Genomic DNA, 57,671 nt, shown 5'->3' on the forward strand with positions numbered 1-57,671 from the left:
CCCTTGGAATCAAAATGGTCAACAATCCCTTCCAATACAACGGTAACCGTCTCAAACCCACGGTGAGGATGAACCGGAAATCCGGGAACTGATTCACCATGGTACATGCTAAAGCCGTCTTTTCCTGAAAAATCATTACCCATTCTTCTTCCTTCTAAAGAAACAGCAGGTCCTTGTGCCTCATTCCCTGCCGGGAAATGATCCTTATGATGCATACATGCCAGGAACGGACTGTCCATTCCCCATTGGAAACCTATTTTTTCAATTGCCTTTATCTTTTTACTCATTTGATTCACTCCTTGTGTTTATTTTTTTCAACAGATGCACTAACATTTCCTTTTCCTCTTCCTCAAGTCCAGTAAAACTCTCTGCTAAGTCTTCCACATGTCTGGGAAATATCTCTTCTATTTTATCTCTCCCTTTTTGTGTGATAGCAATAATACTTGATCTTTTATCCTTTGGATTGGGGTGTCGCTCTATCATGGCATCTTTTTCTAAGTTGTTAATTACCACCGTCATATTTCCGGAGGTAGAAAGAATACTGTCAATGATCTCATTAATTGTTAAATCGCCTTTATGGTACAATGCCTCCAGCGCAGCAAATTGGGCAGATGTCAGACCTCCCTGATTAAAGATAGCACCAGCCCTCCTGTGAAGTGCCTGAGTCGTCCTGCTAAGTCCAATAAATGCCTTTAAATTGATATCATTTTCTTTTCCATAAGATATTTTGTTCTTTTTCATAGTTTCAATATATCACTAATTAGTGATAATGTCAATGTTGTTTTAGAGATATGAGGAAATCATAGAATTTAGACAATAAGGACAAGCCAGTATTTTAAATGCTGGCTTGTCCTTAATTATAGGATTGTATCCGATATTTGTGAATTGTTAGTAAGGCTGAGTAAAACAAACCACTATTTTTTCTATTCCAATAGAATTAGTTTATTAAATAATTTCTTTTGTCTTTGAGGCATACCAGTAAGGAACTCCCAAAAACAAAGAGGCTCCTGCCATATTCCCAAGTGTTACAATCAGAACATTCTTACACACCTCAAACAGTGTCAAATTAACATCGTGAGGCAGTAAAAGTGCTATTGAAAAAATCCCCATATTGGCTATCGAATGTTCAAATCCGGAAACAGCAAATGCTAAAACACAAAACACCATCATCATTAATTTAGCAGTTTCTTCCTTCATCTTATAGCAGAGCCAGATTGCAAGGCATATTACAAAGTTGCATAACACTGCACGGAAAAATAGCTGACTCATGGGTATATCAAGTTTGGAAAGAGCCGTTTTTTCAATGTATGCATCTGATATCCCGATCATTGCTTTGCTTTGTACATAGATAAAAGCTAATACCATGCATCCGATTAAGTTTCCGGCATAATTAATCAGCAAAAGCTTTGCTGTTTGTTTCAAACTCACCGTTCTCTTTAGATACCCAATGGTAAATACAAAACAATTTCCAGTAAAAAGCTCCCCTCCTGCAAACGTCAGTAGCCCCAGGGCCACCCAGAAGGTGAGCCCGATTGCTATTTTTCCATACATTTTTCCTTCCACCTGTATGATTGCAGCCGCAGAAAAGGAAAGGGCAATTCCTATGATAATAAAAAATCCTGACATCATAGCCAATACAACATACTGGAATAAGTTCTCGTTTAAAAATTCACTTTTCTTCTGTGCAGATTCTGCCACTTTATTGACTTCATTTGTATACATGACCGTACCTGCCACTACATAGTTTCAATCATGTTACAGTCAAATACTTCATCCAACCAGTCAAACATTACCTGATGGAAAAGTGCATGATTCCCCTCCTGACAATGCTCTTCTGCCCCTTCTTCTATTGTAAATACCCGAACCGTCTTTGGTGCCTTAATTTCCTCAAGTAATGCATCTAACTGATCTCTGGACACGAAATGATCCGTCTCTCCCATGGTCAGTAATACAGGGCATTTTATTTTACTGGCAATTCCTTTTAAAGAAGCCTTTTTCATCTCTTCAAATACTTCATAGCGGTGTTTCAGACCAAACACCCATTTTCCGTTATTCAGCATCCATCTTAGATTGGAATTTTGTTCCTCGGCCAACGCAAGCATCTGCTCTCGTCTTTCTTCAGGCAGCTCTAATACTTGTGCCAGCTGGGGATTCTGATTTAAAGTGGAATCGAAGGTATCGTAAAATACATTAAACGCAATACAAGCCTTCACTCGTTCTTCAAATGCGGCTGCTCTCGGTGCAAAGTACCCGCCCAGACTCATACCGAGCAGTGCAATTTTTTCCTTGTCAATTTCTTGTCTTGTTTCCAGATAATCAATCGCTGCTTTTACCGGAACCTCCGCATCATGGCGCATTACAAGATTTTGTTTACGAAGGGCTTCTCCTTGTCCTGGCATTTCAAAGACCAGACAGTGATATCCTCTCTTAATTGCTGCAGCTGCACCGCAAAAATACAATTCCTGTAACGTAGAGTCATATCCTCCAACAAAGATGAGAACTGGACGTTTCGTTAACTCATTTTTCTTATCCTCTAAGGCTCCGTAAAAATATCCTTTCAAATAAGTTCCTTCATAAGGGATTTTTACGATTTCGAAATGACTGTCTAATAAATCCATTCCTTTCTCAAAAGCCATGACACTCTTATCGAAATTTTCCATTCTTCTTTCATCGGTTCCATCCAAAAAGAATTCTCCCGTACGATAATAATTATGTGCTCGTAAAAAGGCCTCTCTGGCACTTACCTTATGGCTCTTATTCAAGCAATCAATTGCGGTCTGATAGGTCCTGTCCGCTGTTTTTTTCCATTCCAAAAACCAGCTTTCAAAGTTTCCTTCCTCCACTTTAGATACTGTAGCAAGGCATTCCCCTATTTCAGCACCTTGATATCCTCCATAAGTTGCTGCTCTTAATAATTCAAATGAAAACGCCTGATCGTTAAAATAAAATTTCATAATCGTTTCTCCTTATCATTCATTGTAATTATGCAGTTCACGTAATCCATTACTTTTGCATAATAGATTTTTATACAACAGTTTCATTGAACATTCAGTGAATAATTTTCTTTTAAATATACCCGGAAAATACATTGCTATATTTTCCAGGTTAAAAGCGTGTAATCTACGATCTGCTTCAGATAACTATCCCGATTACTATGATACATATTATGATTATCAAAGAAAACATCCTGCACAATGTAGGAATAGATTGCACTCCAAAACTGATTGACCATCATAAAAGGATCAAAGGAGCGAATTTCCTTTCTGTCCACATATACCTGAATCAGTTTCATGGTCTGCTCCATCAACAGGTTCACATGTTGATTAAAGCTTTTTGTATATTCCTCTGAAAAAACACTTTTTTCTTTTAATAAAATCATGAGTACATTTTTATCCTTTGCTATATAAGTGAAGAAAATGTTTCCCAGTGAAATCAGTAATTCTTTGATTGGCATGGTTTCCTTTAAGGCTGCAATCTCAGACTCTACCAATAAGTAACGTTCTTCCAGAAACTCATTGAGTATCAAATCCAAAATTTGTTTTTTCCCTTCCGGAAAATAGTGATAGATCAATCCGTCTGCCATGCCTATATTCTTCGTTATTTGCCTTGTGGTTGTAGCATGGTAGCCTTGTAATGCAAATAGTTCCTTTGCTGAGTTTAAAAGCTGCTCTCTTCGTTCCATTGCCTGAAGATCACGACTCGTGAGATTTGTTGTATCATTTTTTGCTTTCATTTCATTCACCGTCCGTTCAGTGAATATTATATACCTTCTTTTTTAAAAATGCAATGGTTTTATTTAGTTTTTTTGCTTGATAAAAAGATCAGCAATCCAATGATCTGGACTGTTAACTATTTCTGTATAGAAGAAACCAAGTCAGTGATTAATGGTTTAGCACAAATAATATCTCATCTACGATGCAGCCATATAGTAATATAACGATACTCATTATAATAAACGTTACTCTAAAAGAAAATATATGAAATCTCTGTTTCCATTCTAACCAGTCTTTTTCCTTACCCCTGTCTTTTTTTATAATAGACCCAGCACCTGTTATCAATCCCATACTACCAGCTGCAAATAAAATCCCTTTTATGCTCTCAAGAGTTGTTATCAAACTTCCTCTTGAAATAAGTAAACTAATTACACCACTTATTATCACTAAAGTGCAGCTAACAAAACTACTATACTTCATACATTTATAAAAATCCATTCCAACAATCTTTACACGTTCCATACTATTTAACCCTTTTGATATAAGTGACAGGCAACATAATGACCTTGTTCTACTTCTGATAATTTTGGTGCCTCACATTTACATTTATCCATTACTTTACAACATCTGCCTTGAAATTTACACCCTGGCGGCGTATTAATAGGACTTGGAACATCACCTTCTAACATAATTCTCTGTCTGGAATCTTCAATCTTTGGATCGGCAATAGGTATCGCTGACATTAACGCTTCCGTATAAGGATGAAGTGGGTGCTGATAAAGATTTTCTGATTCTGCGAGTTCTACGATAGACCCTAAATACATGACAGCGATTCGGTCGGAAATATGTTTCACCATTGCAAGATCATGAGCGATAAAAAGATAGGTCAGCTTCATCTCCTTTTGGAATTGAATCAGCATATTCGCAATTTGTGCCTGTATGGATACGTCTAGTGCTGAAATAGGCTCATCGCACATGATGAATTTAGGTTCAACAGCAAGAGCTCTGGCAATTCCAATTCTTTGTCTCTGACCGCCTGAAAATTCATGGATAAAACGGTTCGCATGCTCTTTATTTAATCCAACCAGTTCCAGCAGATGAGCAATCTTTTCCTCTTTTTCCTTCTTTGTTTTAGCCAGCCCATGAATTTCAATGCCCTCCCCAATAATCTCTGCAACTGTCATTCTGGGGTCTAAGGAAGCATAAGGATCCTGAAAAATAATCTGGACTTCTTTGTGAAACGCCTTTTTTTCTTTTCCCCTTAGTTTATGTACATTTTGTCCTTTATAATATACTTCCCCTTCCGATGCACGATACATGCCCACGACCGTACGGCCACAGGTGGTCTTTCCACAGCCGGATTCACCTACCAGACCTAATGTTTCTCCTTCTTTGATACGAAATGAAACATCATCAACTGCTTTTAATACATCATGTTTCCCCACATCAAAATATTTCTTTAAATGCTTCACCTCTAAAATATCATGACTGCTCATACGATTCACCCTCATTTACTGCAAAGTCATTTTCAATCAAGACTATCATTTTTCTGTCATTAAGGAACATTTTTTTATTAGACTCAGGTACTTCCTTATGATGCAGCCAACAGCTTGTATGATGACCGGCTTCAAAATGTGTTTTTTCAGGCATTTCTTCTAAGCAGACATTCATACAATAATTACAGCGTTTTGCAAATGCACATCCTTTGGGCGGAGAAATAAGGTCTGGTGGAGTTCCTTTGATGGTCTGCAAAAGTTCTTTGTTCTTCCACTCCAATTTAGGAACACTGCCAAGAAGTGCCAGGGTGTATGGGTGCTGTGGATGATAGAAAATGTCATCTCTTTTTCCGCTTTCAACAATTTGTCCTGCATACATAACAGCAACCTTATTAGCGGAACCGGCTACAATGCCAAAATCATGAGTAATTAAGATAACAGCGGTTTTTAGTTTATCCTTCAGACTTTTAATAAGCTCCATAATTTGTGCTTGAATCGTGACATCAAGAGCTGTCGTTGGCTCATCAGCAATCAGTATTTTGGGATTGCAGGCGATGGCAATGGCAATCATCGCCCTTTGCCTCATCCCACCTGAAAATTCAAAGGGAAATTGATCGATCCTGGTTTCCGGGTTTGGAATGCCTACTGCTTCTAATAATTGGAGAGCCTCTTGTCTGGCTTCCTTTCTGCTGATCTGCCTATGCTGGACAATATTTTCTATAATCTGTTTTCCGATTTTCATGGTTGGATTTAACGAAACCAAAGCATCCTGAAAGATCATAGAGCACTCTCCGCCCCGAAAAGCCCTTTGCTCTTTTTGACTCATTTCCAATAAGTTCTTTCCATTATAGATAATCTTACTGCCCTTTTTGATTTCACCCTGGGGAGCTTTGACCAGAGACATGATTGCTCTGGAGGTCACACTTTTGCCACAACCGGATTCACCAATAATAGCCAAAACTTCTCCTGCTTTTACCTCAAAAGAAACACCTCTTACCGCCTGCACTTCTCCAGCATAGGTATGAAAAGAAACTATTAAATCTTCAACTTTTAGTAAAGCTTCCTGACTCATCATGATTTCCTCCTAGTCTCTAAGCTGCGGGTCAAGTGCATCCCTAAGTCCATCCCCTAAAATATTAAACGCCAATACAAGTAAACATAAAAGTAAACTGGGAAACAATAAATGGGCAGGATAAAATGCCATTGCCTCCTGACCGGCTGAAAGTAATGTCCCCAAACTGAATGCAGGCGGCTGTAGGCCAATTCCTAAAAATGATAGTATGGTTTCGTCAAAAATAATATGAGGAATGGATGTAGCCATATCAAGGATTAATAAGCTTAAGGTATTGGGGATCAGATGTTTTGCGATGACTCTTCCTGTGGAGGCTCCAAGCGCCGCGGAAGCCATGATGTATTCGCTCTCTCTAAGCTTTAGAATCTGACCTCTTACCATACGGGCTGTACTCGTCCAGTTGGTGATACATAATGCAAATAATAAAGGCAGATAACCATTTCCCAATACAACTAAAATAATTAAAGTAACAATAAGATAAGGAATGCTATTTAAGACCTCTACAATACGCATCATCACATCATCCACAAAACCGCCCAGGTACGCCATAACCGCTCCGTAAATGCAGCCAATCACCACTTTTAGAGTTGCTGCAACAATAGCAACAATAATGGAAAATCTCAAGCCTTTCCACAAACGGGAAAAAAGGTCTCTTCCTAAATAATCCGTTCCCAGCCAATAGGTACTATCAGGCGGTAAATTTTTAATTTCCGGCGTTAAGGTTGTATAATTTTGACCACTTAAGCCAGGTCCTATGATTGACATAAGAAAGAGAATTATGAGTACAGCCATTGATAACAGGGCTAATTTATTTTTCTTTAATCTTCTCCAGGCGTCCTGCCAATAGCTGATATTCGGTCTGACGACCTCATCAGCATCAAACTTAGACTGATCAGCCAATTCAAACCTTTTATCTACCAATGAATTCATTCTATTTCCCCCTTCCCTTATTTCCCGGCACCGATTTTGATTCGGGGATCCACGATTCCGTATAAAATGTCTGTAACCAACATGGTGATGACCGTAATAATTGCGTAAAATGTGGTTCCTGCCAGGACAATGGGAATATCTCTTCCCTGAACAGCTTCTATGTAATATCGTCCCATGCCGGGAATGGAGAAGACCCGTTCTATAAACAGTGAACCAGTCAGAATACCTGCTACTGTTGACGGCAGAACAGTGATAATAGGAATAAATGAATTCCGTATCACATGATTCTTTACGATCTGCATTTCAGAAAGCCCTTTTGCCCTTGCTGTAAGGGTATATTCCTGGTTAATGCTCTCCAGCATACTTGTCTTTGTCAGTCTGGAATAATAGGCTATGAAGCTGCAGGAACCGGCTATGGTGGGAAGAATCGTATACTTCCAGCCCCCAAACCACAATTCCTTTCCTTTGGGCCAGCCAATAATAGGGAGCTTTAAGATATCTCCATTGGCACAATATTTCTGGAGCAAAAGGGATATAACAAGGGAAGGCATGGATACTAAAATCATAGCCCCTACTAAGATCAGCTTATCCCAGTAGCTTCCTCTCTTCATCGCTGCTATAATTCCCAGTAAGATGCCCAAAGTCACACCTAATAAAATCTGCTGAATGCTGAGCCTGATGGTCACTGGAAGTTTCGCCTTTAGATTTTTAGCAAATGTTTCGCCTGGTCTGATAATGGATTCTCCAAAATCGCCCTTAAGGATCAGCCCCTTCATGGTGATTACATACCGTTCCACCACGGGCTTATCGTATCCGTATTTTTCTATAATCTTGGTCTGCACTGTTTTTGGCAGTTTAGCAATCTTTGAAGTGAGTGCATTTCCAGGGATTGCTGACAGCAGGAAGAACGTAGCTGTTACAATCAAGAACAAGGTAATAAGCATTTCCAATACTCTTCGGATGATGTATTTTGCCATTTTCATTCTCCTACTCTATCACTTATACCAAAAGCACATCGACGTTTGCCGATGCGCTATGTGGTATAACCTTACCTTCTATTTACTGTTCCACAACATAAGCATATTTGAATTCATATTTTCCGCCAAAGATAGGATACTGAAGCCCTTTTAAGCGGTTATTGATATAACTATGTTTATCACGATAAAGAAGAGGTTTGATTGCTGCATCTTCTTTGATTAAGATACGTTCTGCATCCCCATATAGCTTCAGCCGTTTTTCATTATCCTGCTCTTTTTCTAACTGGTCCAGGAGCTGATCATAGGCTTTGCTGGAATACTTACCATAATTGCTGCTTCCACCGGTCCTAAAGATATCAATAAATGTCATAGGATCGTTATAATCTGCTCCCCATACCTGCATACACAAGTCAAATTCCCCAGCAACCTGTGCGGAATGTGCAAGCCCGAAGTCACCTACAATATTAAGATCTACCTTTATGCCTAAATTATCTTGTATCCGCTGTACCACATATTGCTCTATGTCTTTTTCTATGGTTGATTCGCCGTAACCTAAGAATTGAATGGTAATGGTGCTTAGATCATCCGTATCTTTTCCAAGCTCTTTTAATCCTTCATGAAAGAGCGCCTGTAATTTTTCCGGATTATTTGCGTATTCACTATATTCTTCTTTAATGGGTTCCGGGACCTCTGAACGATATTCTTTATCTCCGACTTTAATATTGGGCGTTACTAGGCCATAAGCTGCCGTGTATCTGCTATTGTAAACAGAATCAATAAATGTCTGGCTATCCAATGTATATGCAATTGCTTTTCTCACTTTTGCATTCTGCATGAGACCGCTGGGACATGATTCCTGAGTATTAAATGAAAAGTATTGGGATGCAACGTCCCCATCCGTATAAAGCTGGCATTTTCCTTCACTTGCCGCCTGATCCCATTTTTTCAAATAATCACCGGAAGCTGCTACAAAATCTAACTGACCTGCTTCAAATAACTGGAACTGGGTAGCCGTTTCATCAATCTGCTGTAAATCAATTTCTTCTAAGTAAACATTTTCTGCATCCCAATATTCTGGATTTTTCACTAAAACAGTGCTTTGGCTGGCGGTGTATTCCTTCACCATATACGGTCCGCAGGATAAGGTCTGCATTGCATCCGTACCATATGTATCCCCATATTTTTCAATATTGTCCACGCGAATTGGATCAAACATGGTATAGGATAATTTGTCAATGAAATAAGATTCTGGTTTTTCAAGGGTAAATTTAAGCGTATTATCATCGACAGCTTCTACGCCTACATCTTTGAAGTCACATTCGCCATTGTAATATTTCTCCGCATTCTTAATGGGGAATGCAAAAAAAGCATATGGACATGCTAAATCTGCGTTCAGCACTCTTTCTACCGTATCTACATACTGGCTTGCAACTACTTCTACCCCATCCGACCATTTATTTTTTCTTAAATGAAACGTATAGGTAAGACCATCTTCTGAAACCTCATATTTTTCACATCCGGCATTTTCCAGAACACCATTATTCTCTCGAAATAACCCTTCACAGGTTGCTAAGAAAAACGAACCGGACTCAGAATCACCAACCTGTGCGGTATCAAAGGTAATGACATGAAATTGCTGACCATGTGCAATCTGCTCTGATGCAAGTTTCTCTCCATTCGGTCCCTTTTTATCATTCTGCGAGGCTTGTTGAGTAGCAGTGGTATCCCCACTTGCAGATTTATCAGAGCCACCACATCCTGCTATACCAGTTGCAACTAGTCCTGTTACAAGCATCAGACCAATAAACTTTTTTAATCTCATTGATAATCATCCCTTTCTCTTCACTATTTTAAGATATGTAATGCATAATTTTTGTAGTACCACATTGCCAGACAAGTACCTATGGAACGGTATTATCTCTATTATTCTTTTTCATACTACCCCTCCTTACTATTGTTTATAAGTATTACTTTTCTCTCTGCTTCCAAACATGGGAACTGACTCGTAATTTATGGAAAGAGCCCAATCTATACCATTTTGTCCAAAAAATCCTTATGACGATTTGGGCTGCTATGGGCATTGTGGTTCTTTGTATTGTTTATGCAGTTTTGTATCATGGAATTACTAACCTGGAGAAAAAATTAGATTTTAACTTCTTAACTTGATAAAAGGAGCATTTGCAGTATATTTTCTATACAACAAATGCTCCTTTTATTCATATCCTGTTTACCCCATCTGCGAATCAAGTTCCTTTAATCTTTTTAGCCATTTCGTTATGCTGCCATTTTGAAAGAATTCCAGCAATGCCCCATCACAAAATCGTTCCGCACGAACTGCTCCTGTAATAAGAGCCATGATACATTGAGCATCAAGTGATGACACCTCTGCATCTTTCATTGATTCAGTTTCCCATAAAAGACCATTCTTCTCTAAAATCTCTCCATACCGATTTAACTGCATATCTTCATTTTCATCCATACAGGTATATACGTCCTGCAGGAACTCGCTGACAACATCGGAATAGTTAACAAATGGCATCTGTATCGGGCTTTCTTTAGTTCCTTTCTTTTCCTTATCAATGATCCAGTCCCCGTACTGTGCTTCTGTGAGCTTTGGTATGTATTTTGTTATTATTTCAAATCTGTTTGCCATACTCGATACCTCCTGATGATATAGCCTTATCTTTTCTAAATGCATGCGTCTAACATAGTTATGATTTATATCCTATACCAAATTGTATCTTTTTTCCATCTTTAGTTACAAAAAAAGGCCCAACCCCCATCTTCCTAAGGTTTGAGCCATTGATACCCAAGTTTAATTATTTTAATATAATCTGCTATTTTGTTAATCTACGACGATAAATATAATTTGATACCAGCGTAACGGTCCCTACGATTAATAAACCGATTGCCCAAAATTGCCTGAACGTAAATATAGCAATAACACCAGAAAGCAATAACCCAGCTCCTATGCAGCTACCAACCGTTGTTCCGATTTTATCGACCTTAGGTGATGGGGTTCGCAATTTCTTCGATTTCTCAATTATTGAATTTGTGAATTTCAATGATTGATCCGTAGCATTTCTAGTCGTTTCAAATAATTTTTTCTGATTCATTGATTCAGCCTCCATTTAATTGATTTTGTGGTGACGTAGTATTTATAGTAAATTTAGTTTAAAAACCGACCACCGGTTTCTATATCTTGTAAAAAATGGACTGTTATCACAACAGTCCTATCGATCAGATGAAAGACCTTCTCAAAAAACCCCCATCTGCTTATATCCACTCATTACGTTGTCAATAAATGCTTTATCAACGATATCTAATCCAAGAGAACACATAACGGATTGCAAGTAATTCAAGCGTTCCTCCGTCTCCTCATAATTACGTCCGAACAAAGCCGGATTGAGCCAAAAATTCAAAAGGAGCAAAAAAACTTCTGCACATAAAACAGGCTGCTCTGTTTGTAATGATCCTTCTCTTACCCCCTCTTCAATCAACGTTCCAATGATCCGGGCATCCAGGTTTACCACCGTTTGTAAGCCACTCACTACAAAGTATGGATTGCTTATCTGAGAACTCAATACGGAATCAAGCATATGTGTTTTCGCATCCGTACTAAGATGATAAAGAATTTTTTTCAGCTTTTCTTTTGCATTATCTGCCTTGATGCTTCCCAGTAATTCTTCCAGCATATCGGCAATATACTGTGCACGCCTTTTCATAACTGCAGATAAAATCTCTTCTTTTGATTTAAAATGGTGGTACAGCCCTCCTTTGGAAAGAGAGAGCGTGTCTAAAATATCTTGTATACTGGTTTGCTCATATCCTTTTTCAATAAATAGTTTCGTTGAAGCATCCAGTATCTTTTCCAGTGTTTGTTCTGGATATTTGTTTCTGCCCATATTAGTCCTCCATAAAAACCGACGGTTGGTCTGTTTCTCTATCATAAGCAATCTGGCCTCTTTTGTCAATACTCTCTATGAAAAAAGGGATATCAAAAACTGGAAATAAGGACCTATCCCGATCATCTAAGCGGGTAGGCCCTAATGGTATTTATATTCTGTTACTATTATCTAATCGGTGATTTTCTTCAAGCCGGTCTATGGTTTCTTGTTCTGAATTCATAATATGCTGTTCAAAGCTATGATTTGCCGCGGAAAAACAGACGAATGGGCTCATATACTTTCTTCATCTTCTTCACCATCGTATTATGGTCGGAATCCTCAATCAGTACATCGTATTTGCCTGGAATGCTGCCGAAGGTTACGCTCTTATCAAAGTCAAGCATCGCTTTTAAGTTTCGAAGCATGTTTTCTCTGGTGGCTTCTTTATTATATATTTTGATATAAGCATAGCCTGGATATTCATCGGAATCATAGGTCAGCACTTTATATTCAGAGATCCATTCTTCTTTCATGAGCTCCTGGTATGTGTCTGCTATTTTCTCCTTTTTATGAATCAGCATGAAATAAACAACATTTTCATTTTCAGGAAGCCTTCGGTTCACATAATTTCGATAGGGTGATTTTTTCAGCCTTTTGAAGATATCAAGCTCTGCTTCATTGCTTAGCTTATCATAGTAGATGACCAGCAAATCATCAATTACCACGTTGATAAATAGATTGAGGTTCCTCTTTTCTAAAAATTCAATGATTCTTTCTGAACTCTTATAAGATATCATATACGTCAGCAGATAAGATTTTTCATTGATATTATATAACGCTGCTCCATCCATAACGATGACCGGAAGGGTCAGATGAAGCTCACTTACGGATTCTATCAGGGAAGCCGGTGTTCGAAGCGTTGATAGGGTGAATTTGGCTCCGTCATCAATCATTCGGTTCAGTTCTACCCGGCTGTAGGGCGGAAGCTTTTCATCCTTTGTAAGTAGGGTATCATCGATACCGGAGACAAATAGAATGTCTCTGTTTTTAGCTCTGGGAAGGTATAAGAAACTGCAGATCATAGCCATTAAAATTCCAACCACGATTTCCAAAACGCGCCCGGCGGTGAAAAGAAAGGCATTCTTTTCTGCTGCTATGGTCACAACAATGCTTAGATATACCATGCAGGAATAATATGACATGTTTTTTAGATTAACTGCTACAGTACTGTATAGAACCACGCCCAGAATACTGACTATGATTAAAATTCCCCATATGGTCCAGCCGTGGCTCTCGGCCTGGAAAAATAACGTTCCCTTTCCCAGACAAAAGATCTGAACCACCAAAAATCCCCATATCGCTCCGATCCCTGTGCCAGCAAACCTTTCTTTTATCAGCTTCCAGCGATTTCCTGTATAGGGGCCTACACATTGTAAGGCAACCAGGGATGAGATAAAAGCTCCCTCCTGATTCCCCAAAAAAGAAAATATAACAAAGCAAAAAAGAACAGCAAAGAGAGAACGAATGATTCTTAGCCCTACTCCGGGTAAATGATAAAACCAATTGTGAAACTCCTTTAAATTCCCTAACTTCCCCTCACCGGATTCCCAATGAATCATCGTTATTTTCCTACCCTTCTTTTTTATATAACAAAAAGCTGCCCCTTAATGAGCCTCTTCATAAATAATCCATAGGATTATTTAGAAAAAGCTCATTACGTGGCAGCCGATTCTCTGATATAAAACTGGGCTTGTCCTTACCATAACCATGAATTCTTAAGCTTGTTCAATGTAGTCGTCAACCATCTCAAACAGAGCTTCTTCATTCTGCTTATCTGTTTCCTCTTCACGCCCTGGAATATATTTCATATTGAGCACATAACTGCCGAATATTTTATTTACATTGCTATCATTTTGTACCTGTGCCATCATAATGACCTCCTGTCTAAATGTTGAACTATAGCTTTTACATCCTTATTATATGTGACCACTAAGAATTAATCCAATTCACTTTTACTATGGGTCCATTCATAAAAAGCATAGCATCATTTATCAGGAATAAGCATGACATTTACCTGTTTCTTATACCGTAAGACTTTCTATATAACGAATAAATTCCTGCACTTCTTTGGAGTATTTTTCCTCCTTGTATACAAACCACGTATTACGGAGGACGGGTCTTCCGTCCGGGTAATAAATGGGTGTCAGTGTAAGGTGATAGCTATTGTCAAAGCCCTTCGGCAGAAAACAGCAAACATAGCCAAGCCCCTTGGACGCAAGCTGCCAGGAAACATCAATAAATCCCGCACTCATGCCACCGGGAACCGGCACATGGAAGGTTTGATCCCACCAGTCATCAAGAATCTCTCTGGTTTTATCATTTGTCTTATAGGCGATTCTGGGGCGGTTGAGTAAATCGGAAATCTCAATGGGACCTTTTGAAAGGATATAGGCCTGGCATTCATAGATTTTTTTCTGAATCACTCCTCCCTCATAGTCCCCATTGACAAATGCAACATCAACCTCTCCGTCACAGGCCTTTTGAAAGACCAGATTGCTCTGGTCATTTTGCAGTTCAAACTGCACATTGGGATGGGCCTTGGTATATTCATAAAGGAGTTCCGTTAAAACAAATTTGCTGTAAGTATAGGAGGCTCCCAGAACAATGATTTTCATATTTTCTTCCTGGAACTCCAGCAGCTCTTTTTTTAACTGCTGGAGAAAAATCATATATTCCTGGGCTTTTTTAGCCAGAAGCTCTCCCTGTTTGGTAAATTCCAGACCCTTTGTTGTACGTTTTACGATCTCCACATGAAATTCTTCTTCCATGGACTGCAGTCTCTTTGAGAGAGACGGTTGGGATATATATAGTAGATTAGCCACCTTGGTCATATTGGGCGTCTTATATAATTCATATAAAATCTGCCAATCCGAATCCTTCATGATTTCCTCCCGCCTCCTGAACCTCTATTTACAAAATCCCTTTTCTGTTCTTGTTATAATTAATCAGACAGCCTGCTTTTACGATTTCACGTTCTTCTGAAGTCATATCTGCAATGAATAAATGAAGCTCCTTCATCTCATTGCCTTTTACCTGATAGGCAGTGATATTTTTTAAATCTCCATCAAGAGCTTTTCTGATACCAGGAACAAAAATATAATCGCCCACTTCAAACTCTGGCTCCTCTGTCATCTGGAACGGAATCATACCCCAGTTCATTACGTTGGAACGGTACCTCTTGGTGGCATATTCCTTGGTAATGTTAGCCAGTCCTCCGATTACCCTCTGACAGCTTGCAGCCTGCTCTCTGGCGGAACCATCTCCTGGTTTTACTGCATATATCATACTTCCTATTTCCGTGTCTTCCGCTTTTATATCCGCAAGATTTTCTATGGTGCGGATAGCAGAAAAAACGTGCTCTAATTCAGGCTCTAAGGCAAAGACATCCTCACCCTTCATACGGCCTTTTTCCAGACGGTCCACCGCTTTGCTTCTTCCTACATATTGAGGGTCTCTTCTTGATAAGGTAAATTCTGCCAGCCCTAAGGGGTTGGAACGAAAGGATGAGGTTTCTCCGGAGGGAATCAGTTCATCTGTGGTGGTTACCTCGTCCATGATTTTAGAGCAGACCTTTAATAAGATATTATCGGTAAGGGCACCCATGACCGGCCAGTCCTTGATGTTAGGTCCGTAAACCAGTTCTTTGTCCTCTTCCGCCTTATTATATCCCTGATAAACCCGCTTGTCATAGACGCCTCGGTCAAAGGAATACTCTGGAATATCGCCCCAGCAGGAAAGCTCTGCTGCTGAGGTTAAAATACCTCCATTGGCAGCCGTAGCCGCAATGGATCTGGCATCCATGAGTGCAACCGCTGACATCTGTCCTTCTCCTGGCTTTGAGCCTTCCCGGTTAGGGAAATTTCTGGTGGTATGACGGATGCTCAGACCATTGTGAACAGGAGTATCTCCGGCTCCAAAACACGGACCGCAGAATGCAGTACGGATGACAGCTCCCGCTTCCATTAACTCAGCAACAACGCCTTTTTTCACTAAGTCAATAAATACCGGCTGAGAGGATGGATAGACTGCCAGAGAAAACTCATCACATCCGCAGTCCTTGCCTCTTAATGCATGGGCCGCTTCGATTACATTGGTGTAGTTGCCTCCGGCACAGCCTGCTATGATCCCCTGCTGAACCTGGAGCTTTCCATCCACAATTTTATCTGTAAGAGTGAAGGAAGCTCGTCCCCCGCTGATTTTAGCAGCTTCTTTTTCCACACTTCTTAAAATATCGCCCAGATTGCTATTTAGTTCATCGATTTCATAGACATTGCTTGGATGGAACGGAAGTGCTATCATGGGTTTTACTGTGTTTAAATCTACATATACACAGCCATCATAATAAGCAACATCTGCTGGGTTTAACTCCTTATATTCCTCTGGGCGACCATGAAGAGCTAAGAACTCTTTGGTATCTTCATCGGTCTTCCAAATGGAGGAGAGGCAGGTCGTCTCCGTTGTCATTACATCAATGCCGTTTCGGTAGTCAGTTGTCATGGAAGCAACGCCTGGTCCCACAAATTCCATTACCTTGTTCTTTACATAGCCGGATTTGAATACTGCGCCAATAATAGCCAGTGCGATGTCCTGAGGACCCACTCCTGGCTGTGGCTTACCGGTTAAGTATACGGCAACCACACCTGGATATGCTACATCATAGGTATCACACAAAAGCTGCTTTACTAACTCTCCGCCGCCTTCTCCGATTGCCATGGTACCAAGTGCACCGTACCTGGTATGGGAATCTGAGCCTAAGATCATTCGCCCGCATCCTGCATGCATCTCTCTCATGTACTGATGAATGACAGCAATATGTGGCGGAACAAAAATGCCGCCGTATTTCTTAGCCGCTGACAGACCAAACATATGGTCATCTTCATTAATTGTACCACCAACAGCGCATAATGTGTTGTGACAATTTGTTAGAACATAAGGAACCGGAAATTTTTCCATGCCAGATGCTTTAGCCGTCTGAATAATACCAACAAATGTGATATCATGGGAAGTCATGGCATCAAATTTCAGTTTCAATTTAGACATATCATTGGAAGTATTATGAGCCTCCATAATGGAATATGCTATGGTTCCTTTCTCCGCTTCTTTTTGATTCACCGGCTGCCCTGTGATTGCTTCCACTTTTCCGGATTTAGCCTCCGGAACGACCTCCATTCCATTGACCAGATATACGCCACTATCATACAGCTTAACCATCTTAAACTCCTCCTGATTATTTCTTTTATACTCCCACTATACAACGCTCAATGCATATAGTAAAATACTATATTATTGATAACATCCATAGGTTTTGCCTATATGCTGAAAAAGAATTGGAAAGGAGCCATATTATGACAGACAGAGAGCTTCTATACGTTAAGACTGTAACGGAGGTAAAGAGCATTTCCCGTGCAGCGAAAAAGCTTTTTATCACTCAGCCTTCTTTAAGTCAATCCATTCAAAGAATTGAACAATTCCTGGGAACCAAGTTATTCAACCGGACTCCGGAGGGACTTATATTAACGGATGCCGGAGAACGGTATTATCAGGCCGCCTGTAAGATTTTAAAAATATATGATGATTTTGAATCAGAAATCAAAGATATCAACACCATGAAAAATGGGCAGATCTCCATTGGAATTACCAATCATTTGGGAAACATTATCCTTCCTGAAATACTTCAGGAATTTAAAAAGCAATGTCCTCATGTTACCTTGACCATATACGAAGGAACCACGGATAACCAGGAGATGAAGCTTCTTTCCGGAGAACTGGACTTTGCTATTTTGCATGCTCCAAAAAAGGATACCAGTCCGCTTCTGAATTATGAAATACTGTCCAATGATCCTTTTATCGTTGTGATGGAACAAAATCATCCCCTGGTCAAGGCGGCTAAAAGGATGGAAGGCTATACGTATCCGGTTCTTGATATTAAACTGCTTAAAAATCAGCCATTTATCATGCTTCATGAAGACCAGCGCATCCGGCACGTGGCCGACTCGATTCTGGCAAAAGCCAAAATAAATCCCGAAATCATATTAACCTTGAAAAATTATGAAACAGCCCAGTCAATGGCTGGAAAAGGAATTGGAGTTACCCTGCTGCCCGAGGATTATGCCCGTTTAACCTCTCTGGAATCTGCACCTGCTTTTTTATCCATTGAAAAGAAATATTCCTCAGGCTGGGATTTATGTATTACCACCTCTAATACAAGCTTTCTCTCCCACACGGACCAGTACTTTCTCTCACTTGTTCGTAAATATTTTTCAAGCAGCGACGAATGAAACTTTATTCGTTTCTTACAAGTAACACCGCAACTGCTTTTCTGTTTTCCCTTGGCCGGTATACGAGAACGCTGTCTTCAATAACAACCTCTTCCTTTGCATCCGAGTACACATCATGAACCTCACGGGGACAATCCTCCGTAAGAGGAACTTGTATCACCTCAGGAAGATCACCATCAAATATATGGATGATCGAATAAGCCATCGTTCCATCTTCTCCAACCCGTAAGACAGCCTGCCAGCCTTTTGGATGCCGGATGCTTGTCACCTCCGGTCCAAAACGGTAGGACTGGCCTCTTTTAATTACAGGAGATATCTTTTTATAGAACGCCATTCCATTATCAATCACCTTCCATTGGTGGGAGGAAAGTCGGGTAACATCGCCGGAGAGGCAAAGCCTTCCCAAAAACGCAGCTGCGATGGAGTATGCAATTCTTTTTAAGGAATCCTCCTGCCTGATCACTGCCCAGATCTGGCTTTGTCTTGGCAGAACGGCACGATGAAGGTTGGCTGCGATTATGGGGATTTCTTCGCACTCATGAGCATCGGAAAAGGATGCCATACTGGTAGCGGCCAGAAAACGCGGCTCCAGACGATGACCTCCGGAAGCACAGTTTTCCAATACAATGCCAGGAATCTCACGCTTTACCTTTTCTAAGAATTCAAAGGTCTTCTCTATGTTGATACGAAGTCCCTCTCCCAGGGAGTCGGGACCATCACAGCCTATTCCTATGGTATCATTGTAATCAATTTTCATATACTCAAAGCCGTAGCGCTTCAAAAATCCAATGACTTTCTCAGTTAAATACTGCTCAACCCATGGATCCTTCATATCCCAGAAACGGCGCCTGGTGGTTGTAAGCACAGTCCCATCCACATGAAGGAGATGGTCTTCCATCTGATAAGCTTTAGCAGCCTTTCCCACACCTTCAATTTCGAACCAGATACCAGGTTTTAAGCCAGCCTCTTTGATTGCTTCCACCGTCTTTTCCAGTCCCTCTGGAAACAACTCCTTTGATACCTCATAATCTCCCATGCTCATGTCCCAGGGAATTCCGGGCTGTTTATACCAGCCGCAGTCGATGACAAAATAAGTAAATCCTTTTCCTTTGATCACATCCAGGATTCCCCTTATGTTTTCATGAGACGGGCAGCCCCAGGTGGTACAGTATTCATTAAATACCATGGGAAGCCCCTGCTCCTCTTCTGGTCCCATATCTGCTGCTTTCTGTCCGGCATCTGTCAGCCTTTTTGTAAAGACATCAATGGAATCCGTATGGCATACGGAAACAATGGCTTTTGGTGTTACAAAGCTCTCTTCCGGCTTTATGACCTTAAGCCAATGGCCAAACTCCCGGTCAGCCAATCCTCCGCTCATGGCAATATTTTCATCCTCCCGGTATATTTCCATTTGCCAGGAGGCACCATGTGCTAACTGGGCGCCCCAGAACACATGATGTTTCCTGTCTTCCATGGCTAAAAACGGGAAATAGCCATTGACAGGCAAAGAGCCTCTTTGTCCAAATCGTTCACATCTGACGGCTCCCATGGTCCAGGAGGTATCCAGCTGAAGCTCCTCCATGGTCTGAGTGGAAAGCCTGCCTTCCTGGCTCCAGCGGCTCATAAGCCGGTGAACCAGGATGTTATTATGACCGTCTCCTTCTATGTAGGGAGAGATTCCTGTTAAGGAAAAGCTGGAGAGCATTTCAATGGATACTGGCGTTTTACTGCTATTTTTTAATTCATTCCATATTTCAACAGATTTCGAGCCTTGCTGCCAATAAAGGGTATGACGTACTTCATATCCACGTTTATCTCTTAGAGTGGTTATAATAGTTTGGCTATTTTCTATTAAAACTTCTTTCTGATCCTCAAACAATAACCGCTCTGTACTTTCTCCATTGCGCAGGGTGTTTCCAGGAGCATATGAGCCTTGGTAAATGTCTCCTGATATTTTTAATTGCACCATACCATCAAGCTTTGCATTCTTTTTAAGCATTTCTGGAATTGGCATATCCCTTGGATAGAGTTGAAGTCCTACATGCTTCTTTTCATCCATACAATAACGGGCCACCATATCTCCTAAGATATATTCTTTTAAAATAGAATCCATAATCTCCTCCTATTATACCGGAATTATTCCATACAAGTGAAAGAAAGGTACGTTGTGCAGAAATGATTCAATTTCTGTCAGTAGATTTGAAAATACGGTATCTTTCTAGAAATCCTCTGATAAGAGATATACGGCAACCGTATCGTCAGTCTGTGTATCATAATTCACTGATACATAACCAGTTTTATATTTAAAATGCATGTCGCCATTCCGGTCACTGACCGGATCTCCAAAGGCAGTCTTAAATTTATCTATTTTATCACCGATTCTGGCACCATTAAAATCAACCTGATTGGCCTGGAGAAATATCTGACTGACAGTACCAGCGTTCCTTTGAAACCAAACTCGTATTCCAGCTTTCTCAAATTCCAAACCGCCTTCGTCGATTGCATTGGGCTTCTCGTTCATCTTATCGATAAAATCCTGTTTACCCGTACCAAGTAAATCAAAATATGTCTCGAAGGAAACCGCTTCTTTATCCAGTGAAGAGGTTTGCTCTGAGACCGCTGTCTCTGACTGAGAATCAACAACAAGGGGCTCCTGGGTGGCAGCACTGCTTTCCATTTCAGTTGCAGTCTGTGAGGTAGTATTGTTGGCAGAGCCGGGCGAACTGGAGCAGCCAGTTATGAGAGCGAGGCTCACTATCGTTATTGCACCTAATTTTGCAGTCATCTTATTGAATTGTTTTCTCATACATAATACTCCTTTTATTCTATTATTTATCATTTCCACCCTTGTTTTTATTCTACACTTTTTTGCAGTATCTCTGTGAAATAGCATGCTTACAGCTTCATTGTAAATGAGCTCCTCACTCTTGTAAACCTTTAAATGCGGAATCAGGGCCTGTGCATAATTTTCGATTCTCAATGAAACAAAAAGCACCAATCATGATTGACTGATGCTTTCTAAAGAGTATTGATCGTTATTTTTATTTAAGAATATCATTCTTTTTTTGTAGAATTGTTTCGGCTGCTGCACAAGCCGGACAATCACAATATTTTGCTCCGGCAGCTTCGATTTCCTTGGCGTGCCCCAGTATTTTTTTTGCAAAATCAGCTCCAAGAATTTCAGTTCCTTTATCAGATTCCGCAAAACCTATTAAACTGTGAATGGGCATAATACACGTTTCCAGCTCATCCATGTATTTTTTTGTCTCTACTGCTTCCTGATCAGTTCCAACGGAGTCCAGCCATGTACGTGCTGCCGCTTTTGCCTCACTGCTGCAGGACGGTGCATTCATTAATTCCTGTGATTTTTCAGTAACAAATTTCAAAATTTCATGATCCATAATTGATTGTCCTTTCTTCTGATTTTTTCTACATTTTACCATAAACAATCTTCTTTTACAATTGATTGGCGAGCTTCAAAATATCTTCTACGATTAATTCCTTTGTCAGCCGATTCTTTTTAAGAACTTCCTTCACATCATATCTATCCAGGAATTCTTTTTTCAGACCGTAATTCAATACCTTCATGGGAGACGGGCCATAGAATCTGGTAATCTTCTCTCCAAAACCGCCGTCCAGAATTCCATCCTCGATTGTTATTACTATCTCATGGTCTACCTTTAACTCCTCAAGCAATTTCTCATCGATTCCGGTGATAAACCTGGGATTGATGAGTGTTGGCTGTAAGCCTGTAGCCTTTTTAATTTCATCAGCCACCTCTTTGCCAAGGGAATAAAAGGTTCCAAGTGCCACGATAGCAGCTTTTTTGCCCTTTTGTGTTACCTGATATTGATTTAAATTGTTAAAATCTGCATCTACAGGGTCACCGCCGGATATAATACCACCGCCTGGTACACGGATTGCTACCGGGTGTTCTTTTTGGGTTATGCTCCAGTCAAGCATGGCAAGATACTCTTCCTTTGTGGTTGGTGCAAGGTACACCAGGTTTGGTATGTTTGATATCATTGGAATGTCGAAGAAACCAAGATGTGTGACATCGCTCATTCCATAGACTGAGGCTGCGAATATAAGGATGGCAGCCGGATTATTGTTGATACAAAGATCCTGAGACAGCTGGTCATAGGTTCTCTGTAAAAATGTGCTGTAAACGCCGTATACCGGATTGCCTCCATTGGCTGCGATGCCGGAGGCAAGTGCAACGGCATGCTCTTCCGCAATTCCCACATCAACGAACTGGGAACCTACTTCCTTTCTTTTCTCCTCCGTAAATCCCATAACCGTAGGTGTTCCTGAGGTGATGGCAACTAATGTTTTATCTTCTTTCATTTTCTTCATGAGAAACTCACCAGTTAAGCCGGAGTAATTTTCACGGTCTGAGGAATACAGCGGTTTGCCGGTTTCCTTGTCAAACGGCGCGCTGTAATGCCAGTTCTCCCGGTCTTGTTCTGCGGGAAGATATCCTTTTCCTTTTTGCGTGCAGATATGAACGACTACAGGATGATTGGAGTCTTTGACTTTTTTAAATGCTTCTATGAGCTTCTGTGTGTCATTTCCATCTTTCACAAAATGGTAATCAAGTCCCAGGGCTTTAAATAAGTTGCACTCTGCTTCTCCATTGGTATCACGAAGAAGCTTCAAATTTGAATACAGACCGCCGTGGTTCTCTGCGATGGACATGTCGTTGTCATTGACTACAATGATTAGGTTGCTTTTAAGCTCCGGGGCAAAATCAAGTCCTTCCAGCGCTTCTCCGCCGCTTAATGAACCATCTCCGATGATTGCTATGATATTTTCTTTCTGGCCTTTTAAATCTCTTGCCTTAGCCAGACCGCAGGCAAGGCTTACTGATGTTGATGTGTGTCCCAGAATAAAGAAATCGTGCTCGCTCTCATCCGGATTACTAAAGCCTGTTACATCGTTATAATGTTCTTCATAGAGGAACGAATCTTTTCTGCCGGTGAGCATTTTATGGCAATAGCTTTGGTGAGATATGTCATATACCATCTTATCTGTTGGAGAATCAAAAACATAGTGTAATGCAATGGTTGCCTCCACCATACCAAAGTTGGGACCAAAATGTCCTCCGTGTCTGCTCAGCTTTTCCAGAAGTGCCAGTCGCATTTCTGCTGCTAAGTCTATAAGCTGTTCTTTATTTAACTTCCGTACGTCGGAAGGCTGGTTGATCTGTTCTAAATACATGTAATTCCTCCTGGCTTTCTTAAACTGCTATTTTCTATGGTTTCTTCTTAATTCCATGACAGCTTGCCTGTATCCACTGCATGTTCATATCGTTCAATTTTATAATTCAGCCGGTCCAGTGTGGCATCCAGCTGTTTTCTTTGTTCGTGAAGCACTTCTCTTTGTTTTTTTAGAAGCTCGAGTCTATCTGGTATGGTGATATCTCCCTCCTGATTCAGCTTCACGTATTGGGCCATTACTTCAACAGGCAGACCAGCACTTCTCATGCATATAGCCAGCTCTACCCACTCTAAATCTTCTTTCTGATAGTTTCTGATTCCGCCGGACGTACGAGTGACTTTAGGAATCATTCCAATCCGTTCGTAATAGCGGAGGGTATCCTGTGGGATGTTGTATTTCTCACTTACTTCTTTTACTGTCATGTTTATACCTCTTATAATGCTCCAACTATTTTATGGGGCATGTATAATTCTTCCAGATAATTTACATCTTCTGAGCTTAATTGCTTCTGTAAGCTTCCTGCTGCATCGTCGAAATATTTTGCTTTCGTGGCACCTATCAGAGGCGCTGTTACGCCTTTTGTAAACTGCCAAGCAAGAGCAATCTGGGTCATGGTGCACTGATATTTTTCTGCTAATTCAGAGACTCTGGTCACGATACCCATATCAGAATCCTTGGTGCTGTCATACTTACCGATTGCTGTTGTGTCTGTCTGACTGCGGAGAGTATTCGCTGACCAGGGCCTTGATAATCTTCCTGCTGCCAGAGGACTGTATGGAGTTAACACCACTCCCTGCTCCTTGCAGATAGGAATTAATTCCCTTTCATCTTCCCGATAAAGAAGATTGTAATGATTCTGCATGGATACAAATTTTGTCCAGCCATTTTTTTCTGCTATATTTTGTAGTCTGGCAAATTGATAGCCGTACATGGCTGATGCTCCGATGGCGCGGACCTTACCGGATTGCACCGCCCTATGAAGTGCTTCCATGGTCTCTTCCTCTGGTGTGTGGTAGTCAAAACGATGAATAATCAATAAATCCACATAATCCATTCCCAGCCGTTTTAAGGAACCGTCAAGCTCTCTTTCTATGGCCTCCTTTGAAAGATTGCCATCATTGAAATAGACCTTTGTTGCTATAACAACCTTTTCACGGGAAATATTATTTTTAATGGCTTTCCCCAGGTATTCTTCACTGGTCCCGGCGGAATAGCAGTTTGCTGTATCAAAAAAATTTATCCCAAGTTCCAAAGCATGCTTAATAATTGCTTCACTTTCGAATGGATCCAGGGTCCAGGCATGCATTTTACTTTCCGGATCACCGAAACTCATACAGCCTACACACAATCGCGATATCTCAATGCCAGAGCTTCCTAATTTTGCATATTCCATATTTGCCCTCCTTTTTATAAGATGCGAAATGAATCTTTATGAATTAATATCCCTTTTCAGTGTGAATCGATTATAATACTTGGAGTCAACTCAAAGTCAAGACTTTTTTTATTTTACTATAAATTGGTTTAAATGAGATGAGATTTTGTATCATTTCAGCTAAAAAAAGGGTGCCCAAGTTTGGATTATCTACACACAGGAATTTAACATCTAAGAAACTGGTTATCTAATTACTAAAGAAAGAGTGTTCTACCATATCATTAAAGAATATGATGGAACACTCTTTCTTTTCTTAGATTATACAATTTTAAGTAATGTATCAATGATCTCTTTATCAGCAGGTAGCCATTGTATTTTATTTAATTCATCTTTTGCCAACCACTTTGCCGAGCTATGTTCTTTTAATGTCAATTCCCCAGATTCAATCTCACAAAAATAGCAATGCATGGTAAGATGAAACTCAGAGTAATCATACTCAACTATAGTTAGTTTAGAATGAATATTTATATTTACATCTAACTCTTCTTTTATCTCACGTATTAACGCTTGTTCCTCCGTCTCTCCCTTCTCTATTTTACCTCCTGGAAATTCCCAGCCGCCTTTAAATTCACCGTACCCTCTTTGCGTTGCTAATATTTTATTATCTTTTTTTATTAGAGCCGCAGATACTTGTATTGTTTTCATATTATTTTACTCCGTAAAATCATTCAGATAGTTTCTTTTCATATGCTAGCAACCAATTGAAACGTTCTACATTTTGCTTAGCAACACTCTCAAGTATAATGTTATCCGTATCGCTATTCAATACGTGGACCCTTCTATGACAATTTGGACATATTGCCACGACATTTTCAATCGTATCTGCTCCACCATCTGCTAACCGTTTTACATGATGTTCTTCAAGATACGGTTCGTTATTCTTATCATTAAATGGTGCTACAGCGCCACAACTTTGACATTTTCCTTCTGCAATCCGTTTAACCATTTCTTTTAAATAAGGATCACGGTAATAAACCGTTGCCTCGGTTTTTTTAGGCGTTTTATCTGGCTTACTCATTCTTGATCTTTTAATCAGCTCAACATTTGATAAAGTACTTATTTCTTTTTCTAACCTTTCCGCAGCGACAGAGTCATCAATCGGTTTTACAGGAAATATCCATACTTTTCTCATATTACCATTTTCATCTGCTTGTGTTGTCTGATATGGAGTCTCAACTAATTTAACAATGCCACGATATGTGTAAATGGTTCTTTTCATGACTTCAAATAGATGAACCTCTACCCCATTGGTATTTGAATTATATAACGTAATATTTTGATTTCCGGTTAATACTTGATCTCCAGTTTTGCCCATCCCTGTATAATGTAATACACCATTGTCACTCCATTTATCACTATATAGGCCTTTTGTTTCATCCGCTATCAATACTAATGTTCCTGTTTTTTTTGCACGGCGCATACCACTGGAATTACTGCAACCGAATATTCTCATCAAATCTTGATTTTTAATTTGATCTCCTATAGATATCCCTGGGTTAAATCCCAATTTGCCTCCTCCTTATACTATATATTTACTCCAATATTCACCGATCAAAAGACTTACGAAGAACCTTTTCAACAAACGCCCTCACTACACTCTCATCAAACTGGGTTCCGGCATTGTTTATAAGCTCCTCTACCGCCTCCTCCTGATTCCACTTTCGATGATATCCCCTTGGAGCAATCATGGTATCATAGGCATCTGCAACACTTAATATCCTGGCTGGAAAGGGAATTTCATTGCCTCTAATTCCCTGAGGATAGCCATTTCCATCCATGCGTTCATGATGGCTTAACACGTATTGGGCCGCCTGGGCATATTTCACGGAGGATTTTAAGATCTGGTAGCCTTTTTCCGGGTGGCGTTTGAATTGGGTCCATTCCTCTTCTGTCATGGGTTCTATTTTGGAAATGATTTCTTTATCAAGCCCTATTTTACCTATATCATGCAAAAGTCCTGCAATGGTGATATCATGAATGATTTCATCTCCAAGGTCCATTGCTGTTGCCAGTTCCTTGCATATTTCACTGACTCTCCGGTTATGAGCCTCCTCCTCTTCGTTATCCCGATATAACTGTTCGATAATGACGTGAATGGTCTGATTTCTCATGGAATTGCTCTCTTTTAGTTTTTGCTGGTACATGACATTCTCAGCTTCACTGAAAATATAGAATATATCCTGGTCTTCCATTGTTTTTGTCGAGGCACCAAAGGAGACTGATAATATTCCATGGTCAACGTTTTCCATCGCCATAGCCGTTTTCATGCGGCTTATCATTTCCTGTGCCTCATCTTGTTCCGTCCTTGGAAGGAGAAATACAAATTCATCGCCTCCAATTCTTGCAATGATATCATCGCACCGGCTGTATTGATGAAAGATCTCAACCGCCCGTTTTAAAAGCTTGTCTCCGGTCAGATGGCCAAATGCATCATTGGTCAGTTTTAGACCGTTGACATCGGCGAGAATCAATGTGACAGGAAGATTGCTTTTTGTATCCAGACGTCTTAATTCTTCTTCGTAGAAGCGCCGATTGTAGAGCCCTGTCAGCTGGTCGTGATAGCTTAAATAAAGGACCTCCTGCTGTGCATGCTTGCGCTCTTCAATATTACGGCTGGAGCTGACGATTTCTATTTCCATATTATCGTTGTAGCGGTATTTGCAGGACATTTCTGTCCAGATTCGTTTTCCGTTCTTGTGGATATTCTGCAGTTCTATGGTATATGTCTTGCTCACCTCTGAATGCTCTTTAAATTCCTTAATGCTTCGGATCAGCATCTCCTTGGTCTTTTCTCTGAATTCATTGGGTATCAGGAGAGCCGGGTCCATTTTCATAAGCTCATCTGGATAGAATCCCAAAAAATGATAGACGGAAGGGCTGACATATTTAAGCTTTAACTGATTAAAATTAAAGACCCAGGTCACATCAGAGGAAAATTCCATAATCATCTGCAGGTTCTTCTCACTGTTCCTGAGAGCATCCTCCGCCTTTTTCTGTTCCGTAATATTCGTAAGGAAATATTCAATGGCTGGCTTGTCCATCCATTGAATCAGGACACCATTTGCCTCCACCCAAGCCGTTGTCCCATCTTTGTGCATTACCCGGTACTGAATCCTTTTTTCCAGTACTTCTCCTGACAGGCGCCTGTCATTCGCTAAATTTGCCCTTGCCCGGTCATCTTCATGAATAATTTCAAGAAATGGCTTATTCATAAGCTCTTCCATGGAATATCCAAGGATTTGGGAAAGCATGGGATTATAGATCTGAATCCTTTTGTTTTGAACAATCATAATACTTTCCGATGCATTTTGAAAGATCATCCGAAACTTCTCTTCACTCTCTTTTAAGGCCTTCTCAATGTGCATTCGCTGGGTAAAATCATATTGGGATAACAGGATGGATTTCTTGCCATGATACTTTATGATCATGCCAATGGTAATAGCCCAAAAGACCCGTCCAGACTCCATCCTTAAATTCATATAAAATTCACTGGTCACCCCTGAAGTATGTACCTTATCTACGAACCGGTGCCAGTCTTCTGGATCTACAAATGATTTTATAATACTCTTCCTGCTATAAGCTGCTTCACCAAATTCATATAAGCTTCGCCCTGCCTGATTCATATAAAGAAAGGTGCCATCAAGCCGTAGAACCCCAAGGGAAAATGGAAGATTCTCTATGATAAAATGAAACTCCGAATCTTTCTCCTTTAAAAGCTTTCTCAGCTGACCGCCTTCTTCCACCTGACTTCTTTTAATTGAAATATCGGTGATATTGGTGATCAGATAATATTTTTCTGGTGAGTATACATATACCCGCAGCCAGCGGCCAAACGTGACCGAAAAGCTCTCAAACTCCTTGCTTCTCCCCTGTAGGGCTGCGGTTCCGAATACGCGGATCCAGTCCAGGGATTCCTCCCCAATTGCCGGCATTACTTCAGTAACCCTTTTTCCAATGATCTCTTCCCGTTTTAATCCGCTCATCGTTTCATAAGCTGTATTTACATCCAGAAAATAATAATCACAGGGAACGCCTGCCTCATCAAGAACAATTTTATGATATGCGTATGCCATGGGTGCGTTTCTTACAATCGATTCAAAGAAATGATCATTCATACGATTCCTCCCTCATCTAGCTTTGTTCAATATCATGCGTTTGCTGCTTGTTAAACCTTAACATAAGAACTCCCTTGAGCCAGCAGCTACCTTTGACCTGGAATCATGGTTTCAACAATAAACGATCATACGCAGGTATTCTCTTATTTTACTCATTATATCATTCTTTTTTTCATAACAAAACTTGATTTATTAGGAATTTAGCTTAAAAAAATTAAAAAGCTTCTGCATAGTTGGCTTTTTAAGCCTTGATGCAGAAGCTTCCTTATATATTAGATTACTGATTTAGAATACGATGCATATTGCCCAACAGCTCACCAGACGGATCCTGGCTCAGCTCCCATATCATGGCGCCTGCGAGGCCTTTGGATTTGATGAACTCCGATTTATAGCCAACGGATTCCCCATCTTCATAGCTTATAAAAATCGTGCCATTAAAGAGCCACGGAACCTTTGACTGGGAATGGACGAACCGGGTATAGCCTTCTTTATGTAAGTAATTCTTATTGATATCCTGGTAGCTGATGGAGCTTGCACCACCGAACCTTTGATAGAGTCCCCGGTTAGAATCGGTGACAGAGGAATATAAGTAACCGTAAAATGGAACACCCATTACAAGCTTTTCTTTTGGGAACGATGCATTCAGCCAGGTATCCACTGCCTGCTCCACACTTGTTTTATATTGTGGTGAGGAATCTCCGTTTGGATAAAGTGGGGCCAGCAAATCCGTGTGGGTATCCCAGTGTCCATGAAGATCGTAGGTCATAATATTGGCAAAATCCAGATAGGATGCAATCTTTGATAGCTCTACGTTGTTTACATAAGATTTATCTGCACCTCCAGCAATGGTAAGCAGGTAATGCTTTTGATCTCTTGCACCTCTTTCGTCCAGCTTTTCCCGTATTTTCTTAAGAAGCAGCGTGAAATTCTGTTTATCCTCCGGGCGTTTTCCATTGGTGTTGAGTCCTCCTGCCACCGGGTACTCCCAGTCTAAATCGATACCATCAAATCCATATGTAGTAATAAAATCCACACAGCTGTCGGCAAAGGCATTTCTTCTTTCTTCCGTAAGCGCTGCATCAGAGAATCTCCCAGACCAGCTCCAGCCACCGACTGAAATCAGAGTCTTCAGGTTTGGATTAGACTGCTTTAAGGAATTTAATAGCCGGAAATTCTCTGGGTCTATATCTGGGTAACCAAGAGTCAGCTTTAAATCTGGTCCTATGTTCGCAAAGGCATAGTTGATGTGAGTCAGCTTGGAAGCATCAATTTGATTGGGATAATAATGAGAATAAGCAGACCATGCTGCATAATAACCAACCATTAAATGGTTCTTACCTGCATCTGCTTCCTGTGACTGTACCCCTTGAGAGGCTTCTGCTGCCGGTGCTGTTTCATTTTCAGCATATGCATCTTTTTCACTGCTTACTCCGAAAAGAGCAAGCATGAAAATAGATAAGCCTAACAGTGTCGTTCTAATAACCGTTTTTTTCATTTGACTTTCCTTCTCCTTTAAAGTTTCATCAAGTATATCATGATGGTTATTCCTTGAATAGCGCGCAAAAACTGGTTCCCGTTCCTAATGTTGGTAAATCTGGATATGAAAATAGTTCCATAATATGGCTTTTTATCGCCCATATTATGGAACTATTCCAATCGAGAAATCTCACTGAATCCCTTTTTTACCCTCCTAAAAAGGAGGCGGCTTAATTAAGCCATCCAGCGCTTCTTTTATTTGCTTTTCATTTAATTCTTTCCCAATAAAAACAATCTGGTTATTTCGGTCGCCCCATAGCTCATCCCATTCTTCTAAAAGCTCAGGACTCTCCTTTAAGCTTTCTTCCTGCTCCTCTTTGGTGCCCGCGGCTACCCAGGGAGAGACGGGAGTGATGGCAATGCTGTTTCCTGCCTGTTCAAATAAAACAGCCTGATCTGGCTCCTGATAAAACCATAAGTATCCTTTGGCCCTGATGATATCCTTGGGATAAGAGGTTTCGATCCAGTCATAGAACAGGGCATTGTCAAATGGTTCTCTCCGTTCATAGACAAAGGAGCTGATTCCATAATCCTCATGCTCTTTTCCGGCTTCATGACGAAGCAGTGCCTGAGACAATGCACTGGAACGGCTTAAACGCTCATAATCGTACAGCCTTCGATTAAAGATTTTCCCAACAGGCACCTGACCGCCTGTAGTTTTTATCAGCTCTGCTTCCGGAGATAGGGTTTTAATAACTTGTTCTACCCGCTCCTTCTCTGCTTCTGTAAGAAGATCACATTTGTTTAAAATGATGATATTACTGAACTCAATCTGCTCCATTACAAGATTAATGACGTCCTCTTCCTCCTGGTCACTGTCCGCTCCGGCTTCCAGTTCCTCTACAAATTCGGACAATATCCGGTTGCCATCCGCAACGGATACAATGGAGTCAATATAAGCAGGAAAATCATCCCCCTCATCTTCAAATGCATCTGCAATGCTCATGGGACTGCTGACCCCGGAAGCCTCCACGATGATTCCATCAATCTCCTCATTCTGGGCAATTGTCCTGATCTCACTGATAAAATCATCCTTAAGGCTGCAACAGATGCAGCCTGAGGTCAGTTCCACCACCTGATATTCCAAAGGAAGGCCTTCCTGGCTTCGTATCAGTCTGGCATCCAGATTGACAGCACCCATATCATTGACGATGACTGCCAGACGCAGCCCTCCTTCCTGTTCCAATATATGGTTTAACAGAGTCGTTTTTCCGGCTCCCAGATAACCGCTTAACAAGGTAACCGGCTTTTTTATCATAGTTTCTCCTTTCAGGACCCCTCATTAATAGTAAGGATAAACGTATTCCTCTGAAGGCTTTTCTGCTGCTTCTATTTTTTCCGCTTCTAAAGTTGCATATCCATCCTTTACTGCAAGTTTCCCGGTCACTGTAATCCAGCTATTTTCCCCCCATGGCAGTTTGCCATTAGATACCGCAACAAGCCCCATTGGCGCTAAGTCCGCAGAGCAGCACCACATGGACAATCGGACCACGGCAAATTCATTTTCCTTTTTATCTTCCAGATCAAGGTATACAAACCCTTTTAGCGTGACGGTATAGCCGTCGTAAGCTTCCGGATGGTTGCTTAACTCCGTAATCCACGGACTGAAATCCTCATCCGATATGGTAATGGTCTTTGTTTCGTTATTCAGACCATTTAAACCAGGAGGTGGAGTCTTTGCCTGAGTATCAGGCTGAGCTTCCTGACTTTCGTAATTTTGCTCCTCTTCCAAGGTATCCTCTGGCTTTTCTAACGTATCCTGACCGTAATAAGCATACTCATCAGAAGCCTGTGTGGTATCCTGTGTCGTTTCCACTGGCGAACTCCTTGGAATCCCGGCTCCTCCCTTTACCATGGCCCCTGCTGCCGGAGAAGAAGGCGGAACTGCCAGAAGCAGAATGGGGAGAATCAGTACCATGCAGCGCTTGATTCTGCTTTTATATCTGGGGCGAAATAAATTCCTGACACTTACGGCCGCCCAAAAGAACATAAGGAAAGAAAGCCCATATAAATACGGTTTCATTCTGGGAGTTACATAGTTTAAATAGGTTCCACTTATGGTCAGACGAACCAGCAAAGCACCAAATATCAGATAGGAGGCGCTTTCCGTAAGGGCTTCCAGATTGAGACCTTTTCCACGTAATCTCATAGTCTCAGCCCTCCACTATAAAAATAAGAAAACAGATACACGCCGATAAAACAAACAACAAATACAGTTACCATCAGCCTTATGATAAAGGTTTTTCCAAAACCGGAAAGCAGCATGGCAACGTTCTTAATATCCATCATCGGACCAAACACCAGAAATCCCAGGATTCCCCCCATTGGAAATGAGGAAGCCATGGATCTTGCCACAACCGCATCGGAGGAAGAACAAAGGGATAAAACAAAGGCCATGACCATTAAAAATAAAATGGAGCCTAAAAGCCCTATTCCGGCTCCTGCTCTGGCCATGTCTGGCTTAAACTGCTGAAACAGTGCTGAGATAAAGATACCTGTAAGAAGATATTTCCCCACACTGAAAAATTCATTCTGGGCATGACGCACCATTTGTAAAAACCGGGAGCCAGAGTAGTCCTCCCATTCATCGGCTCTGCCTCCAAACATTTTGTCTGTATAGACTCTCTTTGGAGGAAAGACAAGATAGGTCAGGCCGCAGATAACGGCACAAAGGATTCCAAGGCCGCATCTGGCCCCAATGATGGCTAAGTTCCCATTAAATGCATACCAGGTAGAAAGAATGACCACCGGATTGATTACTGGTGATACCAGCATAAAGGTAATGGCAGCAGACATGGGCACTCCTTTTTTTACCAGACTTTTAAATACAGGTATGGAGGCACAATCACACACCGGAAGACAAAAGCCTGCAAAGATTGCAAAGATCTGGGCCGGAAGGATCCTTTTTGGAAACCTTCTCTGAATCCAGTCAGGGCTTACAAACACCTGAATTGCAGAGGATAGAATAACACCAATAGCCAAAAACGGCACTGCCTGTAAAAATACCCCTAAAAATACGGTAAGAAAGACGTCCAGAGAGAAACGGACAGGTCCCATTACCGGCCTTAGGAGCAGGTATAAAATTGCCGCCGCTGTTACAGATAAAATCCATATCTGAGGCTTTAAATCATAGCGAAACAGCTTTCTCATAAACCCTTCCCAGTTATCCTCTGAAAAAACCGGCAGCTCTGCCCCAAAGCTTAAGCGCTTTGTTTTGCCTGCTGATACATAGACACAGTCGCTTGCTGCCACCTGAGACATGGAAATGGACCCTGAATCAGCTAATCTTTGATCCAGTGAGGTCTCGTCTGCCGCATAAATTACTTTTTCTATGCTGATAACTGGCTTAAGACGAAACTGGAGAAACATTTGCTCAAAGGTATGGAAATGCTCCATACCGTTCCATTCTATTAAAACCAGATCAACCGAATGCTCGGCTAGTTCGGTGCATATCTCCTCACAGATTTCATGAGGAACCTCCTCAAGCTGGCTCTTTTTATAGCTTAGACTCCGGATATGCTCTGACTCCATTAACGGGACATCCCCGTTTTCAAACTGAATGACCAGAATATCCTGCTCCTTAAGCTCCTCATTTGCCAGGCGGTTGATAATTGTGGTTTTACCGGAATCCAATAATCCGGTAACCACCCATACAGGAGTTATCATATTATAGTTTCCCTTCAAATAACGATTTTATTTGTTCTTTTTTAATCCCTGTCCCGATAAAGCAGATTTTATTCCCCTCCGCCTGACTGGATTCCAGTTGAAACTTTCCCGGTATGTAGTGGAATAAGAATTTCCCCTCGTTACAGCTTACAATTCCTTTTCCCCGGAGAATCATGCCGTCTGCATATTGAATCACATGCTCCAGTTTGAGCTTCAGTTCCTCTTTTGTAAGGCTGTCATTACATTCTAACGTAACAGAAGAAAACACCTCTCTGGCAAAACGAAACGGGGAGGAAACTGCACTCAGTAAATGGGATATCTTTGGAGTCTTTAAAGACTCTTCATAAAGCTCCTTCACTGCTTCTACCCTCTCTCCAGTCCGGAATACCTCTGCTGGAATGCTGTCCCAGAAATCAGCCTCGATCCTTGCCTCCTGGTTGCATTCTCTTATTTTATCCAAGGTCTCTTCGATCTCCCCGGAATTGCCCTCTAAATGGCTGATTAGAATCAAATCCCCGTAACGAATCTGATCCACAAAAAATTCTCCGTAATTTTCCTTATACTTATCAAATCTTCTGATGTCTACTACGGTGATACAGCGTTTTATCTCCACAAGCTCCTTCTGCTTTAAGCATGCCTTCACTATATCCGAAAGCTTGCCAACTCCAGATGGTTCAACCAGAATAACATCCGGCTGGTATTCCTTTACAATCTGTCCTATGGCTTTATAAAAATCTCCTGACATACTGCAGCAGATACAGCCTGAATTCATACTGGTGACCGTAATCTCACAGCTTGTTAAAAAGCTGGCGTCAATGCCAGCTTCACCAAAATCATTTTCAATGACCACAATTTTCTGACCCTGGAAAACAGAAGAAGCCATTGTCTGTATCAACGTTGTCTTTCCTGCTCCCAAAAAGCCAGATATGATATAAAGATCTGTCATCTTATTTACTCCTTACTGCCAGTTACCCCTTTCCGCCGAATACCTTCTTTCCAGCGAACATAAATAAAAGGGAAATAACTCCCACCAGAACAATGGTTCCTCCTGGCTTCAATCCAAAATAATAGGCAAAAAACAGCCCCGCGATCATAAAAGCCACGTCAAAGCTGACTGCATAGATAACCGTCTGCTTATAATTTTTCCCAAACTGCATGGCACATGCCACAGGAATCACCATCATGGAAGACACGATCAGTGCTCCTACGGTCCTTGCCGCAACGGAAACCGTAGCCGCAGTCAGTATGGTAAAGATAAAATTCACCTGCTTTACCGGCACCCCCGCCAGCCTTGCGCTTCGTTCATCCAGGGCAATATAAAAAAGCTCCTTATATAAAAGCAGAAATACGAGAAGAACCACCATGGAAACACCTATAACAAGAAACATTTCCATATCACTGATTGCTACAATACTGCCAAACAAAAAGCTGTTAAAGTTTGCAGAATTTTTAACAAATCCAGACAAAACTCCCGCAAGCCCGATTCCAGCAGACATCATAATGGCAATGGACATCTCTGAATAGCGAGGCAGCTTTCTGCGAATTGCCTCGATTCCAAAGGCTGCTATCATACAGGCTGCTGCTGCGGTGGCTACAGGATTTACTCCAAGAATCAGACCTGCTGCTACTCCGGCAAGAGAGGTATGGGAAAGGGCGTCTCCAATCATGGACAATCGTTTTAGTACAATCACGACACCGATGCAAGGAATTACGGTAGCAAGCAAAATTCCCACAAGGAATGCCCGCTGCATAAATCCGTAACTAAATATCTCCATCGCATTCACCCTTCCTCTCAAAGTTGACCCGTATCATCGTACCATTATGAAGATGCCAGACATCGTCTGCAAGCTCTGATAAACAGTTTCTGTCATGGGTGACCATAAAAACAGTCACCCCATCTTCGCGATTGAATTTCTTAATGAGACGGTAAAACTCCTCCGTGTTTTCCTTATCCACTCCAGAGGTCGGCTCATCAAGAATTAATAGCTTTGGCTGGTTTACCAGGGCGCGGGCAAGGAGGACCCTCTGCTGCTGGCCCCCGGAAAGCTTTCCGATGAGCCGCTTTTCAAAAGGCTCCATTCCTACCTGACATAATGCCTGATGCACCAGTTCCTTTTCCTTTTTTCCGCCAAAGCGGAATAATCCGATTCGGGAATATAAATTTGCCTTAACAATTTCCTCCACTGATGCCGGGAAATCCTTATAACCCGCCATTCCATTCTGGGGAACATAGCCTACCTGGCTCCAGCCGTCAAACTGTTTCAGCTCCTGGTCCATAAGTTCTATGGAGCCATTTTCCCCGGTTAAGGGCAGTTCACCTAACAGCATTTTAATCAGTGTGCTTTTTCCGGCTCCATTGGCTCCTATCAAAGCTGCAAACCGGCCCTTGGGAACAGATAAATCTGCTCCTTTTAATACCGGTGTATTTCCATAGGAAAAGGTCAAGCCTTTTATTTCAATCGCGTTCACAATTCTTACTCCTGTCCCTTGTTATTCAAGTGCTTCCTTTAAAGCAGCAAGGTTTTTTTCCATAACAGAAAAATAATCCTCTCCTGCCTTTAATTCTTTGTCGCTAAGCCCCTCTACCGGGCTAAGTACCTCTGTCTTCGCCCCGGTCTCTTTGGCAATGGCTTCCGCCACCTTAGGACTTACCAGCTCCTCAAAAAAGATTGTCTTAACCTGATTATCCCGGACATAGTCAATAACCTCAGCCATTCTGGCCGGATCCGGCTCTGAATCCGGTGTCAGTCCTTCAATTCCCACCTGGGTAAGACCATAGGCAGAACATAAATACCCGTAAGCTTCATGGGAAACCACGATGGATTTGTTGGAAAGAGGTGACAAGGTCTCCTGAAAGGATTGATCCAGCTGATCAAATTTCTCTGCATATGTCTTATAGTTGGCTTCGTAATAATCCTTGTTCTCCGGATCCGCTTTTACGAGTCCATCTTTGATGTTTTCCATTTCCTTTTTCGCATTTTTCGGATCAAGCCATACGTGGGGATCGAATTCTCCATGATCATGTTCATTCTCCTCTTCTTTATGGTCCCCTTCTTCCTCGTGGCCTTCCTTTAATGTAATCCCACTAGAAGCCTCCACGACAATAAGGCTTTTATTACTAAGACTTTTTAAAACATCTTCCGTCCAATGCTCCATACCAGCACCACTATAAATAAATACATTGGATTCTTCCAGACTCGCTATATCACGGGTACCCGGTTCCCACTCATGTGGCTCTGTGCCTGCAGGAACCATGTTTTTTACATTTACTTTATCCCCGCCTACTTTTAAGGTAAAATCATAAACCGGGTAAAAGCTTGTCATTACGCTTATTTTATCTCCCGCAGCTTCCTTTTTTGCAGCACATCCAGTAAGTATCACACTAAAAGAAAGGGCGGCTACAGCCATGAAGCGATTGATCCTTGATCTATATTTTTTCATTATTTCCTCCGTTTTTATCATACATTTAGAACCGCTTTATTCTCCTAGACAAGAGATAACATCAACGATTCAAACGGACCTTTAATCCAACCAGTGAAAGCCTGGGGCTTAATATTCCAGACTCATATGCTTTCAGCTGATTCTTTACAAAGATTATTGCAAACGTGAGAATGACTCCGCTCCCCAATGCCTGTGAAAGCAAGTGGAGGGTACGGATACACGTTTTTATCTCCAAACATACGATACAGCCCTCGCCCGGGCAGTCATGACGAAAACGGGTTAGAACGAAAAAGGATGAGTATAGAAGAGTCAGCGTTACGAAAATGGCAAGAAGCATAGAAACATTATGCCTGTGGTTCCTGAAAAATTTCATAGCCCATCTCCTTTCCTATCCATTTCCATTACTGACACTGGCTGCAATAACCATATAACACCATATGGTGCTGATCCAGCTGAAAGCCATGATCTTCGTGGATATGCTCATAAAATGCGTCCAGTCTGGAGCATTCCAGTGGAATGATTCCTCCGCATTTTAAGCATACCAGCTTACCTACGTTGCCATATATTTCGTCACCGATGTACCGAAATTGTGCTTTGGAACCGTCTACCGATGGAATCTTAACTACAACTCCATCTTCCGTAAGACGTTCCAATGCCCGATATACCGTTGTTTGTCCCACATGGATCCCGTCACGGTGAAGATATTCCATGAATTGTTCCACCGTACAGAACAACTCCTTTTGCTTTTTTAAACAGTTGAGAATAATCTCCTGCTGTTTTGTCCGGTATCTTCCTCTCTCTGCCATATAATACCCCCGTTTTCGAAATCAGAAATCATTTTCATATTATAACACGTATCTCTTCTCTGTCAAGGTTCTTTCATTTTATAAGAAGTGATAAAATTTCTCCCGGATTTGTTATTCCCCCATTGACAGCCCTGGAAAAACCTGTTATTATGTTCATAAATTTAGTTTTTATTATATTTTTGAACAAAGGAGATTGTTATGCAGGCTATCATTCTGGCCGCCGGAATGGGACGGCGTTTAAAAAAGCTGACGGAGCATCAGCCAAAATGTATGGTTTTAGTAAACCAGGTACCCTTAATCGAACGCATGTTAAAGCAACTGGATCACTATCACCTGGACCGAATTATCCTGGTGACTGGACATGAAGGTGAGACTTTAAAATCCTTTACTGCTTCTTTATCCCTTCACACCCCAATTATCTTTATAGATAATCCGGTATATCAGACCACCAATAACATATATTCCCTGTATCTGGCAAAGGAACACCTTCTTCGCGATGATACCATTTTACTGGAATCCGACCTGATTTTTGAACAGGAAGTCCTGACACAGATTGTACATAATCCCTATCCCAACCTGGCGCTGGTGGCTCCCTTTGAAAGCTGGATGGACGGAACCGTAGTTCTTTTGGATCAACAGGATAACATCACCAAGTTCTTAACAAGAAAAGATTTCCGGTTTGAAGACATTCATACCTATTATAAAACAGTCAATATTTATAAGTTCAGCAAAAGCTTTTCCGAGACTCATTACGTCCCATTTTTGGAAGCCTACAGCAAGGCACTGGGAAATAACGAATATTACGAGCAGGTACTAAAGGTCATTTCTTTACTGGACGATCATGACCTAAAAGCTACCCGCCTGGAAAATGGATTCTGGTATGAGATCGACGACGAGCAGGATCTGGACATTGCGGAATCTATCTTTACGGATTCCCAAAGCAGGCTCTCAAGGATTTCCAGCCGGTACGGTGGTTTCTGGCGATATCCAGGCCTTCTTGATTTTTGTTATCTGGTGAACCCATACTTTCCTAACAGCCGTCTCATGGGAGAAATAAAAGCCAGTTTTGAAGCCTTGTGCACAAGCTACCCTTCCGGTCTGGAGGTCAACAATCTTTTGGCTGCCAAGTCCCTGGGACTTAACAGAGATCATGTATTGACTGGTAATGGTGCCGCAGAGCTTATAAGGCCCCTCCTTCGTTCCTTTCAAAATGGGGTGGGCATCATAAAGCCTTCCTTTGAGGAGTACGGAAACTGTGCCAAGCTCCCCATTCCTTTTACGGTCACCACTCCTGATTTTTCCTATACCGTAAAGGATCTTATGGAATTTTACAAAGACAAGGAAATGGATGCCCTTGTACTGGTAAATCCGGAAAATCCTACGGGGAATTACATAAAAAAAGACGATGTTATTTCTCTCCTGGATTTCTGTGCAGAGAAAAGTACCTATTTAATTCTGGATGAATCCTTCCTGGACTTTTCTTCCGCGGAAGATGATCCCTCCTTAATGAATCAGGATATCCTGGATGCTTATCCAAATCTGATTCTGATTAAAAGCATTTCAAAATCCTATGGGGTACCCGGTCTGAGACTCGGAATCCTGGCCTGCAGCGATCCGTCTGTCACTGGTCTTGTAAGAAAGGAACTGCCTGTATGGAATATCAATTCCCTGGCGGAATATTTTTTACAGATTTTTGAAAAGTACCAGTCCGATTACAAGGAAGCTTTACGGAAGTTCAAGGAAACAAGGACTCTGATGTATGAGGAACTCCGTTCCATCCGTCAGCTAAAGCTTTATCCCTCGGAAGCCAATTTTATACTCTGCGAAATCACAGACGGCTGTTCTGCTTCTCAGATTTCAGAGCTTTTGTTAAACCGTTATAACATCTTAGTAAAAGACTTATCCCACAAGTCAGGCATGGAAGGTAGAGAGTTTATACGCATTGCAATCCGCACCAAAGAAGATAATAAGCGGCTGGCTGATGCGCTGAAACATATATTGCGATAATAAAGGAGGCAACAAACATGAATACAATGGAAACAAACAAAGAAACCTGGAAACAAATCTGGACCCGTAAGGGCAATGCAGACAGTACCGTAACCGACTTACTTGCCTACGATGGATACGAGGCAACCCAGGTAGATATGGAAGAAGTAGCAAAACAGGTTATAAAAAGACTGGATATCCGTAAGGAGGATAAGGTGTTAGAGGTAGGCTGCGGGGCCGGAGCACTTGCCCAGTACTTAGACTGCGATTATGTGGGCATTGATTACTCCCCCACTCTCGTTAAAAAGCATATTGAGATCCTGAATCACTCAGTCCTTACCGGAGAGGCTGCTGACCTGCCTTTTAAGGATAAATCCTTTGATAAAGTCATCTGTTATGGCGTCTATCTCTATTTTGACAACAAAGATTACGCCAAGGCTGCCACCGAAGAGCTGTTACGAGTGGCTAAAAAAGGTGTGTTAATCGGAGAAATCCCCATGCGTTCCCACAGGGATGAGCATCTGTTATTTGTAAAGGATGATTTTAAAGGCTGGGATCTCAGCGACGGTTTTTATGACCCCTACCGTAAGGACCGCTTCAATGCAGTTTATATGTTTTAGAAATAAATAATTATATATAGAAGCAACACCAAAAAAGGCAGCGGTCAGTCTATCTGAGCGTTGCCTTTTTTAGCCAATTTCTTTTTACAAAAACCTAATATTTATTTATAAAATTACTATGGTAATATTTCTAAAAATGATTATAATGATGGTAATACTCATTAATGACGTCCAAACAAAAATACATTACAAATCATCCTACCTGGAATGATAAAGGAGACACTATTTTAATTCTATTATGTTAAGTCATATTCCTATTTTTCAATGTGTTTATTTTTCATCTACACAATCTTCCCAATATTAAATCTATTTCATTCTATACAGTCAAAAACGGTACTTTTATCCACTAAAAAAGGCGCAGTTTAACTAAAACCACGCCGCAACTTTCAGACAAATTTCGACATCTTTCATTATATAATATCGGTTTATTGTTTGTCAATCCTAACAAAAATAGTATTGATGATAGAATTCAAACACTTAAAAATGAAAGATGCAAAGCATTTTTGGCGAAATTCACAACATTCGCCGTCAAAAATTACGTCAAAAAGGAGAATTATAGCAATGCCGCGCAGAGGTGAAAATATATATAAGCGAAAAGACGGGCGCTGGGAAGGCCGACAGCAAAAGGCTACTGGCAAATACCAGTACTTTTACGGAAAAAGTTATCGAGAAGTGAAAGAAAAAATGAGATTATTTATAGAAAATAACAAATTATCAGACAATGCAACAGGAAGTTCTATTCCTGATGCGGTAGAGCTTTTAAAAAACTGGTTGGAATGCGAAGCGGTCAATCGAGTAAAGCCCTCTACCTATGAAAGTTATTATAATTGTTTAAACAAATATATTATTCCATTTTATTTAGAAAATGACTGCGAAGAAATTACAGAAGAATCTGTAACGTTATTCGTAAAAGAAATGAAGGAAGAAGCCTCCATCTCCGATGCTTATAAGAAAAAGATTCTTGCTGTCTTTAAAACAGCATTAAAAGAAATACTTACAAACCACAAAGACTCTTCCAGTATTCTTCAGGCAGTGAAACTACCTAAAACAGAACAAAAAGAGGTAGAGATCTTTACAATGAAAGAACAAAGAAGTATAGAATGGGCAGCCATTAATTTTGAAGATAAACGTGCACTCGGAATCATACTCTGCATATACACCGGCATTCGTCTTGGTGAACTTTGTGCCTTAAAGTGGAGTGATTTCGACTTAGAAGCTGCGACGATGTCCATAAAGCGTACCGTGACTCGTACAAAAAACTTTAAAAAGCAGGAAAACAAAACGTTGCTGAATGTTGGTACTCCAAAGAGCCGGACTTCCATAAGAAAAATACCCCTTCCAGCATTCCTTGTAACCATTGCAAAGGATTTTATCTTAGCTGGAGACAAGGAAGATTATTATATATTATCAGGCAGCAATCTTCCCATTGATCCCAGGGCATACCAGAAGTTATATAAAAGGGTTCTTAAAAAGGCCGGTGTCAAGGACCGGAAATTTCATTCAACCCGACATACCTTTGCTACCAGGGCTCTGGAACTTCACGTGGATATCAAGACTGTTAGCGAAATATTAGGCCATTCTAATGTAGCAATTACCATGAACGTCTATGCGCATTCCCTTATGGAACAGAAAAAAATAGCCATCGATAAGTTTAATGATATGCACCTTACCAGCATGAAGCAACATTCATTCGCCGTCGAAACTTCCGTCATCACTGCATAATACTATGTAAAATCAAGGTTTTTTGCCATAGTGCCACAGTTTTAGTTAAACTGCGAATCCCATATGCACGCAATCTGATTTTTCTTGAAGAACAAATTGAAGCAATCGTACATAAGAAAAAGACCAATAACAGGAGGTTCAAAGCATGAAAAATTTCAGGGATTACAGTATTACAAAAAAACTACTCACCGCTTTCCTTAGTGTAGTGCTGATGATGCTAGTCGTCGGAGGCGTGGGTATCTTTGGCATGATCCGCATCAATCAAATGGATACCTATTTATATGAGGAGCAGACAGCACCCATCAGCGAACTATTTGCATCAACCAAAAACCTTTACACTCTTCGTACAGATATTAATGCGATTGTTGTTCATTCAGGAAGCCAATCTGAGCTTACAAAACTGGAGCAGGAATATCAGAATTCAAAAAAGGCATTTCTTGACAACGCAGCAGTATACCGGAAAAGCATAAAATCTGATTCAACTTTGGCATTGCTTGATGAAGCGACCCAATTGTTTGAGCAGTCATACGATCCGATGATTCAGGCGTGTCTGGAGGCTGCAAAATCCGGAGATAGTATCTCTGCCTTATCTGCACTGAACCGTGATAGTGAAGCCATTCAGAAAATTTACGACAACATGGATCAGCTTATCACCCTTCGTATGGATGCTGCGAAGCAGACAAGCCAAGGCAACGACAGCACCGCTGTGGTTCTAACGGTAATCCTGTGCATCATTGTGGCTTTGGGAACTATTGCTGCTCTCTATTTAAGCTTTAGAATCTCTAAGATGATCAGTGATCCTATCGGTCAGGTAGTACTTGCTGCAAAGAAAATCGCTCTTGGTCATGTGGATGTGGATTTAAAAGACATAGATTCCAAGGATGAAACCGGTCAGCTCGCCGATGCATTTACCCAGATGCTGAATGGAATCAGGGAGCAGGTGATGATTGCAGAAGAAATCAGCAATGGTGACTTCACTCAGGAAGTTCCCCTCCGTTCCGACGAAGATGTTCTTGGACTTGCTCTTCGAAAGATAGAAAATGACCTTAACCGCACTCTTTTACTTATTAATATTTCAGCCGACCAGGTAAATACCGGTGCGGAGCAGGTATCCTCTGCTGCCCAGGCCTTGGCTTCTGGTTCCACCGAGCAGGCGGCTACCGTAGAAGAGCTGAATGCTTCTATTACTACCATTGCTAAGCAGGCAGAGCACAACGCAGACAACGTCCGCCTGGCTTCCACCTATGTGGAACAAAGCAGCAGCGGAGTCCTTGCAAGCAATGAATTTATGGAGAACTTAAACGAATCCATGAATAAAATTGGTACCGCCTCCGCAGAGATCTCCAATATTACAAAGGTAATTGAAGATATCGCTTTCCAGACAAACATTCTAGCCTTAAATGCAGCCATAGAAGCAGCACGTGCCGGGGATGCCGGTAAAGGCTTTGCAGTTGTTGCTGACGAAGTACGAAACCTTGCCATTAAATCTGCAGAAGCAGCCAAAGAAACTGGTATCCTTATCACTCATTCCGTAGAAGCCGTTTCCGAAGGGGAACAGATGGCGACTGAAACCTCCAGAATCTTAAAAGAAGTACAGGAAAAATCCAAGCTGGTGGAGCAGGCAATACAGGAAATTGAATCAGCCTCAAGCAACCAGGTGGCAGCCATTGAAGAGATCAATCAGGGCCTGTCACAGGTATCTGCAGTCATTCAGACAAACGCAGCAACCGCAGAAGAAAGCTCTGCCTCCAGTGAAGAGCTGGCTGCACAGGCACAGACGTTACAGCAGGAAGTCGGAAAGTTCAAGCTCAATAAAAACACTTCCTTACAATCCAGTTTATCCCCTGCTTTTGGTTTAGGAAAATACTAATAGCGAAATAACAGGATACATATTAAATACAAATATTACATAAAAGCGTAGAATCCCGGCCCTTAACGGTCCTTATTCTACGCTTTCTTTATACCATATCTTCTCCAAACGCAGTCTCAAACCATTCCATACACCATCTGGTCCATTCTTCCTGAGCCTTATCCCGTTCCTCTGCAATCTGCTGATAAGTAAGGGCTTCCTCCCACTCCATACCATTCCAGAACTCCTGAGAATTGATCCAGGCCGTTTTTAATTCTTCCAGACGCTCTGACAGTTCTTCCACCCTGTTTCTTGCCGGTACCAGCTTTTCAAGGACTAGGCCCAGCTTCCAATCCAGGTATGCTTCCTCTGTGGAAATCTCCTTTAACCGATGTCGTTCAGCTTTTGGTACTGCCCTCATGCCGGCAATCAAGGCCTGCTCTTCCGCCTTCACTCTGGCTGCGATTCCTTCCCCATTCTCTGCTTTTCGGCTTCGTTCCAGGTAATGCTCATAGCCAAAATGATAATAAAATACAGATTGTCCTTCAAAAAGCAAAATAGATTCGGCCAGACGACTTAAAAAGTACCGGTCATGAGATACAAATAAAATAGTTCCCGTATAGCTCATAAAGGCAGATTCCAGTGTTTCCTTCGCCTTGATATCCATATGATTGGTGGGCTCATCAAGTATCAGGAAATTAGGTCTGCTCTGTAAAAGCTCCATGAGCACAAGCCTCGCCTTTTCTCCGCCTGATAAGGAATTTACTGGCTTCATGGCCTCTTTTCCACCAAATAGATAAGCCCCCAAAATGCTCCTCACTTCTTTCTCCGTCAGAGAAGGAAATAAATCGTGGAAATGCTCTGCCACGCTTTTCGCAGAAGTTATTTCTGAAGAATGCTGATCAAAGTAACCAATGGTAATCTGATTGCCAATGGAATACTCCCCGGACACCTTTGAAATCAGTCCAGCGACTGTTTTTAAAAAGGTGGTTTTTCCGGCTCCATTTGGTCCAAGAATTCCGATCTTCTGCCCCCTGCGGATTCTCATGGTCAGTTCCGCAATCGGCCTGTCGTATCCTATTTTTAGATGCTCTGATTCAAAGACCCACTTGCTGCCCAGGATTGCCGGTTCTATGGCACCGGTAAATATATGGGCTTCATCCTCCATGGGCTTTTCTACCAGTTGAATCCGCTCCGCTGCCTTTTTCTTGGCTCTTGCAAAGGCTGCCTTGCTTGGCTTATTCTTAAACCGCTCCACCAATGCATTTAAGCGGTTGATTTCCTCCTGCTGCCTTTCGTATTCTTTCGTTTTGATTCGAATATACTTTTTCTTCTCTTCCCGGTAATGAGTGTAGCTGCCGGGATACTTCGTAAGCCTTTTTCCTGAAAGTTCATAGACCACTGACACGGTCTGGTCCAGAAAAAAGCGGTCGTGAGATACCATTACCACGGATTTCTCATACTGCTTCATATACTGTTCCAGCCATTCTACGGTCTGAATATCCAGATGATTGGTGGGCTCGTCCAAAAGGAGGATATCAGGCTTTTGAAGCAAAAGGCTGATCAGTGCAATCTTTGTCTGCTCACCCCCGGAAAAATCGGCTATTTTTCTTTTTTTGTCCTCTTTTAAAAATCCAAAGCCTGTAAATAACCTGTCATATTCCCTCTCATATGCAAACCTCTCCATAGAGAAGGTGTCCTTAAAAGGACAAGAGGATAACAGTTCTTCCTCCACAGTCCTGTCTTTCTCTATAAAAGCCTGCTGCTTTAAATATCCTATGGTTGGTTTTCTGGATGTAACAATACCCGGACCATTTCTCTTATCATCCCGGTCTAAGGTGATTTCTCCGGCAATCAATTTTAAAAGGGTGGTTTTTCCGGCCCCATTGCTGCCCACCACCGCTATTTTTTCATTTCCCCGTATCTCAAAATTGATATGTGACAAGATCAAATTGCCGCCTGCACTCACTGTCCCGTCTATGATTTGATACAACATTTTAATTTCCTCTGTTTTCTGATATTCCTTATTGTAACATAAATTGACGTTTTTGGGGCTATATTTTTCCAATTCTACATGCCTGCGAAGCTCAGACGCAGGCACAGAATGAAGAGGGCAGCTTATTTCTTTTCCACAGCCACCCAGATTTCACAGGTGTAGGCGGGATTATTTACATCAGCAGATGGATACACCTCAAAATCCGTGCCGCCACAGGGACGGTAATCACTTCCCGGGAAAAATTCACTGTAAATTTGATGGTATAGCCTGTGAAATGCATCGGGCATCTTTCCCCTGCACTGAAAGACTGCATAGGTATGAGACGGTATCTCCTCTACCGAAAATGCATCTTCTATCACCGATACGTTATGACAAGGAATTCCTATGGCATATGGATAATTGGAATCCCCTGCGTCATTCCCAAAGCTTGCACCAACAATGGAGTGATTAAACATAGAATCTTCCGGGATATATTGGCTCAGAGCCTCGATTGTTCCATCTTCATTGCATTGACGCCAGAAGTCAGAGATATGGGTAAACGATAGCTCCTTTTCACTGGACAACCCTGTCTTTTTGCAGATCATTGAAAACCCGTCCTTCGTTTCCATCCTGTAATCTATAATCGTTCCTCCATCTAAGGATAATTTTACAGACAGACGGGAAAATGACTTTAAGCTGGCTCCATTTCGCGCCTGAGACGGGGATACTCCATGAAAGCGTGTAAAGGCACGGCTGAAGCTTTCCTGAGTGTCATAGCCGTATTTCACAGCAATATCAAGTATCCGGGTGTTGGAAGCCGCAAGCTCGCTGCCAGCTAAAGACAGCCTTCTCATACGGATATAATCACCCAGGGTATATCCGCATAAAATACGGAACACCCGCTGAAAATGAAAGCTTGATGAGTACGCCTGTTTTGCTATTTCATCAAATTTAAGTTCCTCGGTAATATGCGCCTCCATGTAATCCACAGCCTTTTGTATTCCGCTAATCCAATCCAACGCATTCACCTCCTTTTATTAAGAACCTTTCTACTCGAACATGGGAATGATATGTTCTGTAACCAGTTCCAGTTTATTGTTCGGCCTAAGGGAAAAAAGAGCGGTAAGAGCAACCACCATTTTTTTAACGGGATGGACAAAAATCATGTTACCTCCATCTCCGATTGCTGCATAGCAAAGGCCGCTCTTTGTCGGAATGATCCACCATAAATACCCATATGGCAGCTCTCCCCAACGGCTTTTTTCCTTTGTGCTTTCCTCAATCCAATTAGAAGCTAAGATCTGCCTTCCATGATAAATACCCCCATTTAAGTATAATTCACCAACCTTAGCCATATCCCGGGGTGTTAAGCACAGTCCCCAGCCAGCAGTGTTGACTCCCGTTTTATCCACGATCCAGCCACTGGAATATTTGCTTTTTATGAAGGATATGTGCTCTTCCTTATCACGGATCTCCTTACTTTGAGGCACTGCTATGTCCATAGGTACCAATAGATTTTCTGCGGCAAAATCAAGGACGGATCGCCCTGTGGCTCTTACAAGAATCCCGGATAATATCTGAGCTCCAACCGTAGAATACTTAAATTCACCTGTGATTCCAGACCTTCCTCCCAGCAGATCAAGAGCTGCTTTTGTCCAGTCATCGCTTTTATACACCTTGGTATATGGTTCCGACCTGTACTTATAGGGTGCAGTCATTGTCAGCATATGTCTAAGAGTGACTTCCTGAATTGTTTTTTCTCCACGTTTTACTGTATACTCCGGAAAGAATTCTAAAACCTTTTGATCCACATCTTTAATATATCCCTTGTCAATGGCAATGCCTATGAGGGCTGATATTATGCTTTTTGTAACAGACATCACATGTACCGTATCCTGAGAAGTATAACCGTTAAAATACCCTTCGTATACCATTCTTCCATTTTTCAATACGATGACACCTGTAACATTATTATATTCTGTTTTAATTTGTTTTTCAAAGCCTATTATCTTTTCGTCCATGATTCCTCCTTAAAATGCTCCTATTATGAGGATTTTAAAATCTGCCTTATTCACTATCTGCCTTCCTCATTTCTTGTATCATTCCTATTGTAAGGAAAAAGGGCTTTTATTACCTGATTATTTGTGCGGAGCAGTGACAGGTACCATGCCCGTAATCTCTTATATACGAAAAGACTCTACGGAGTTCCCATAGAGTCTTTTTGACAATTCTTATTAATTTCTGTTATTTATTATTTTTGAAATCTGGATGATAACCGTAGGAATGAATGCCAATCCATAGATCATTCCCAGCTGGTTCCCGCTTAATGGTGCCACGGAAAAGAGTCTGGAAAGCAGAGGTACAAACATTACCATGTGAAGCAGTATCACTCCGGCGATAAATGCACCGAGGCTGTACCAATTGGTGGAGAATCCTATTTTGAAAAGGGAATATTTGCTTCTGCAGTTAAACCCATGGAACAACCGGGATAAGGTCAGTGTAGCAAATGCCATGGTGCTGGCTACTGCCGGGCTTCCTGTTTTCAGTCCCATGTGGAAAGCTGTCATGGTACAGGCTGCGATTAAAGTACCCTGCATCAGAAGCTTTAAGAGGAAACTTTTTGTAAGAATCCCTTCCTTTGGATCTCTTGGCTTTTCTCCTAACAAATCATGCTCTGCAGGCTCCATACCAATGGCAATGGCCGGAAGGGAATCTGTAAGCAGATTGATAAAGAGCAGATGCACCGGAGCAAATGGGATTGGAAGCGCCATAAGGGAAGTGTAGAGAACCGATAGAATTCCGGCTGTATTGCCTGACAGCAAAAACTGAATGGCATTTTTTATATTCCGGTACACATTTCGTCCATTGGCAACGGCTTTTATAATCGTGGCAAAATTATCATCAGAAAGAATCATGGAGGCCGCATCCTTGGAAACCTCGGTACCGGTAATTCCCATGGCTACCCCGATATCCGCCTTTTTTAAGGCCGGGGCATCGTTGACACCATCTCCGGTCATGGCAACAATATTGCCTCTTCTCTGCCAAGCATCTACAATTCGAATCTTATTTTCCGGTGATACTCTGGCATAAACGGAGGTTTTTGTAATCTTCTCATCAAGCTCTTTGTCAGTCATACCATCAAGCTCCGCCCCTGTCACAGCCAGGTCCCCTTCTTCAAAGATGCCGATCTGCTTCGCGATGGCTGTCGCTGTGATCTTATGGTCCCCAGTGATCATGACCGGACGGATTCCCGCACGCTTTGCATCAGAAACGGCTGCCTTTGACTCTTCCCTTGGCGGGTCCACCATGGATACCAGTCCAAGGAATATAAATCCATTTTCCGAGTTTAACGAAAGGACATGATCTTTTTCCACTTCCTTGTAGGCAAATCCCAGAACACGCAGACCATTTTCGGAAAATCTCATGTTCTGATTTATAATTTCTTCCCGATCCTTTTGGTCAAGCTCTCTGATGCCTTCTGACGTACGGATATGAGTCATGCGGTCTAATAATACATCAACGGCTCCTTTGGTCAAAACAGTTGGAACGCCGTGAAGATGGTATTTGGTGCTCATAAGCTTACGGTCTGAATCAAAGGGAAGCTCTTCCAGACGGTGCATTAAATCCCTTAAATAATGGTGGCTTACTTTTATTTTCCCTGTCATCTCAAGGAGGGCATATTCCGTCGGATCACCGATTCCCTTTCCTTCCACAATGGCTGAGTCATTGGTAAGGACCGCATCGTAGATTAAGTACCGGTGAAGCTGGCTGCTGATATCAAGGTCCTCAGGTGTCATCGTTATTCCATCGATATAGATATCCTGAACCGTCATCTTATTCTGGGTCAGGGTTCCTGTCTTGTCGGAGCAGATGACTGAAACACAGCCAAGACTTTCCACTGCTTTTAATTCTTTGATAATGGCATTTTCTTTGGCCATTCTCTGAGTTCCCATGGCCTGAACAATGGTCACAATGGAGCTTAATGCCTCTGGAATGGCTGCAACTGCAAGTGCTACAGCAAACATGAGAGAATCCAGAACCGGCATTCTGCGGTAAAGGCTTAAGAGAAATACTAACCCACAAATGATCATAATCACGAATGCAAGACGGCTGGAAAACTGGTCCATGCTGGCCTGGAGGGGTGTCTTCTTTTCTTTTGTGGCATTCATAAGACTGGCGATCTTACCGATTTCCGTGTTCATCCCCGTGCCGGTAACTGCGACAACAGCTCTTCCATAGGTCACTAGACTGCCGGAATAGACCATGTTCGTACGATCTGCCAGGGGCATATCCAGTTCAAATACAGCATCTTCTTTATCTACATTGGTGGATTCCCCAGTCAGGGAGCTTTCATTGACCTGGAGGGAATAATTATTTAAAATTCTGCCGTCAGCCACTACCATATCCCCGGCCTCAAGGAGAAGGATATCTCCCGGAACTACGTTCCTGGAATCAATCTCAATTTTCTGACCATCCCTTATGACCTTTGCCGTTGGTGAAGACAATAACTTTAAGCTTTCCAGTGATTTCTGGGCCTTTTCATGCTGTACGGTTCCTAATATGGCATTTAATAATATAACCGCCACAATGACAACCGTGCTTTCCACATTTCCGGATAACATGGAAATGGTGGCAGCTACAATGAGTATAATGACCAGGAGATCCTTAAACTGTTCGGCAAAGACCTGGAGCGTACTTTTCTTTTTGCCTTCTTTAAGAACGTTTTCTCCCTTTTTTAAAAGCTCGGCGGCTTCCTTAGAGCTTAATCCTTCCTTTTTCGTATGAAGCTCCTTTAAAACCTCTTCACCACTTTTTTGATACCAATCCTTCAAACTTTCCTCCATTCCGCTGTCCTCAATCACACAGCCACGCAAAAATCCTCCACAGGCTACTTATAGCATCTCAAAAAAGTATAAAAAAAAGACCATTAATGCATTCTTTTATGGATGACGTATCCACAAATAAATACATTAAAAGTCTGGTAACCACCTTTGGGCATGCACCACCAGGCTGCTTTTAAAAGCCGGATGTTGACAGTGCATTAAAACTACTCCCTTTTAACGAATCTGATATTCAGTTGTTTGTTTTCAATTCTTTTTGAGTAAGGACATTATACGTTGAAATAATTCATTTGTCAATATGGTTTTCCTGACATAATTTTCCTGGTTTGAAAAGATAAAATTAATGTACAAGAACCAAAGAATAAAAACATAATTAAGGTCAATAATACTTAAATCGGTATAAAATATTCCGATTTTCCATTTTATTCTTGTCAAAGGATTAAAATGTGCTACTATAGAATTAATTATATGGAAAGGAAACCAGGCGTATGAATGATACCTCCGTCCGAATTAGTAAAATAGAAATATCGGGATTTAAAAATACACAGTATGGGCAGATTGAGTTGCCCTCTGCCATTGAAAAGAACTTCTTCTCCTCATCAGCTGACATACTGGGAATCTATGGTCAGAACGGCTCCGGGAAAACCGCTGTAATCGAGGCCATGGCTCTCCTACAGATACTCCTTACGGGAAAATCTCTTCCCAAAGAAACCGGTCATTATATTTCAGAGGACATGAATTCTTTAAAAATCAGTGTAACCTTTATGATTCAGACTCCTGATAAGGCCTCTTTGGCTGAATATTCTGTCATTCTAGGAAAATTACCAGAAGGGGAGATTGAGATTTCAAAGGAAACATTGACCGCTTCCCTATGGACCGGGGAGAAATTTGAAAACAGGAAGAATTTAATTGACTACTCCTCTTCCTCTAAGGGTCCCGTTTTTACCCCAAAATACCGCTTTGACCAGTTGGTACGGTGCAATGAAGAAAACAAAATCAACTTAAACGTAGCCAAACGACTGGCTCAGAAAAATATGGTCTCTTTTCTCTTTGGAAGTGAGGGAAGAACTATATTTCTTTCTGCTCCTCATGAGATTTCAGAAGAATACGCCTACATCATCAGAGCGCTGTACCAGTATGCCAGCTATAACCTGTTTGTCATCACCAGCGCCCATTCCGGTTCCATCAGCATGAATTTCATGCTCCCCTTTGCATTCCGGCTTCAGGTAGGAAAAAAGGTGGAAAAGGGCGAGCTTCCCATACGCCTTGACGGCCCTTCCATCATCACCAAAGAACAATACCGAATTGTAAACCAGATCATAGAGGATATGAATGCCGTCATTTCAGCAATGATTCCCGGACTCTCCATCGCCATTCACAACTTTGGGGAGCAGCTGCGGGAAAATGGCTCAGAGGGCTATAAGATTGAACTGATTTCAAAACGGGATGATATTATTATTCCTTTAAAATACGAGTCCGAAGGAATTATTAAGATTATATCGGTGTTAAATGTCCTGATGTGCATCTATAACCACCCTTCCATGTGCCTGATTATCGATGAACTGGATGCCGGTATTTATGAATACCTTCTTGGAGAGCTGCTTTCCGTCATGGAAAAGGGAGCCAAGGGGCAGCTGATCTTTACCTCCCACAACCTGCGTGCTCTGGAAATGCTCCATAGAAAAAGCATTGTATTTTCCACCACCAACCCTTGTAACCGCTACATCCGTCTCCAGAACGTGAAAAACAGCAATAATCTGAGAGATCTTTATTTGAGAAGCATCACCTTAGGCGGACAGCGGGAAGCCGTTTACGCAGAAACAGATACCGTGGAGATTGGGCGGGCCTTTCGAAGAGCCGGAAAGGGGGCTTTCCATGATATCCAAAAGTAAAAAAGTCCTCCTCTTCATTGCAGAAGGGCCTACGGATGAAGACACCCTAAGCCCTGTTTTAAAGAAAATATTTCATAATGAAGAGGTACGCTTTCATATTGTCCATGGTGATATGACCAGCAACTGGGCCGTCTCTGTGAATAATGCAGTAAAGACCGTATATCAGCATGTGGAAACAGAGAGAAAGCGGTATGGTTACCAGAGAAATGATATTTTAAAGGTCATTCATCTGGTGGATATTGACGGGGCATTTATTCCCCCTGACAAAATCATGTATCAAAAGGTTAGAGACATTCAATACTTTGACGACCGGGTAGAAGCCTCGAACCCCAAACGGGTCCAGGAGCGAAATGAGAGGAAATCACAGATTTTAAATAAGCTGTCTGAAACCGGTAAAGTAGGAACCCTCCCATACCGTGTATATTATTTCTCCCGAAACCTAGAGCACGTGTTTCATGACAGAAATGGTAATCTTTCCGATGAAGAGAAGGTGAACTTTGCAGATTCCTTTGCAGACCATTACCTTACGGATCCGAAAGGGTTTATATCCTTTTTATCAAACAGTGATTTTACGGTGCCAGGGGATTATAACGATACCTGGACATTCATTGGAAAAGGCTTAAATTCCCTTCATCGCCACAGCAACTTTCACTTATTATTTCAGTCCATGGTATTGTAAACGCATATGCCATTTAAAAAGGTCTGGCAAACAGAAACGTTTGATATTCGTTCCGAATGGCATTTGCGGATATCCTCAGATAGTACAGTAAAATCTGCTGCCATTCCAGGCAGGAGCGTTCCTTTTTCTTCTTCCTCAAAGCTGGCTTTTGCTCCCATGGCTGTAAAGGTATGAAGAGCTTCTTCCACTGTAAGGGACTGTTCCGGTAAAAAGGTCTTTCTTCCATCTAATGTAGTTCTTGTGACCGCGCACTGAATGCCTGCCAGCACATCTCCATGCTCCACCGGAGCATCAGAGCCATTGGATACCGTAACGCCCATATCCAATAAGGTCTTAAATGCATAGGTGCTGGCAGCCCGTTCCCTTCCTACACGACTCTCAACAATATGATTATCATGATCCATAAATATGGTCTGCACATAGGCATGGAGATTCCACTCCTTTAAGGTTTTAATCAGCTCTGGCGTGGTTATTTGGCAATGAACGATTCCATGGCGCATGGGATTGTCCTTCTTTCCTTTAAGTGCCTTTATAATGGACTTTGTGGTCATTTTCATGGCCTTGTCTCCAATGGTATGAACAGCCACCTGCATTCCATGAGAGGCTCCGTAGCTTATCCTTTGATCTAACTCCTCTTGACTGTAGATAGAGATACCGCAGTTATCAGGGTGTTCTATATCATCAGCATATGGAGTTTCTAACGAGGCTGTTCTTGCTCCAAGGGAGCCATCTTCAATTATCTTTAAAGGGCCTATGGTGAAAAACTCACTGCCTTTTCCGGTCCTATATCCACTGCCTAAAAAATCATCCAACTCTTTTTGATCTAGCAGGAGGCACTGTTCATATACCTTTACGGTCAGCCGTCCCTCTTTCTCCAGTTCCTCATAGGCTTCTATCACCGTCTTATATGAAAGTCCGGGAAAGGCACCAAAATCGTCACTTTGTACAGAAGTGATTCCATAAGAATTTAACCGTTTCATTGCCCGCAGCATATAAGCCTTCACAACCTCTTTATCTGGCGGCGGTACCTTTGTGCTGACCAGATTGATTGCATACTCACGAAGAATACCAGTAGGCTCTCCCGCCTCATCTCTATCAATGGAACCTCTTTCCGGGTTCTTGGTTCCTTTTCTGATACCAGCTGCTAAAAGGGCCGCGGTATTGGCACACGCGATGTGTCCGCAGGAGCGGTAAATGAGTATGGGCCGGTCCTTGGACACCAGATCCAGATCCTGGCGGGTGGGCAGCCGTTTATCACCAATAAATTGCTCCTGGTTCCAGCCTCTTAAAACGATCCATTCTCCTGAACTTTTCTCAATTTCCTGTTGAACGCCATATAATACCTCAACGATTTCCTCTACGGAGGAGGTATGCCTCGAAAGGTCAGGACAGCTTAATACATAACCGTACAGAAGAAGGTGCAAGTGGGAATCAATAAAACCAGGGACCAGGAAAGCCCCTTTCATATCATGCCATACCGTTTCTGTTTCCTGAGCCCATCTTTTAGCTTTTGAAAGGTCGCCAACAAAAGCCACTCTTCCACCCTCAACTCCCATCGCTTCTGCATCCATGCCCTTTTTTACAAATATGACACCATTATAATAGATATCCATCATCTCTATCCTCACCAAAATTATAGGAAAAATCTTGTTTGTCAGACGCCAGCTCTTCTGGCTATTTCTGTTAGTAACAATTTTATTCCAGTCAATACCACCGGCTTAGCCGGTGGCTTGCTCACCCCCTATAAGGGGTTTGTTTCCTGCTTACGCCCGGAAGGCGCTCCGAAAGTCTGCCTACTGCACCACATTCTCAGCTGCCCTTAAAAGGGCTTAATCGGAGCTGCCTTTTTCCGGCGCAGCCCCAAAAGGGGCTTGCTGTTTTGCTTTGATTTCCAACTGACTCTTAAGAGTCTTATTTCTTGTTTTTCTTCACCGGCTCACCCGTAAACGGGTCTATATACTCTACTAGTGACATCTGATCGTATTCTAAATCTTCTTTTATCTGGTTTTGTATGTATTCCTTAATCGCAGCTGTATTCTTTCCTACTGTATCGACGTAATATCCACGGCACCAGAAATGCCGATTTCCGTACTTATATTTTAAATTCGCATGTTTTTCAAATATCATTAGCGAACTCTTTCCTTTTAAGTATCCCATTATTTCTGATACTGAGTATTTTGGTGGAATTCGGATTAACATATGTACATGATCTGGCATACATTGCGCTTCCATTATCTCGATTCCTTTTCTCCGGCATAAACTTCCTAAAATTTGACCAACATCTGCCTTTATATCTTTGTAGATTACTTGCCTTCTATATTTTGGTGCAAAGACTATATGGTACTTGCATTCCAATTTAGTATGGGCTAAACTATTAATGTCCATTATGGATCTCCTGTGCTTTTATTTGTGGTTTGCAGACCTACATTTATTTTAGCACAGGAGTAACTTATATCTAAAGATCAGCCCTCCCCCTGCATAGCAGGGGGTTTCTTTTTTACTGTCACACAAAAAAAGCAGCAGACAAAGCCTGTAAGGTCTGTCTGCTGCCTGTCATACGGCTAAGCCGTTTTATTCGTTTTCTTTTACTTCTTTCTCTTCTTTGGCTTCTTCTGCCTTTGCAGTCATATCGCTTGGCTTCATGCTTAAGTTGATTCTTCCCATCTTATCAACCTCAACTACCTTAACGGTAACTACATCGCCGATATTAACCACATCTTCTACCTTGGCAACTCTCTTCTCAGACAGCTTGGAAATGTGAATCATACCATCTTTATTCGGTGCAAGCTCTACGAAAGCACCAAAGTTCATGATTCTCACTACCTTACCTGTCATGATCTGACCAGCCTCGATTTCAGTTACGATGCTCTTAATGATCTGAATGGCACGGTCAATCATATCCTGATCGGTTCCACATACAGAAACGCTGCCGTCATCAGAGATGTCGATTTTAACGCCAGTCTCTTCAATGATCTTATTGATAACCTTACCCTGCTTACCAACAACATCACCGATCTTCTGAGGATCAATGGAGATCTGGTCAATCTTAGGAGCATACTTACCAACTTCTTTTCTTGGCTCGCTGATGGCCTTTGCCATTACTTCGTCAAGAATATAAAGTCTTGCTTCTCTTGTGGTGCGGATTGCCTCTTCGATGATTGGTCTTGTTAAACCGTGAATCTTGATATCCATCTGAATGGCTGTGATTCCCTTATGAGTACCGCCTACCTTAAAGTCCATATCGCCAAAGAAGTCTTCCAGTCCCTGGATATCTGTAAGAACGATGTAATCGTCATCAGAATCTCCAGTAACCAGACCACAGGAAATACCTGCAACGGCTGACTTGATCGGAACACCTGCTGCCATTAATGCCATAGAGGAAGAACAGATGCTGGCCTGAGAGGTGGAACCGTTGGATTCCATGGTCTCAGAAACGGTACGGATTGCATATGGGAACTCTACTTCTGAAGGAAGTACA

At 41.6% G+C, this 57,671-nt stretch carries 51 protein-coding genes (2 of these 51 running past the window's edge); 7 read left to right on the forward strand and 44 right to left on the reverse strand.

Features of this window, described 5'->3' with window-relative positions; translation table 11 throughout:
• The 18 genes from OW255_RS15320 to OW255_RS15405 form a co-directional block, all read right to left on the reverse strand.
• Positions 1-287: the start of a pirin family protein gene (locus tag OW255_RS15320; RefSeq protein ID WP_268114558.1), read on the reverse strand. The gene continues 730 nt to the left of window position 1, outside the view; only the first 287 of its 1,017 coding nucleotides appear in the window; the start codon lies at positions 285-287; its stop codon lies beyond the left edge, outside the window.
• Positions 280-741 (reverse strand): MarR family winged helix-turn-helix transcriptional regulator, encoded by a 462-nt coding sequence (locus tag OW255_RS15325; protein ID WP_268114559.1) that lies wholly within the window; start codon positions 739-741, stop codon positions 280-282. The genes OW255_RS15320 and OW255_RS15325 overlap by 8 nt, the downstream gene beginning before the upstream one ends.
• Positions 742-945: 204 nt before the next feature.
• Positions 946-1,722 carry a formate/nitrite transporter family protein gene (locus OW255_RS15330; protein WP_268114560.1) on the reverse strand — a complete coding sequence of 259 codons (777 nt, stop codon included), beginning with the start codon at positions 1,720-1,722 and terminating at the stop codon, positions 946-948.
• A 14-nt stretch (positions 1,723-1,736) separates the two neighbouring features.
• Positions 1,737-2,954 carry an alpha/beta hydrolase family protein gene (locus tag OW255_RS15335; RefSeq protein WP_268114561.1) on the reverse strand — a complete coding sequence of 406 codons (1,218 nt, stop codon included), beginning with the start codon at positions 2,952-2,954 and terminating at the stop codon, positions 1,737-1,739.
• A gap of 137 nt (positions 2,955-3,091) precedes the next feature.
• Entirely contained in the window at positions 3,092-3,733 is a 642-nt protein-coding gene (locus OW255_RS15340) for a TetR/AcrR family transcriptional regulator (protein ID WP_268114562.1), read from the reverse strand.
• 148 nt (positions 3,734-3,881) lie between these two features.
• Positions 3,882-4,235, reverse strand: coding sequence for a hypothetical protein (locus OW255_RS15345; RefSeq protein ID WP_268114563.1), 354 nt, complete (start codon positions 4,233-4,235; stop codon positions 3,882-3,884).
• A 5-nt stretch (positions 4,236-4,240) separates the two neighbouring features.
• A complete protein-coding gene (locus OW255_RS15350) occupies positions 4,241-5,209 on the reverse strand; it encodes an ABC transporter ATP-binding protein (RefSeq protein ID WP_268114564.1) in 969 nt (322 codons plus the stop codon).
• Positions 5,196-6,284 (reverse strand): ABC transporter ATP-binding protein, encoded by a 1,089-nt coding sequence (locus tag OW255_RS15355; protein WP_268114565.1) that lies wholly within the window; start codon positions 6,282-6,284, stop codon positions 5,196-5,198. The genes OW255_RS15350 and OW255_RS15355 overlap by 14 nt, the downstream gene beginning before the upstream one ends.
• Positions 6,285-6,293: 9 nt before the next feature.
• Entirely contained in the window at positions 6,294-7,211 is a 918-nt protein-coding gene (locus tag OW255_RS15360) for an ABC transporter permease (protein WP_024838530.1), read from the reverse strand.
• A 17-nt stretch (positions 7,212-7,228) separates the two neighbouring features.
• Positions 7,229-8,188 (reverse strand): ABC transporter permease, encoded by a 960-nt coding sequence (locus OW255_RS15365; protein WP_024838531.1) that lies wholly within the window; start codon positions 8,186-8,188, stop codon positions 7,229-7,231.
• An 82-nt stretch (positions 8,189-8,270) separates the two neighbouring features.
• Complete coding sequence (locus OW255_RS15370; protein ID WP_024838532.1) at positions 8,271-10,010, reverse strand: peptide ABC transporter substrate-binding protein; 1,740 nt, start codon at positions 10,008-10,010, stop codon at positions 8,271-8,273.
• Between the two features lie 405 nt (positions 10,011-10,415).
• Positions 10,416-10,841, reverse strand: coding sequence for a DUF6508 domain-containing protein (locus OW255_RS15375; RefSeq protein ID WP_268114566.1), 426 nt, complete (start codon positions 10,839-10,841; stop codon positions 10,416-10,418).
• A gap of 184 nt (positions 10,842-11,025) precedes the next feature.
• Positions 11,026-11,304, reverse strand: a complete 279-nt coding sequence (locus tag OW255_RS15380; RefSeq protein ID WP_268114567.1) for a hypothetical protein — start codon at positions 11,302-11,304, stop codon at positions 11,026-11,028.
• A gap of 141 nt (positions 11,305-11,445) precedes the next feature.
• Positions 11,446-12,093: a TetR/AcrR family transcriptional regulator gene (locus OW255_RS15385; RefSeq protein ID WP_268114568.1), complete on the reverse strand. Its 648-nt coding sequence runs from the start codon at positions 12,091-12,093 to the stop codon at positions 11,446-11,448.
• Between the two features lie 239 nt (positions 12,094-12,332).
• Positions 12,333-13,694: an HAD hydrolase family protein gene (locus OW255_RS15390; protein WP_268114569.1), complete on the reverse strand. Its 1,362-nt coding sequence runs from the start codon at positions 13,692-13,694 to the stop codon at positions 12,333-12,335.
• 156 nt (positions 13,695-13,850) lie between these two features.
• Entirely contained in the window at positions 13,851-14,006 is a 156-nt protein-coding gene (locus OW255_RS15395; protein ID WP_155857805.1) for a hypothetical protein, read from the reverse strand.
• Positions 14,007-14,156: 150 nt separating this feature from the next.
• A complete protein-coding gene (locus OW255_RS15400) occupies positions 14,157-15,017 on the reverse strand; it encodes a LysR family transcriptional regulator (protein WP_035318562.1) in 861 nt (286 codons plus the stop codon).
• A gap of 28 nt (positions 15,018-15,045) precedes the next feature.
• Positions 15,046-17,346 (reverse strand): hydratase, encoded by a 2,301-nt coding sequence (locus OW255_RS15405; protein WP_268114570.1) that lies wholly within the window; start codon positions 17,344-17,346, stop codon positions 15,046-15,048.
• Positions 17,347-17,480: 134 nt separating this feature from the next.
• On the opposite strand from OW255_RS15405, the gene OW255_RS15410 reads away from it, so the two are divergent.
• Positions 17,481-18,413 carry a LysR family transcriptional regulator gene (locus tag OW255_RS15410; RefSeq protein WP_268114571.1) on the forward strand — a complete coding sequence of 311 codons (933 nt, stop codon included), beginning with the start codon at positions 17,481-17,483 and terminating at the stop codon, positions 18,411-18,413.
• A gap of 4 nt (positions 18,414-18,417) precedes the next feature.
• Here the strand turns inward: OW255_RS15410 and OW255_RS15415 are convergent, their stop codons facing one another.
• The 19 genes from OW255_RS15415 to OW255_RS15505 all read right to left on the reverse strand — a co-directional run bounded on the left by OW255_RS15415 (position 18,418) and on the right by OW255_RS15505 (position 38,629).
• Positions 18,418-20,526 (reverse strand): glycoside hydrolase family 36 protein, encoded by a 2,109-nt coding sequence (locus tag OW255_RS15415; RefSeq protein ID WP_268114572.1) that lies wholly within the window; start codon positions 20,524-20,526, stop codon positions 18,418-18,420.
• 105 nt (positions 20,527-20,631) lie between these two features.
• Entirely contained in the window at positions 20,632-21,219 is a 588-nt protein-coding gene (locus tag OW255_RS15420) for a hypothetical protein (RefSeq protein ID WP_268114573.1), read from the reverse strand.
• A 235-nt stretch (positions 21,220-21,454) separates the two neighbouring features.
• Complete coding sequence (locus OW255_RS15425) at positions 21,455-21,814, reverse strand: molecular chaperone Hsp90 (protein ID WP_268114574.1); 360 nt, start codon at positions 21,812-21,814, stop codon at positions 21,455-21,457.
• A gap of 55 nt (positions 21,815-21,869) precedes the next feature.
• Positions 21,870-23,633 (reverse strand): 1-deoxy-D-xylulose-5-phosphate synthase, encoded by a 1,764-nt coding sequence (locus OW255_RS15430; protein WP_268114575.1) that lies wholly within the window; start codon positions 23,631-23,633, stop codon positions 21,870-21,872.
• A gap of 47 nt (positions 23,634-23,680) precedes the next feature.
• Positions 23,681-24,055 carry a MerR family transcriptional regulator gene (locus OW255_RS15435; protein WP_024838543.1) on the reverse strand — a complete coding sequence of 125 codons (375 nt, stop codon included), beginning with the start codon at positions 24,053-24,055 and terminating at the stop codon, positions 23,681-23,683.
• Between the two features lie 11 nt (positions 24,056-24,066).
• Positions 24,067-25,026: an aldo/keto reductase gene (locus OW255_RS15440; protein WP_268114576.1), complete on the reverse strand. Its 960-nt coding sequence runs from the start codon at positions 25,024-25,026 to the stop codon at positions 24,067-24,069.
• Positions 25,027-25,323: 297 nt separating this feature from the next.
• Complete coding sequence (locus OW255_RS15445; RefSeq protein ID WP_268114577.1) at positions 25,324-25,710, reverse strand: (deoxy)nucleoside triphosphate pyrophosphohydrolase; 387 nt, start codon at positions 25,708-25,710, stop codon at positions 25,324-25,326.
• Positions 25,711-25,729: 19 nt separating this feature from the next.
• Complete coding sequence (locus OW255_RS15450) at positions 25,730-26,572, reverse strand: HNH endonuclease (protein WP_268114578.1); 843 nt, start codon at positions 26,570-26,572, stop codon at positions 25,730-25,732.
• 37 nt (positions 26,573-26,609) lie between these two features.
• A complete protein-coding gene (locus OW255_RS15455) occupies positions 26,610-29,180 on the reverse strand; it encodes a PAS domain S-box protein (RefSeq protein WP_268114579.1) in 2,571 nt (856 codons plus the stop codon).
• Positions 29,181-29,457: 277 nt separating this feature from the next.
• Positions 29,458-30,675, reverse strand: a complete 1,218-nt coding sequence (locus OW255_RS15460) for a glycoside hydrolase family 18 protein (protein WP_268114580.1) — start codon at positions 30,673-30,675, stop codon at positions 29,458-29,460.
• A gap of 195 nt (positions 30,676-30,870) precedes the next feature.
• Entirely contained in the window at positions 30,871-31,974 is a 1,104-nt protein-coding gene (locus tag OW255_RS15465) for a CobW family GTP-binding protein (protein ID WP_268114581.1), read from the reverse strand.
• A gap of 24 nt (positions 31,975-31,998) precedes the next feature.
• Positions 31,999-32,865 carry a TIGR03943 family putative permease subunit gene (locus OW255_RS15470; protein ID WP_268114582.1) on the reverse strand — a complete coding sequence of 289 codons (867 nt, stop codon included), beginning with the start codon at positions 32,863-32,865 and terminating at the stop codon, positions 31,999-32,001.
• Positions 32,862-34,382: a permease gene (locus OW255_RS15475; protein ID WP_268114583.1), complete on the reverse strand. Its 1,521-nt coding sequence runs from the start codon at positions 34,380-34,382 to the stop codon at positions 32,862-32,864. Before OW255_RS15475 ends, OW255_RS15470 begins: the two co-directional genes overlap by 4 nt.
• 1 nt (position 34,383) lies before the next feature.
• Positions 34,384-35,328, reverse strand: a complete 945-nt coding sequence (locus OW255_RS15480; RefSeq protein ID WP_268114584.1) for a CobW family GTP-binding protein — start codon at positions 35,326-35,328, stop codon at positions 34,384-34,386.
• Positions 35,329-35,350: 22 nt separating this feature from the next.
• Positions 35,351-36,157 (reverse strand): metal ABC transporter permease, encoded by an 807-nt coding sequence (locus OW255_RS15485; protein WP_024838552.1) that lies wholly within the window; start codon positions 36,155-36,157, stop codon positions 35,351-35,353.
• Complete coding sequence (locus tag OW255_RS15490) at positions 36,144-36,851, reverse strand: metal ABC transporter ATP-binding protein (RefSeq protein ID WP_268114585.1); 708 nt, start codon at positions 36,849-36,851, stop codon at positions 36,144-36,146. The genes OW255_RS15485 and OW255_RS15490 overlap by 14 nt, the downstream gene beginning before the upstream one ends.
• Before the next feature lie 21 nt (positions 36,852-36,872).
• The gene (locus tag OW255_RS15495) at positions 36,873-37,790 is read right to left on the reverse strand and encodes a metal ABC transporter substrate-binding protein (protein WP_268116618.1); all 918 of its coding nucleotides are present in this window, start codon (positions 37,788-37,790) and stop codon (positions 36,873-36,875) included.
• A gap of 94 nt (positions 37,791-37,884) precedes the next feature.
• Complete coding sequence (locus OW255_RS15500) at positions 37,885-38,196, reverse strand: AraC family transcriptional regulator (protein WP_268114586.1); 312 nt, start codon at positions 38,194-38,196, stop codon at positions 37,885-37,887.
• 28 nt (positions 38,197-38,224) lie between these two features.
• The gene (locus OW255_RS15505) at positions 38,225-38,629 is read right to left on the reverse strand and encodes a Fur family transcriptional regulator (protein WP_024838556.1); all 405 of its coding nucleotides are present in this window, start codon (positions 38,627-38,629) and stop codon (positions 38,225-38,227) included.
• Positions 38,630-38,827: 198 nt separating this feature from the next.
• On the opposite strand from OW255_RS15505, the gene OW255_RS15510 reads away from it, so the two are divergent.
• The 4 genes from OW255_RS15510 (at position 38,828) to OW255_RS15525 (ending at position 44,827) form a co-directional block, all read left to right on the forward strand.
• On the forward strand, positions 38,828-40,636 hold the full coding sequence (locus OW255_RS15510) for an aminotransferase class I/II-fold pyridoxal phosphate-dependent enzyme (protein WP_024838557.1): 1,809 nt from the start codon (positions 38,828-38,830) through the stop codon (positions 40,634-40,636).
• A 17-nt stretch (positions 40,637-40,653) separates the two neighbouring features.
• On the forward strand, positions 40,654-41,235 hold the full coding sequence (locus OW255_RS15515; protein WP_331485647.1) for a class I SAM-dependent methyltransferase: 582 nt from the start codon (positions 40,654-40,656) through the stop codon (positions 41,233-41,235).
• A 561-nt stretch (positions 41,236-41,796) separates the two neighbouring features.
• Positions 41,797-42,957: a tyrosine-type recombinase/integrase gene (locus OW255_RS15520; protein WP_024838559.1), complete on the forward strand. Its 1,161-nt coding sequence runs from the start codon at positions 41,797-41,799 to the stop codon at positions 42,955-42,957.
• 145 nt (positions 42,958-43,102) lie between these two features.
• Positions 43,103-44,827, forward strand: a complete 1,725-nt coding sequence (locus OW255_RS15525; RefSeq protein ID WP_024838560.1) for a methyl-accepting chemotaxis protein — start codon at positions 43,103-43,105, stop codon at positions 44,825-44,827.
• A gap of 88 nt (positions 44,828-44,915) precedes the next feature.
• Here OW255_RS15525 and OW255_RS15530 read toward each other — a convergent pair whose 3' ends face one another.
• The 4 genes from OW255_RS15530 to OW255_RS15545 all read right to left on the reverse strand — a co-directional run bounded on the left by OW255_RS15530 (position 44,916) and on the right by OW255_RS15545 (position 51,613).
• Entirely contained in the window at positions 44,916-46,802 is a 1,887-nt protein-coding gene (locus tag OW255_RS15530; RefSeq protein WP_268114587.1) for an ABC-F family ATP-binding cassette domain-containing protein, read from the reverse strand.
• A 122-nt stretch (positions 46,803-46,924) separates the two neighbouring features.
• Positions 46,925-47,809, reverse strand: a complete 885-nt coding sequence (locus OW255_RS15535; RefSeq protein WP_334308243.1) for an AraC family transcriptional regulator — start codon at positions 47,807-47,809, stop codon at positions 46,925-46,927.
• Positions 47,810-47,830: 21 nt separating this feature from the next.
• A complete protein-coding gene (locus OW255_RS15540; protein ID WP_268114589.1) occupies positions 47,831-48,802 on the reverse strand; it encodes a serine hydrolase domain-containing protein in 972 nt (323 codons plus the stop codon).
• Positions 48,803-49,015: 213 nt separating this feature from the next.
• Entirely contained in the window at positions 49,016-51,613 is a 2,598-nt protein-coding gene (locus OW255_RS15545; RefSeq protein WP_268114590.1) for a cation-translocating P-type ATPase, read from the reverse strand.
• Between the two features lie 497 nt (positions 51,614-52,110).
• Here OW255_RS15545 and OW255_RS15550 point away from each other — a divergent pair, with 497 nt between their 5' ends.
• The gene (locus OW255_RS15550) at positions 52,111-53,514 is read left to right on the forward strand and encodes an AAA family ATPase (RefSeq protein WP_268114591.1); all 1,404 of its coding nucleotides are present in this window, start codon (positions 52,111-52,113) and stop codon (positions 53,512-53,514) included.
• Positions 53,498-54,193 carry a hypothetical protein gene (locus OW255_RS15555; RefSeq protein ID WP_268114592.1) on the forward strand — a complete coding sequence of 232 codons (696 nt, stop codon included), beginning with the start codon at positions 53,498-53,500 and terminating at the stop codon, positions 54,191-54,193. Before OW255_RS15550 ends, OW255_RS15555 begins: the two co-directional genes overlap by 17 nt.
• Here the strand turns inward: OW255_RS15555 and OW255_RS15560 are convergent.
• The 3 genes from OW255_RS15560 to OW255_RS15570 form a co-directional block, all read right to left on the reverse strand.
• The gene (locus OW255_RS15560; RefSeq protein WP_268114593.1) at positions 54,175-55,809 is read right to left on the reverse strand and encodes an amidohydrolase; all 1,635 of its coding nucleotides are present in this window, start codon (positions 55,807-55,809) and stop codon (positions 54,175-54,177) included. The two genes, OW255_RS15555 and OW255_RS15560, sit on opposite strands and share 19 nt — an antisense overlap.
• 295 nt (positions 55,810-56,104) lie before the next feature.
• Entirely contained in the window at positions 56,105-56,578 is a 474-nt protein-coding gene (tnpA, locus tag OW255_RS15565; RefSeq protein ID WP_268114594.1) for an IS200/IS605 family transposase, read from the reverse strand.
• A 186-nt stretch (positions 56,579-56,764) separates the two neighbouring features.
• A protein-coding gene (locus OW255_RS15570) for a polyribonucleotide nucleotidyltransferase (RefSeq protein ID WP_024838568.1) crosses the window boundary here: on the reverse strand, positions 56,765-57,671 show its 3' end. It continues 1,232 nt past the right edge of the window; only the last 907 of its 2,139 coding nucleotides appear in the window; its start codon lies off the right edge, out of view — the gene reads right to left on this strand; its stop codon occupies positions 56,765-56,767.

The organism is Lacrimispora xylanolytica, assembly GCF_026723765.1.
GTDB classification, from domain to species: domain Bacteria; phylum Bacillota; class Clostridia; order Lachnospirales; family Lachnospiraceae; genus Lacrimispora; species Lacrimispora xylanolytica.

Coding starts and splice junctions, on each gene's coding strand:
- OW255_RS15560 (WP_268114593.1), bottom strand. CDS start 55,809: ATGATGGATATCTATTATAATGGTGTCATATTTGTAAAAAAGGGCATG.
- OW255_RS15435 (WP_024838543.1), bottom strand. CDS start 24,055: ATGACAGTAAAAGAAGTAAGTGAGAAATACAACATCCCACAGGATACC.
- OW255_RS15335 (WP_268114561.1), bottom strand. CDS start 2,954: ATGAAATTTTATTTTAACGATCAGGCGTTTTCATTTGAATTATTAAGA.
- tnpA (WP_268114594.1), bottom strand. CDS start 56,578: ATGGACATTAATAGTTTAGCCCATACTAAATTGGAATGCAAGTACCAT.
- OW255_RS15340 (WP_268114562.1), bottom strand. CDS start 3,733: ATGAAAGCAAAAAATGATACAACAAATCTCACGAGTCGTGATCTTCAG.
- OW255_RS15390 (WP_268114569.1), bottom strand. CDS start 13,694: ATGATTCATTGGGAATCCGGTGAGGGGAAGTTAGGGAATTTAAAGGAG.
- OW255_RS15350 (WP_268114564.1), bottom strand. CDS start 5,209: ATGAGCAGTCATGATATTTTAGAGGTGAAGCATTTAAAGAAATATTTT.
- OW255_RS15500 (WP_268114586.1), bottom strand. CDS start 38,196: ATGAAATTTTTCAGGAACCACAGGCATAATGTTTCTATGCTTCTTGCC.
- OW255_RS15460 (WP_268114580.1), bottom strand. CDS start 30,675: ATGAAAAAAACGGTTATTAGAACGACACTGTTAGGCTTATCTATTTTC.
- OW255_RS15505 (WP_024838556.1), bottom strand. CDS start 38,629: ATGGCAGAGAGAGGAAGATACCGGACAAAACAGCAGGAGATTATTCTC.
- OW255_RS15360 (WP_024838530.1), bottom strand. CDS start 7,211: ATGAATTCATTGGTAGATAAAAGGTTTGAATTGGCTGATCAGTCTAAG.
- OW255_RS15455 (WP_268114579.1), bottom strand. CDS start 29,180: ATGAATGATCATTTCTTTGAATCGATTGTAAGAAACGCACCCATGGCA.
- OW255_RS15425 (WP_268114574.1), bottom strand. CDS start 21,814: ATGGATCATGAAATTTTGAAATTTGTTACTGAAAAATCACAGGAATTA.
- OW255_RS15485 (WP_024838552.1), bottom strand. CDS start 36,157: ATGGAGATATTTAGTTACGGATTTATGCAGCGGGCATTCCTTGTGGGA.
- OW255_RS15530 (WP_268114587.1), bottom strand. CDS start 46,802: ATGTTGTATCAAATCATAGACGGGACAGTGAGTGCAGGCGGCAATTTG.
- OW255_RS15515 (WP_331485647.1), top strand. CDS start 40,654: ATGAATACAATGGAAACAAACAAAGAAACCTGGAAACAAATCTGGACC.
- OW255_RS15445 (WP_268114577.1), bottom strand. CDS start 25,710: ATGAAAACAATACAAGTATCTGCGGCTCTAATAAAAAAAGATAATAAA.
- OW255_RS15330 (WP_268114560.1), bottom strand. CDS start 1,722: ATGTATACAAATGAAGTCAATAAAGTGGCAGAATCTGCACAGAAGAAA.
- OW255_RS15555 (WP_268114592.1), top strand. CDS start 53,498: ATGATATCCAAAAGTAAAAAAGTCCTCCTCTTCATTGCAGAAGGGCCT.
- OW255_RS15355 (WP_268114565.1), bottom strand. CDS start 6,284: ATGATGAGTCAGGAAGCTTTACTAAAAGTTGAAGATTTAATAGTTTCT.
- OW255_RS15410 (WP_268114571.1), top strand. CDS start 17,481: ATGACAGACAGAGAGCTTCTATACGTTAAGACTGTAACGGAGGTAAAG.
- OW255_RS15495 (WP_268116618.1), bottom strand. CDS start 37,790: ATGGCTGTAGCCGCCCTTTCTTTTAGTGTGATACTTACTGGATGTGCT.
- OW255_RS15345 (WP_268114563.1), bottom strand. CDS start 4,235: ATGGAACGTGTAAAGATTGTTGGAATGGATTTTTATAAATGTATGAAG.
- OW255_RS15470 (WP_268114582.1), bottom strand. CDS start 32,865: ATGAGATTACGTGGAAAAGGTCTCAATCTGGAAGCCCTTACGGAAAGC.
- OW255_RS15380 (WP_268114567.1), bottom strand. CDS start 11,304: ATGAATCAGAAAAAATTATTTGAAACGACTAGAAATGCTACGGATCAA.
- OW255_RS15420 (WP_268114573.1), bottom strand. CDS start 21,219: ATGAGAAAACAATTCAATAAGATGACTGCAAAATTAGGTGCAATAACG.
- OW255_RS15415 (WP_268114572.1), bottom strand. CDS start 20,526: ATGGATTCTATTTTAAAAGAATATATCTTAGGAGATATGGTGGCCCGT.
- OW255_RS15465 (WP_268114581.1), bottom strand. CDS start 31,974: ATGATAAAAAAGCCGGTTACCTTGTTAAGCGGTTATCTGGGAGCCGGA.
- OW255_RS15550 (WP_268114591.1), top strand. CDS start 52,111: ATGAATGATACCTCCGTCCGAATTAGTAAAATAGAAATATCGGGATTT.
- OW255_RS15400 (WP_035318562.1), bottom strand. CDS start 15,017: ATGAAGGATTCGGATTGGCAGATTTTATATGAATTATATAAGACGCCC.
- OW255_RS15365 (WP_024838531.1), bottom strand. CDS start 8,188: ATGGCAAAATACATCATCCGAAGAGTATTGGAAATGCTTATTACCTTG.
- OW255_RS15520 (WP_024838559.1), top strand. CDS start 41,797: ATGCCGCGCAGAGGTGAAAATATATATAAGCGAAAAGACGGGCGCTGG.
- OW255_RS15540 (WP_268114589.1), bottom strand. CDS start 48,802: ATGGACGAAAAGATAATAGGCTTTGAAAAACAAATTAAAACAGAATAT.
- OW255_RS15395 (WP_155857805.1), bottom strand. CDS start 14,006: ATGATGGCACAGGTACAAAATGATAGCAATGTAAATAAAATATTCGGC.
- OW255_RS15375 (WP_268114566.1), bottom strand. CDS start 10,841: ATGGCAAACAGATTTGAAATAATAACAAAATACATACCAAAGCTCACA.
- OW255_RS15430 (WP_268114575.1), bottom strand. CDS start 23,633: ATGTATTTAGAACAGATCAACCAGCCTTCCGACGTACGGAAGTTAAAT.
- OW255_RS15510 (WP_024838557.1), top strand. CDS start 38,828: ATGCAGGCTATCATTCTGGCCGCCGGAATGGGACGGCGTTTAAAAAAG.
- OW255_RS15405 (WP_268114570.1), bottom strand. CDS start 17,346: ATGGTTAAGCTGTATGATAGTGGCGTATATCTGGTCAATGGAATGGAG.
- OW255_RS15480 (WP_268114584.1), bottom strand. CDS start 35,328: ATGACAGATCTTTATATCATATCTGGCTTTTTGGGAGCAGGAAAGACA.
- OW255_RS15370 (WP_024838532.1), bottom strand. CDS start 10,010: ATGAGATTAAAAAAGTTTATTGGTCTGATGCTTGTAACAGGACTAGTT.
- OW255_RS15325 (WP_268114559.1), bottom strand. CDS start 741: ATGAAAAAGAACAAAATATCTTATGGAAAAGAAAATGATATCAATTTA.
- OW255_RS15525 (WP_024838560.1), top strand. CDS start 43,103: ATGAAAAATTTCAGGGATTACAGTATTACAAAAAAACTACTCACCGCT.
- OW255_RS15475 (WP_268114583.1), bottom strand. CDS start 34,382: ATGATAACTCCTGTATGGGTGGTTACCGGATTATTGGATTCCGGTAAA.
- OW255_RS15440 (WP_268114576.1), bottom strand. CDS start 25,026: ATGGAATATGCAAAATTAGGAAGCTCTGGCATTGAGATATCGCGATTG.
- OW255_RS15385 (WP_268114568.1), bottom strand. CDS start 12,093: ATGGGCAGAAACAAATATCCAGAACAAACACTGGAAAAGATACTGGAT.